Annotated in this window: 50 protein-coding genes (2 of these 50 running past the window's edge); 13 read left to right on the top strand and 37 right to left on the bottom strand. The window is 60.6% G+C overall.

The genetic code is table 11. The features are described from left to right. From RY831_RS09715 to guaB, 9 genes are all read right to left on the bottom strand, one after another. A protein-coding gene (locus RY831_RS09715; protein ID WP_326506136.1) for a hypothetical protein crosses the window boundary here: on the bottom strand, positions 1–1,648 show its 5' portion. The gene continues 26 nt to the left of window position 1, outside the view; 1,648 of the gene's 1,674 nt are visible here — the first part of the coding sequence; the start codon lies at positions 1,646–1,648; the stop codon falls past the left edge of the window. An 11-nt stretch (positions 1,649–1,659) separates the two neighbouring features. Then, a complete protein-coding gene (locus tag RY831_RS09720) occupies positions 1,660–2,769 on the bottom strand; it encodes a glycosyltransferase family 4 protein (protein WP_326506137.1) in 1,110 nt (369 codons plus the stop codon). Next, positions 2,678–4,060: a hypothetical protein gene (locus RY831_RS09725; protein WP_326506138.1), complete on the bottom strand. Its 1,383-nt coding sequence runs from the start codon at positions 4,058–4,060 to the stop codon at positions 2,678–2,680. The genes RY831_RS09720 and RY831_RS09725 overlap by 92 nt, the downstream gene beginning before the upstream one ends. Beyond that, the gene (locus tag RY831_RS09730; RefSeq protein WP_326506139.1) at positions 4,057–5,607 is read right to left on the bottom strand and encodes an asparagine synthase-related protein; all 1,551 of its coding nucleotides are present in this window, start codon (positions 5,605–5,607) and stop codon (positions 4,057–4,059) included. The genes RY831_RS09725 and RY831_RS09730 overlap by 4 nt, the downstream gene beginning before the upstream one ends. A 125-nt stretch (positions 5,608–5,732) precedes the next feature. Next, entirely contained in the window at positions 5,733–7,181 is a 1,449-nt protein-coding gene (locus tag RY831_RS09735) for a lipopolysaccharide biosynthesis protein (RefSeq protein ID WP_326506140.1), read from the bottom strand. Continuing rightward, positions 7,181–9,475, bottom strand: a complete 2,295-nt coding sequence (locus RY831_RS09740) for a polysaccharide biosynthesis tyrosine autokinase (RefSeq protein ID WP_326506141.1) — start codon at positions 9,473–9,475, stop codon at positions 7,181–7,183. Before RY831_RS09740 ends, RY831_RS09735 begins: the two co-directional genes overlap by 1 nt. A 537-nt stretch (positions 9,476–10,012) precedes the next feature. Continuing rightward, positions 10,013–11,593 (bottom strand): glutamine-hydrolyzing GMP synthase, encoded by a 1,581-nt coding sequence (gene guaA, locus RY831_RS09745; RefSeq protein ID WP_326506142.1) that lies wholly within the window; start codon positions 11,591–11,593, stop codon positions 10,013–10,015. Between the two features lie 21 nt (positions 11,594–11,614). Further along, positions 11,615–12,703, bottom strand: coding sequence for a sensor domain-containing diguanylate cyclase (locus RY831_RS09750; protein ID WP_326506143.1), 1,089 nt, complete (start codon positions 12,701–12,703; stop codon positions 11,615–11,617). Between the two features lie 24 nt (positions 12,704–12,727). Next, positions 12,728–14,188, bottom strand: coding sequence for an IMP dehydrogenase (guaB, locus tag RY831_RS09755; protein ID WP_326506144.1), 1,461 nt, complete (start codon positions 14,186–14,188; stop codon positions 12,728–12,730). A 328-nt stretch (positions 14,189–14,516) separates the two neighbouring features. Between guaB and RY831_RS09760 the strand changes: the two genes are divergently transcribed. Next, on the top strand, positions 14,517–15,053 hold the full coding sequence (locus tag RY831_RS09760; protein ID WP_326506145.1) for a DUF4124 domain-containing protein: 537 nt from the start codon (positions 14,517–14,519) through the stop codon (positions 15,051–15,053). 81 nt (positions 15,054–15,134) lie between these two features. On the opposite strand, the gene RY831_RS09765 is transcribed toward RY831_RS09760, so the two are convergent. Together RY831_RS09765 and RY831_RS09770 are read right to left on the bottom strand one after the other, a co-directional pair. Further along, on the bottom strand, positions 15,135–15,461 hold the full coding sequence (locus RY831_RS09765) for an RnfH family protein (protein ID WP_326506146.1): 327 nt from the start codon (positions 15,459–15,461) through the stop codon (positions 15,135–15,137). Then, complete coding sequence (locus tag RY831_RS09770; protein ID WP_326506147.1) at positions 15,454–15,885, bottom strand: type II toxin-antitoxin system RatA family toxin; 432 nt, start codon at positions 15,883–15,885, stop codon at positions 15,454–15,456. The genes RY831_RS09765 and RY831_RS09770 overlap by 8 nt, the downstream gene beginning before the upstream one ends. A 64-nt stretch (positions 15,886–15,949) precedes the next feature. Here RY831_RS09770 and smpB point away from each other — a divergent pair, with 64 nt between their 5' ends. After that, entirely contained in the window at positions 15,950–16,399 is a 450-nt protein-coding gene (gene smpB / locus RY831_RS09775) for an SsrA-binding protein SmpB (protein WP_326506148.1), read from the top strand. Between the two features lie 50 nt (positions 16,400–16,449). On the opposite strand, the gene RY831_RS09780 is transcribed toward smpB, so the two are convergent. The 3 genes from RY831_RS09780 to ppsA all read right to left on the bottom strand — a co-directional run bounded on the left by RY831_RS09780 (position 16,450) and on the right by ppsA (position 20,653). Beyond that, positions 16,450–17,376 carry an SPFH domain-containing protein gene (locus tag RY831_RS09780; RefSeq protein WP_326506149.1) on the bottom strand — a complete coding sequence of 309 codons (927 nt, stop codon included), beginning with the start codon at positions 17,374–17,376 and terminating at the stop codon, positions 16,450–16,452. A gap of 92 nt (positions 17,377–17,468) precedes the next feature. Beyond that, positions 17,469–17,909 carry an NfeD family protein gene (locus RY831_RS09785; RefSeq protein ID WP_326506150.1) on the bottom strand — a complete coding sequence of 147 codons (441 nt, stop codon included), beginning with the start codon at positions 17,907–17,909 and terminating at the stop codon, positions 17,469–17,471. 317 nt (positions 17,910–18,226) lie between these two features. Then, a complete protein-coding gene (ppsA, locus tag RY831_RS09790; protein WP_326506151.1) occupies positions 18,227–20,653 on the bottom strand; it encodes a phosphoenolpyruvate synthase in 2,427 nt (808 codons plus the stop codon). A gap of 175 nt (positions 20,654–20,828) precedes the next feature. On the opposite strand from ppsA, the gene ppsR reads away from it, so the two are divergent. Beyond that, positions 20,829–21,677, top strand: coding sequence for a posphoenolpyruvate synthetase regulatory kinase/phosphorylase PpsR (gene ppsR, locus RY831_RS09795; protein ID WP_437126246.1), 849 nt, complete (start codon positions 20,829–20,831; stop codon positions 21,675–21,677). Positions 21,678–21,852: 175 nt separating this feature from the next. Then, positions 21,853–22,230, top strand: coding sequence for a hypothetical protein (locus tag RY831_RS09800; protein WP_326506153.1), 378 nt, complete (start codon positions 21,853–21,855; stop codon positions 22,228–22,230). A gap of 25 nt (positions 22,231–22,255) precedes the next feature. Here RY831_RS09800 and RY831_RS09805 read toward each other — a convergent pair whose 3' ends face one another. The 16 genes from RY831_RS09805 to rpsB all read right to left on the bottom strand — a co-directional run bounded on the left by RY831_RS09805 (position 22,256) and on the right by rpsB (position 38,027). Then, on the bottom strand, positions 22,256–23,044 hold the full coding sequence (locus RY831_RS09805; protein ID WP_326506154.1) for a TrmH family RNA methyltransferase: 789 nt from the start codon (positions 23,042–23,044) through the stop codon (positions 22,256–22,258). A 1-nt stretch (position 23,045) separates the two neighbouring features. Further along, positions 23,046–23,666: a ribonuclease HII gene (gene rnhB, locus RY831_RS09810; protein ID WP_326506155.1), complete on the bottom strand. Its 621-nt coding sequence runs from the start codon at positions 23,664–23,666 to the stop codon at positions 23,046–23,048. Continuing rightward, positions 23,653–24,801 (bottom strand): lipid-A-disaccharide synthase, encoded by a 1,149-nt coding sequence (gene lpxB, locus RY831_RS09815; protein ID WP_326506211.1) that lies wholly within the window; start codon positions 24,799–24,801, stop codon positions 23,653–23,655. The genes rnhB and lpxB overlap by 14 nt, the downstream gene beginning before the upstream one ends. Before the next feature lie 13 nt (positions 24,802–24,814). Then, on the bottom strand, positions 24,815–25,603 hold the full coding sequence (gene lpxA, locus RY831_RS09820) for an acyl-ACP--UDP-N-acetylglucosamine O-acyltransferase (RefSeq protein ID WP_326506156.1): 789 nt from the start codon (positions 25,601–25,603) through the stop codon (positions 24,815–24,817). Then, positions 25,603–26,091 carry a 3-hydroxyacyl-ACP dehydratase FabZ gene (gene fabZ, locus RY831_RS09825; RefSeq protein ID WP_326506157.1) on the bottom strand — a complete coding sequence of 163 codons (489 nt, stop codon included), beginning with the start codon at positions 26,089–26,091 and terminating at the stop codon, positions 25,603–25,605. The genes lpxA and fabZ overlap by 1 nt, the downstream gene beginning before the upstream one ends. Then, the gene (lpxD, locus tag RY831_RS09830; protein WP_326506158.1) at positions 26,091–27,140 is read right to left on the bottom strand and encodes a UDP-3-O-(3-hydroxymyristoyl)glucosamine N-acyltransferase; all 1,050 of its coding nucleotides are present in this window, start codon (positions 27,138–27,140) and stop codon (positions 26,091–26,093) included. Before lpxD ends, fabZ begins: the two co-directional genes overlap by 1 nt. Before the next feature lie 185 nt (positions 27,141–27,325). Continuing rightward, positions 27,326–27,859, bottom strand: a complete 534-nt coding sequence (locus tag RY831_RS09835; RefSeq protein WP_437126247.1) for an OmpH/Skp family outer membrane protein — start codon at positions 27,857–27,859, stop codon at positions 27,326–27,328. 28 nt (positions 27,860–27,887) lie between these two features. Then, positions 27,888–30,227 (bottom strand): outer membrane protein assembly factor BamA, encoded by a 2,340-nt coding sequence (bamA, locus tag RY831_RS09840; RefSeq protein WP_326506159.1) that lies wholly within the window; start codon positions 30,225–30,227, stop codon positions 27,888–27,890. Between the two features lie 57 nt (positions 30,228–30,284). Next, positions 30,285–31,652 carry an RIP metalloprotease RseP gene (gene rseP / locus RY831_RS09845; protein ID WP_326506160.1) on the bottom strand — a complete coding sequence of 456 codons (1,368 nt, stop codon included), beginning with the start codon at positions 31,650–31,652 and terminating at the stop codon, positions 30,285–30,287. 9 nt (positions 31,653–31,661) lie between these two features. Further along, positions 31,662–32,831 carry a 1-deoxy-D-xylulose-5-phosphate reductoisomerase gene (gene ispC / locus RY831_RS09850; protein WP_326506161.1) on the bottom strand — a complete coding sequence of 390 codons (1,170 nt, stop codon included), beginning with the start codon at positions 32,829–32,831 and terminating at the stop codon, positions 31,662–31,664. 21 nt (positions 32,832–32,852) lie between these two features. After that, positions 32,853–33,671 (bottom strand): phosphatidate cytidylyltransferase, encoded by an 819-nt coding sequence (locus RY831_RS09855; RefSeq protein WP_326506162.1) that lies wholly within the window; start codon positions 33,669–33,671, stop codon positions 32,853–32,855. Further along, positions 33,671–34,432: a polyprenyl diphosphate synthase gene (gene uppS / locus RY831_RS09860; RefSeq protein WP_326506163.1), complete on the bottom strand. Its 762-nt coding sequence runs from the start codon at positions 34,430–34,432 to the stop codon at positions 33,671–33,673. Before uppS ends, RY831_RS09855 begins: the two co-directional genes overlap by 1 nt. A gap of 201 nt (positions 34,433–34,633) precedes the next feature. Next, the gene (frr, locus tag RY831_RS09865) at positions 34,634–35,194 is read right to left on the bottom strand and encodes a ribosome recycling factor (RefSeq protein WP_326506164.1); all 561 of its coding nucleotides are present in this window, start codon (positions 35,192–35,194) and stop codon (positions 34,634–34,636) included. 35 nt (positions 35,195–35,229) lie between these two features. Then, the gene (gene pyrH, locus RY831_RS09870) at positions 35,230–35,946 is read right to left on the bottom strand and encodes a UMP kinase (protein WP_326506165.1); all 717 of its coding nucleotides are present in this window, start codon (positions 35,944–35,946) and stop codon (positions 35,230–35,232) included. Between the two features lie 323 nt (positions 35,947–36,269). After that, positions 36,270–37,151, bottom strand: a complete 882-nt coding sequence (gene tsf, locus RY831_RS09875; RefSeq protein ID WP_326506166.1) for a translation elongation factor Ts — start codon at positions 37,149–37,151, stop codon at positions 36,270–36,272. Between the two features lie 126 nt (positions 37,152–37,277). Continuing rightward, positions 37,278–38,027 (bottom strand): 30S ribosomal protein S2, encoded by a 750-nt coding sequence (gene rpsB / locus RY831_RS09880; RefSeq protein ID WP_326506167.1) that lies wholly within the window; start codon positions 38,025–38,027, stop codon positions 37,278–37,280. Positions 38,028–38,312: 285 nt separating this feature from the next. Here rpsB and map point away from each other — a divergent pair, with 285 nt between their 5' ends. Genes map through RY831_RS09895 form a run of 3 tightly spaced genes read left to right on the top strand, consistent with a single transcriptional unit; the run spans position 38,313 to position 42,497 of the window. Next, positions 38,313–39,146 carry a type I methionyl aminopeptidase gene (map, locus tag RY831_RS09885; protein WP_326506168.1) on the top strand — a complete coding sequence of 278 codons (834 nt, stop codon included), beginning with the start codon at positions 38,313–38,315 and terminating at the stop codon, positions 39,144–39,146. A gap of 2 nt (positions 39,147–39,148) precedes the next feature. After that, positions 39,149–41,701 carry a [protein-PII] uridylyltransferase gene (locus RY831_RS09890; protein ID WP_326506169.1) on the top strand — a complete coding sequence of 851 codons (2,553 nt, stop codon included), beginning with the start codon at positions 39,149–39,151 and terminating at the stop codon, positions 41,699–41,701. A 49-nt stretch (positions 41,702–41,750) separates the two neighbouring features. Beyond that, the gene (locus tag RY831_RS09895) at positions 41,751–42,497 is read left to right on the top strand and encodes a pseudouridine synthase (protein ID WP_326506170.1); all 747 of its coding nucleotides are present in this window, start codon (positions 41,751–41,753) and stop codon (positions 42,495–42,497) included. 4 nt (positions 42,498–42,501) lie between these two features. On the opposite strand, the gene kefC is transcribed toward RY831_RS09895, so the two are convergent. From kefC to RY831_RS09925, 6 genes are all read right to left on the bottom strand, one after another. Continuing rightward, positions 42,502–44,343: a glutathione-regulated potassium-efflux system protein KefC gene (gene kefC / locus RY831_RS09900; protein ID WP_326506171.1), complete on the bottom strand. Its 1,842-nt coding sequence runs from the start codon at positions 44,341–44,343 to the stop codon at positions 42,502–42,504. Then, complete coding sequence (kefF, locus tag RY831_RS09905; RefSeq protein ID WP_326506172.1) at positions 44,333–44,962, bottom strand: glutathione-regulated potassium-efflux system oxidoreductase KefF; 630 nt, start codon at positions 44,960–44,962, stop codon at positions 44,333–44,335. The genes kefC and kefF overlap by 11 nt, the downstream gene beginning before the upstream one ends. 70 nt (positions 44,963–45,032) lie before the next feature. Next, on the bottom strand, positions 45,033–45,569 hold the full coding sequence (gene def / locus RY831_RS09910; protein WP_326506173.1) for a peptide deformylase: 537 nt from the start codon (positions 45,567–45,569) through the stop codon (positions 45,033–45,035). 31 nt (positions 45,570–45,600) lie between these two features. Continuing rightward, entirely contained in the window at positions 45,601–47,700 is a 2,100-nt protein-coding gene (gene ligA, locus RY831_RS09915; RefSeq protein WP_437126248.1) for an NAD-dependent DNA ligase LigA, read from the bottom strand. Positions 47,701–47,702: 2 nt separating this feature from the next. Beyond that, positions 47,703–48,824, bottom strand: coding sequence for a cell division protein ZipA C-terminal FtsZ-binding domain-containing protein (locus tag RY831_RS09920; protein ID WP_326506174.1), 1,122 nt, complete (start codon positions 48,822–48,824; stop codon positions 47,703–47,705). 145 nt (positions 48,825–48,969) lie between these two features. Continuing rightward, positions 48,970–49,341: a hypothetical protein gene (locus RY831_RS09925; RefSeq protein WP_326506175.1), complete on the bottom strand. Its 372-nt coding sequence runs from the start codon at positions 49,339–49,341 to the stop codon at positions 48,970–48,972. 76 nt (positions 49,342–49,417) lie between these two features. Between RY831_RS09925 and RY831_RS09930 the strand changes: the two genes are divergently transcribed. Further along, positions 49,418–49,657, top strand: coding sequence for a hypothetical protein (locus RY831_RS09930; RefSeq protein ID WP_326506176.1), 240 nt, complete (start codon positions 49,418–49,420; stop codon positions 49,655–49,657). Positions 49,658–49,745: 88 nt separating this feature from the next. On the opposite strand, the gene smc is transcribed toward RY831_RS09930, so the two are convergent. Beyond that, a complete protein-coding gene (gene smc, locus RY831_RS09935; RefSeq protein WP_326506177.1) occupies positions 49,746–53,276 on the bottom strand; it encodes a chromosome segregation protein SMC in 3,531 nt (1,176 codons plus the stop codon). 177 nt (positions 53,277–53,453) lie between these two features. On the opposite strand from smc, the gene dapC reads away from it, so the two are divergent. The 5 genes from dapC to dapE all read left to right on the top strand — a co-directional run. Beyond that, positions 53,454–54,647 (top strand): succinyldiaminopimelate transaminase, encoded by a 1,194-nt coding sequence (gene dapC, locus RY831_RS09940; protein ID WP_326506178.1) that lies wholly within the window; start codon positions 53,454–53,456, stop codon positions 54,645–54,647. Positions 54,648–54,685: 38 nt separating this feature from the next. Continuing rightward, positions 54,686–55,513 (top strand): 2,3,4,5-tetrahydropyridine-2,6-dicarboxylate N-succinyltransferase, encoded by an 828-nt coding sequence (gene dapD / locus RY831_RS09945; RefSeq protein WP_326506179.1) that lies wholly within the window; start codon positions 54,686–54,688, stop codon positions 55,511–55,513. 128 nt (positions 55,514–55,641) lie between these two features. Beyond that, on the top strand, positions 55,642–56,778 hold the full coding sequence (locus tag RY831_RS09950) for a PilT/PilU family type 4a pilus ATPase (RefSeq protein WP_326506180.1): 1,137 nt from the start codon (positions 55,642–55,644) through the stop codon (positions 56,776–56,778). A 4-nt stretch (positions 56,779–56,782) separates the two neighbouring features. Continuing rightward, positions 56,783–57,136 (top strand): ArsC family reductase, encoded by a 354-nt coding sequence (locus RY831_RS09955; RefSeq protein WP_326506181.1) that lies wholly within the window; start codon positions 56,783–56,785, stop codon positions 57,134–57,136. Further along, a protein-coding gene (dapE, locus tag RY831_RS09960) for a succinyl-diaminopimelate desuccinylase (RefSeq protein WP_326506182.1) crosses the window boundary here: on the top strand, positions 57,133–57,671 show its start. The gene runs 589 nt beyond the window's last position; only the first 539 of its 1,128 coding nucleotides appear in the window; its start codon is at positions 57,133–57,135; its stop codon lies off the right edge, out of view. Before RY831_RS09955 ends, dapE begins: the two co-directional genes overlap by 4 nt.

Genomic DNA, 57,671 nt, shown 5'->3' on the forward strand with positions numbered 1-57,671 from the left:
ACGGCAGGAACATCAGATTGGAAAGCGATTTCACCATCGGTGGCGACGACGGCGAAAAAGCCGGGTAATGCTGCGCGATGAAATCACCGCCGTGTTTGTCCGTCTGCCCGGGCTGCGCGGTCATCTGGTACAGGCGGCGCCCGAGCTGTCTGATGATGGCCTGCTCTCGGCCCCATGCCGCGTACCCTCCCGTGACAAAGGACTCGCTCAGTCCGAACGGTGGCGTTCCTTCATTGCAATTGCCCGCGGTCGCGTACCCGACGCGGTACCAGCCATTGGCGCCGCTGAGATAATTCCTGAACAGCGGCTGCTTGACATCGGCGTTCCAGGACAACGCGACCAGCGCATTGGCAAACCGAACGACCAGGTCATCCGGCGGCAATTCCTTAGGTGTCAGATTAAAAACATTAGTCACGACCGTGCGGTTGCGTTCCAGCGCATCGAGAACCGGGACCAGTCGACGCCCATGGCTCAGATCCCAGCCGACCTCGGGCCGCCTGGGGATGGATGCGGCATCGATACGCTGCAAGGGGGCCGGATTCGGTGCCGCTCCCGCGGTGCGCAATTTATCCTTGTCGGGACAGAGCAGCGGCTTTTCCATCCCTTCATACCCCGCGTAGCGATGATCCCGGAATAGCCGCCAGTAGCCGCGATCGAGTTCGGCGATCTTCAATTCACCGCCTTGGGCATGATGTACGGTCCGGTATGTCAGGCGAGCGTTAAACGCTTTCAGCAGCACGCGCAGATGCCTGGCCATTGCTTCCAGTTCATCATGGCTTGGCCGTTGCGGTTGCGCTTCGTTGTGCTTTTCTTGTTCGCCTTGTTTTCCCTGCCTTCCATATTGTCCATGCCCGCCATCCAGCATGCCGGCCCATTCCGCATAGATGCCGATCATCCATAGCGGCTTGTCGGTAAACAGCAGGCCGGTCGATCCCGACTTCACATCGTCCGCGCTTGCGCCGGCCGCATCCGCCAGCCTGTCAATCGCCTTGCGGTTACCCCAGCGCTGCATGTGCTCGGCTATGACGCTTGACGTTGTCCGGATGAATATTCTGGCTTCTTCATCCAGGGGTTGCCGTGCCGTCGCGAGCGCATTGGCGATGGAGGAAGTCAGTCCCAGGAATTGCACGCTGACCAACTGCACCTCCTGTCCGAGCAAGCCGGCGTGGCCCTTGCATATGCGCCCCCCCGTGCAGACCCAGCGCCGCCCCGGAGAGAGCCAGCTCCCGGCCTCAAGCGACTGATAAGCCGGCCCTAGCGCAGAGGCCATCTCCTTCAGCCGGCCAATGCGTTGGCAGCGGCGCGCCAGCGCGGCGAGATTGTGCAGATAAGTTTGCATGTCATACAGCACATAGACGTCACCTTCGCGCCTGAGCCTGTCATCCAGGCTTTTTCGGACCCAGTTGCGGATGCTGCGGTCCCACAGCGTCCAGCTTTGCCGCTCGATTTCTCCGCCGCAGACGAAACGGTCGCCAGCCTTGCGCTGCAGGTATTTGGCATGCTCTTGCTGTGATGCATGTGCCGGCTCGGCCGCGACACCGATGAATACAAGCAGCATGAGCCGGCGCGGTGCATGACCGATCAGCCGCCACATGCGGGCAGCGGCAAACCGGACAGGCGGTAGAGTCCGTTGTGATTCCTGATGCATGCAAGCTCCTTTCATGCGAGCGCTGCATAAAAATCCACCAGCTTCCTTTCCTCGTTGACCCAGTTGTACCGGGTCCGCACCAGTTCGCGTCCGCTCTCTCCCATGCGCCGGGCAATCTCGGAATTGGAGACGAGAAAATCGATCGCATTCGCTATGGCGCGGGGATTGCCGGGGTCCACGCAGATTCCGCAAGCGTTGTCCTCGATGATGGCGCGCCAGAGCGGAAAGTCGGAAGCAATCACTGGCAGCCCCGCCGACATGTATTCAAACATTTTGTTGGGCTGGGAATCGATATGGTTGGGCGCGGGCCGCAAGGTGACCAGCCCTGCCATAGAGCCTTGCATCACCCGTGCCACTCCAGCCCGGTCGAGATAGCCATGTTCCTTTATCCGTGCCCATCCCGGCTCGCCGAGCAGCTCTTCACGCAACAATGGCGGGTTGAAAGCACCGACCAGCTCAATGCGCGTATCCGAACGAAGAAATGCGGCGGCGCGGACCATCTCCCGCACGCCACGTATTTCCGTCAAGCCTCCGACATAACAGACCTGCCTGCCTTGGCCGCCCTGGATTTCGCTTGCGGCGGCGATCCCCAGTTCGCCGGCGATCGGAAAATTATTGATGTCGACGCTGCGGCATTTCAGTGCAAGGAACTTGTCCCGGATGCTGGGCGTAGCCGCCACGATGCCGTCGAAACGGCGGGAGGCGAATGCTTCGTAGGCCGCAAGTACGCCCGACAGCGCACGCGACGAGACTGGACCGAGATAAGGCTTGCCGAGCAATTGCTTGGGCAGGTCCTCGTGGGCGTCGAAGATCACCGTCTTTCCGCTCCGCTTGAGCCGCAGTCCGTACGGAATCAGCTCCGGATCATGGAGGTGGTAAATACCGGCGTCCAGCGCGAGCGCTTTCGTGTAGACCCTGCGGGTGCTTTCGAGCATGCGGTCGATCCGCCCCTGGGACGGCCCGACATCGATGATCTCCACGCCATCCCTGCGCTCGTCGCCCTTGCCGTCGGCAACGACCAGCGTGACCTTATATCCCAGCGCTGCCAGGCTGCGGCACTGCTTGACGAAGACGCGGGTATCGTAGCGAGGATGCGCGCTGGTGAGATGGACGACGTGCATGCAAGGGCTCCTTGTTGATGAGGCAGGCAAGTACGAGAAGATTCAGGTACAGGCCGTGCGTGAAGAATGCGGTCAGCAGATCCGATGAGGTAAGCAAAGCGAACAAGGGAACGACGACGGCTGCCGTCATCAGAGCCTGCTTTCCTGAACGCCGCGCGCACCCGTCGACGTAGCAAAAGACGGCGGCGATGACTGCTGCATACAGCAGGACGCCGGCAAAGCCTGCCTGCATGTAGCCGCTGCCGAACCATCCGGTGTTGGCACCCATGCTTTCGCTGTCGAAGTATTCGCGGCCGATCAGGTGCGTCACCGGCAGGTCGTAGGGATAGTTGGCGAGGCCCAGCGTAAGCTTGCTGTTGGAAAACCAGACCCATTCATTTCTGGAAAAGAAGTCGTAGTACATGAAGTTGAGTTGTGCCGGCAGGAAGAACACCCTGCGCATCACAAGTTTTCCGGTCCAGCCGTACACTTCGTCGTCATAGTGGCGCGCCATCCAGAAGTCGGCGAGCGACAGTCCAAGCAATGCGACGACGGCCACGCCAAGCAGGAGCGCAAGCTGCTTCCTGGACGAGGCGAGATAAACGCCGAGTACCAGCAACGGGTAGAACAACGGCGACTTGTGCGCGGTCAGTCCGAAGATCAGCACCGAGCACAGCGCAAAGACCAGTGCGGCAAAAACCTGTCTGTGCAGGATCGAAAGCACCAGCGCTGTCGGCACCACGACCTTGCTGACCAAGGGGGATAGATAGTCGAAGAACGAAGGCAGATTACCGGCGGCATCGGCGCGCAAATCATAGACACGGGTCATATCGAAGTTGAGATAGCGGCCGCCCCCCATGGCCAGAATGGCCGCGATGTACAGCAACGCGACAGCCAGGAAGGCCCGGCGCAATCCGTGCGGCGACATGCGAAGCCAGGCGGGCGGCCCCAGTGTCATCAAGGGACGCAAGCAGATGCTAAGAACATAGCCGACCGCGACCTGCGCGACGTACTCACCCGGTTGATCTTCCGCATGGAACAGTACCAGCATGGGAATCAGGACGATGCACAGCACCAGGTGGTAGAACAGCGTACTTGCGCGGTCCGACCGCAATGGCGTCAGTATCGACAGCGCGGCGGTGAGTCCGAGAGCGGTCAACCACTTGTCGTCATTGGGCGTGTAATGGAAACCTTCCGATGCGTAGATAACCGAAACGGAATTCTCATATCCATGCGCGAGCAGCAGGAACGCAAGGAGGTGCAGGCCCAGTACCGCAATGCGTATGCCACCGTTCCTCGCATGGCTGCTCATTCAAGCTCTCCGGCGTACCGGGTCGCGGCCTCTTGCCCATGCTTCATTTCCAGTTCGAGGAATTCGTCAACCAGCATGCCGATCGGGGAATAACCGCTGCGCTGCAGCCGGACGACCTTCTGGCTCGGCAAGTGGGAAATCAGATAGCTGTTGGTGATCTTCCTCGGTACGACCACATGCCGCAATGCCTTGAGATGATGCTTGGCTTCGACCGGCAACTGCTTCAGCACCGCCCGTCCGAGTCTGCCGATGAAGCCGATATCGCTTGAATTGTGAAGCGCTTCCCCAATGTCGCGGCGCGTCGCATCCGCGTATGCCGCCCTTACCTGCTCCAGGTACCAGCGCCTGCCGTGCCGCAAGCGCAGCGGGACGCCCTGCCAGAATGCCATGAAGTCCACATCCCATAGCGGAAGCCACCAGTCGAATCCAAAGAATTCATAAACCCGCACCGAATTGACGATGTATTTGGCCTGCCTTTCCTGCCAGTCCCATTTCTCGAACGCGTCGGCAAACTGCTCATGATCGGCGACGCTGTTCACCTCGGCGCGATCAAGCACGCGATCGCGCCAGAATCGCATTCTTGCGTTTTCGGGCATGTCGGATCCGCTGACGACGTAGTGGCGCTCCAGGATACGCCTGACGAGAAGCGCGGTATCGACCGGCTGGCTGGAAAAGGCATCGACCGGGATATGGCTGCCGGCGACGAAATCTCCGCTATGCCCGGGCACGAACACGCAATCCGGCTCGGCGATGCCGCGCTGCTTGAGCGCACGCACCGCGATCCAGTCCTGCACATGCGGCAGGCTGCTCCAGCCGGAGGCCCAGCGCTGGAAACGACGGCGTTCCTCGGTATGCCAGGCTGAGCACCAGTCCTGTTCGCTGTACTCGACGAAATGCCAGGGCAACCCGAGCTCCTCCGCGACGCGCCGGCTGTATCCGGATTCCTTGTTGCCCTGGATACCGTAGGTAAATGTGAGCACCTTCGGATAACGGCGCTTCGCCAGCATCAATGCAATGAAGCGGGAATCGTAACCGCCGCTCAGCGGGATCACGATCTGCCGGCCGCCGGCGTATTGAATCAACCGGTCGACTGCGGCGATGGCGATGCCGTTCATCGTTCGGCTCAATTCGTCGTCTGTGCAAGCCGCCGGCTTCCCGTGCAGGAAGCGGTAGTACCGGCAGGTATTCACTTCCATTTCCAGTCGCGGCCCTTGTCCAGCCCGGATCGACACCTGGAGCAATTCACCGGCCTGCAACTGCTTGACACGCGGGTACAGCGTGTCACGGCCGGTCACGTAACCCGCAAGCCGGAACTCCTCGTGTGCGACCGCATCCATCTCGCTATCGCCGATGGCTTGCCGTACCCATTCCGCATCATCGCCGAGATAGACCTTCCCCTTGTCCTCGGCATAAAACAGCGGAATGCTGCGGACATGATCGACCGCTGCGCTCACCCGGTCTGCATGCACATGGATAAGCGCATGGAAGCCGTTGAGCCGCTGCAGCAATCCGGCCCACTCCAAAGGGCCGGCATCGGGCCCCGGCATGAGCCTTGCAAACTCCGACGCGCTGCTGCACATGCGATCCCGGTGGAACGCGGTACCGCGACTATGCATTCCATGTTCGGCATCGAACTGCCACTGACTTGCAGACAAATGAACAACAACATCCTTCATCGCAATGCACTCCTGATCAGACATCCGTAGCGAACAGCCGCCATCAGTACGACCGCAGCAACCGCGGGCAGCCATGCCGCGCCCGGGTCATTCCGTACGAGAACCAACATGAGAGGGGAATTCAGCAGCAAGCTCCAGCCGAGTGCAGTTGCTCCAGAATCCAGGATCACACGCCCCGGGCTGCCGGATTCCCGCAGAATCCACAGCAGCTGGACGCTCCAGCAGACTGCGCTTGCAAGTGCGAACAGCACGATGGCGAGGGTTGCATCCTTCTGCCATGCGCCATAGGCAATTGCCGAGGCGCGCATGCCCAGCAACAGCAACTGGAAATTCAGGCCGGCGACCTGGCGGCCGAGCACATCGAAGGCGGCCGACAGAGGCGAGGTCACGAATACCAGGTAGAGCCAGGGCGATAGCCATTGCGCGATGACGCCCGCCTCGCGCCATTCCTCACCGAATATCCATGCAAACAGTTGCGGGCCGGCCAGCGCCAGCGTGAGAGCTGGAGGCATTCCGATCTGCGCCAGCCGGCCATGCACATCCGCTACCCGCGTACCGAAGCGCCCGTCTCGCCATGCCTGTGCAGCGCCCGACAGGAATACGTTGGCGACGGATTTTCCCAGTACCAGCATCGGCATGGACAGCACGCGATTGGCGAGGCTGTACATACCCGCCACGATCGGATCGAACAGTGCTGCGAACAGCAGGGGCGGAAGCTGCGAACCGATGGTGTTGAACAATGCGGCCCACGATGCAACCATAGGAAAACGACGATACCGGCGCGCGACGGCGGCAATGTCCTTCCGTCGAATTGACGCAAGCAGTCCAAGCCGCGGACGGACGGTGCGCCAGCCGAGCGAGCCGAGACCCATTCCGCCGCCGGCGGTCTGTCCTATCAGCAGCGCGCCTGGACCCAGCATCGATGCACCGGCCTGGATCGCCGCGCAGGTCAGTGACTGGCTGAGCCTGGTTGCCGCCAGCGCGCCGAATTCGCGCGTCCGTACCGCCCATGATTGCAATATGTTGTATCCGCCTGCCAGCAAGCCGCCGAGCGGCACCAGGTAGAAATATGTGGCCAGTTCCGGCGCGTTCAGCAGGCGCGCAAGATCTTCGCCGAACCACAGCAACGGCACCGCAACCAGCACCGCCATCAGCAGCGAGAGCCCCAGGCTCAGCAGCAATAGCGCACCGGCCTCGCGATCGTCTTCGGGCAGGGGAATCGCCTGCTCGTAGCGCAGACTCATGACGACCGTCAGGAGCATCAGCAGCGCAATGAAAATTCCGAGCAGGCCGAATGCGTGCGGCGAATAAAGCCGCGTCAGCAAGGGAGCAGCAAGAACCGTGACAGCTTGCGCCATTACGGTGCCGCTCACCAGGACCGACACATTGCGGAAGGTCCGCCTTCGCGAGGCTGCTTCTGCGGCGGCGTTGCCGCGCCCCGGCATCAGCCGCCCTCCGCGATCAATTCACCGCGGACGCGCGTACCGCGCGCATTTTCCATTGCGTAAGCATGGCGACCATATATTCCGTACGCCCCGCCGTAGCTTCCCGTGTGCGGATGGTGCCCATTGAACACCACGCCAGAAATCGTGGCACCGGCCGCATTGAGCTGACCGACCGCCTCTTCGATTTCATCGATCGTGCTGATGCCGGCGCGCACGACGGTGAAGGTCGAGCCAGCATGCAGCGCTACCGTGAGCGCATCCGCGGCCATCAATACCGGCGCCGTGTCGATCACGATCAGGTCATATCGCGTAGCAAGCTGCTGCAGCGTCAACGCCAATCGTTCGTCGGCCAGCACTTCCGCCGGGGAAGACAACGACGAACCGGTCGACAGGAAATCCAGGTTTTTCATCACTTCGCGGTGTATCGCCTGCTGGGCAGGCAACTGTTCCAGCACGGCTTCGCTCAGGCCGACGCGTCTTTGCAGCCCGAAGCGCCTGTGCAGGTAGCCGGTGCGCAGGTCGGCGTCGATCAGCAGGACCTTCTTGCCGCATGCCGCCATAACGGCCGCCAGATTGGCCGACACGAATGATTTTCCAACACCGGGCGTCGCCCCGGTGATGGCCACGATATTGTTGCGGGCATCCTGCAGGTCGAATTGCAGCGTCGTGCGGAAACGCCGCAGGCATTCGACGGTGGCATCATTGGCGTGAACATTGCCTTGCATGTTGCTTGCCGAGGCCTCCGTTCGCGCTCCGAAGCCTGCGCCAAGCTTCCGGCTTGCTTCCATCTTCGTGCCGGCCGCTGCCAGCGCGGCGCTATAAGGAATGGCCGCCCTGACCGGCAGGCCAAGCTCCTCGACGATCTCGGCCGGCTCATCGACACGCCGGTAATACACTTTCCTAAACCATGCCCCGAGGCAGCCCAGCAGCAAACCCGCCGCTGCGGCGGCCGCAATGATCATCATGCGCCTGGGCTTGACCGGACGTTCCGGCAATTCGGGCGCATCCAGCAGCCGCGCGAATCCACCCTTGCTGGCCATGATGAGCTGCAGCTGCTGCGCAGTCGTCAGTACTGCGGAATACACCTCGGTATTGACCTTGACATCCCGGCTCAGCCGCAGCACATCCTGCTCGACCGCCGGCAAGCGCTTGATGCTGGCCTCCACGCCGGCCAAGTCGCGGGATACCACCTGCATCTGCTGGGTGACAGCCACGACCGCCGGCGCATCTTCCTGGAAGCGCACCAGCAGATCCTCCTTGCGCTGGCGCAGTTCTGACATGCGTATCTGCGCGCTCACGGAACGCTGCAGAATGCTCTTCGCCTCTTCCTGCAAATCGATTGTGCCGAGCGAATGCCGCACGGCGTTGTACTCGCTTTCGGCTTTCGCCAGCTCCTGTTTGAGGTGGGGCAGCTGCCGATTGAGCGAAGCCAGCGCACGTTCCGCATCCTGTGCCTTTCGTTCCTCGTTCTGGCGCAGGTATTCCGCACCGATTTCCCTGAGCAGTCGCGCGGCCTGCGACGGATTGGTGCTTTCCAGGCCGACCGAGATGATGCCGGACTGCTTCCCCGTCTCCGCAATCTTGAGCGCGGCCTGCAGGTCTTCGATGGCATCCAGCCGGGAAGAACGACGGATGCTGAACTTCACGCCGGCTCTTGCTTCCAGCTTATCCACCTGCAGGACGATGGTGCGGCTCCCCTGCCGCCACTGTTCCAGTTCCCCAACCTCGCCCCTGAACGACTCGCCGTCATGCGACAGAAGATAGTGGCCGTTACCTTCGGCCGTAAGGCTGAATTCGGTATTCTCGAGGCTTCTTGGAACATCGAAGCGCGATACCTCGGCACGCTCCCGGCCCCATGCGAATCCGCCGAAGCCGAACAATCCCGGCTCGGACAGCTCCGGATTGCTCCTTGCAATGCCGGCGCCGATCAGCGGGAAATAGGATGGCCTGCTTTCGATATAAGCGTGGGTACGGTCCACCGCCGCGGCAATGATGCGACGCGACTTCAATACGCCGATCTCCGCGCTGGCTTCCGGCTTTCTCGCCTCCGCACTGGCGCCGCTCTCGCCGAGGATTCCCGCCGACACTCCACCCGGGTCGGCGACCTGAATCAGGATGTTCGACTGATAGACGGGCGCTGCCAACAGCGCATAGGCGACGCCCGCCGATGTCACCAGCACGAAGATGCTGAATACGAGCAGCGAATTGTTCCGTATAAGAAGCCAGTAACGGCGCCAGGGGAAGGCGTCTTCTCGAGCGAGTTGGGGCGTGATCTGTTGAATCGGAAAATTCATTGGCGCTCTGTCTGCATGGTGGATGATCCGGATCGCATGGCCGCTCTGTACGGCCTGGCCATGTGTTCCGTTCTAGCGTGGTTCAGCAATGCCTGATGCGGTCGTGCCGCAAGCGCACTGAAGTGTAGACATGCGCACCGAAAAGATAAGTATGAAAAATCGATTCAACGCAGCATCACATGCGTGCTGTCGGGGGAGGTTTTCGATGTAGTAATTTCATCCGGCAGAATGCTGCCGAGTTGATCGAATGCTTTCATCGCTTCTCGAGGCGGATGAAATATCTTGATGAATTTGCCGCATGAGCAAATGTGATTCGTGTCGTCAGCTTGCCTCTCGCCGGCGCGTCATCGTTCTGTCACCACCCGGTCACCTCCATGTCATTGATCGGCTTTTTCGGATCTTCATGCGAGACGTGCCGGCAGATCGAAGCAATCGATCTTAAGAAGCGGCTGGGGTGTATGCTGAACACACCATAAAAAACGGGAGCGCCTGGCTCCCGTTTGATTTACTGAGGTCCGATGATTATCGGCCGACCGCTTATTCCCATTCGATGGTCGCCGGCGGCTTGCCGGAGATATCGTAGACAACCCGGTTCAGACCGCGCACTTCATTGATGATGCGGTTCGAAACGCGGCCCAGCAATTCATGCGGCAGATGCGCCCAATGGGCAGTCATGAAGTCCTGGGTCTGCACCGCGCGCAGGGCGGTCACATATTCATAGGTACGGCCGTCGCCCATCACGCCGACGGACTTCACCGGCAGGAACACGGCAAATGCCTGGCTGGTCTTGTCGTACCAGGACTTGCCGTCCTCGTCCTTGGTATTGCGAAGCTCTTCAATGAAGATGGCGTCGGCGCGGCGCAGCAGGTCGGCATACTCCTTCTTCACTTCACCCAGAATGCGCACACCGAGCCCCGGCCCGGGGAAAGGATGGCGATACACCATGTCGTGCGGCAGGCCGAGCGCCACGCCCAGTTCGCGCACTTCATCCTTGAACAGCTCGCGCAGCGGCTCCAGCAGCTTCAGGTTCAAGGTTTCCGGCAGGCCGCCAACGTTGTGGTGGCTCTTGATCGTATGCGCGGTTTTCTTTCCCTTGCCGGCGCTCTCGATCACGTCCGGATAAATGGTGCCCTGCGCCAGCCATTTCGCATTTTTCAGCTTGCCGGCTTCTGCTTGGAACACTTCGACGAACTCGCGGCCGATGATCTTGCGCTTGGCTTCCGGATCACTCACGCCGGCCAGCTTGCCCATGAACTGCTCGGTGGCGTCGACATGGATCACCTTCACGCCGAGGTTCTTGCCGAACATGTTCATCACCATCTGGCCCTCGTCCAGACGCAGCAAGCCATGGTCGACGAATACGCAGGTGAGCTGATCGCCGATCGCCCGGTGGATCAATGCCGCCGCCACGCTGCTGTCGACGCCGCCGGACAAACCCAGAATCACTTCGTCGGATCCGACCTGATTGCGGATGGCTTCGACCGCTTCGGTAATGTAGTCGGGCATGTTCCAGTCGGATTTACAACCGCAGATCTCGTGCACGAAACGGCTCAGCATCGCCTTGCCCTGCACCGTGTGCGTGACCTCGGGATGGAACTGCACCGCGTAGAGCCTGCGCTCCTCGTCCGCCATGCCGGCGATCGGGCAATTGTCCGTCGAGGCCATCAGCTTGAAGCCGGGCGGCATGTCGATGATCTTGTCGCCATGGCTCATCCACACTTTCAGCATGCCATGGCCTTCGGAGGTGACGAAGTCCGCGATGCCGTTCAGGAGCGCGGTATGGCCGCGTGCGCGCACCTCGGCGTAGCCGAATTCCCGCACCTTGCCATTTTCGACCTTGCCGCCGAGCTGTTCGGCCATGGTCTGCATGCCGTAGCAGATGCCGAGCACCGGCACGCCGAGATCGAACACGGCCTGCGGCGCGCGGGGCGTATCGCCCTCGGTCACGGAATTCGGACCGCCCGACAGGATGATGCCCGCCGCGCCATAGTCGCGAATGAAATCGTCGCTGACATCATAGGGATAAACCTCGGAGAACACGCCTGCTTCGCGAACGCGACGCGCAATCAGTTGCGTGACCTGGGAGCCGAAATCGAGAATGAGAATTTTTGAATGCATGGAGAGTGCTGTTTTGAGTAATCAGTTTGAATCCGGAATGGCCTTGACGACACGATTGCGCCCGCCGTCCTTGGCGGCATAGAGCGCCATGTCGGCTCGGCTGATCAGTTCTTCGGTGGTCGCCGCGGGAAACTGGTCCGAGGTGGCGACGCCGGCGCTGATGGTGAGGTTCAGCGTCACGCCGTTGATAACCTCCGGCTGCGAGGCAATCGCCAGGCGCATGCGCTCGGCCACCGTCATCGCGGTGTCATGAGAGGCGCCAGGCAGGACGATCAGGAATTCTTCGCCGCCGTAGCGCCCCAATGCTTCCTGGGGACGTATGCACGATCGCAGGCGGCTCGCCACCTTGACCAGGACGGCGTCGCCGGCCGGATGGCCGTAGGTGTCGTTGATTTTCTTGAAGTGATCGAGGTCGGCGACAATCAGGCCGAGCGGCAGGCCAAGCTTGTCGCAGCGTATCGCCTCGATGGTCAGGATGCGCATGATCGCACCCCTGTTCCAGGTGCCGAGCAAGGGATCGATCAATGACCTGCGGCGCAGGTTCTTGTTCTTCTTCTGCAGGTCGAGCTGCGATGCATTGACGATCCGCAGTTCAAGCTCCCTCTCGACCAGTCCGGCAAGATCCGCCAGCGTCTGGCGCTCGCTCTCGCAAAGCGCCGCGCGCGGCGCATGGTCGATCAGGCTGATGGCGCCGGCCACCGTCCTGTCCTGCCCGTAGACCGGATGCGACGCGTAAAAACGGATTTGCGGTCCGCCGCGTACCGAGGGATGCTCGCTCAGCGACGCATGCTTGCTGGCATCCGGCACAACGACGAACTCGTCCGATGGCGCGATATCCAGGCAGAATGCGGCTTCGCCTTCGTCGCCCGCGTGTTCCGTCCCCGGCATCTGGCTTGCCGCGCAGTCAGCGCTTGCCGAGCTTGACGTATTAGCTGAACACGCCGCATTAGCCGAGCTTCTGAACGTGACGATGCATTCAGCCACATTGAACAGTTTCCTGCCGATGCGGCAGATGCGCAGTATCTGCGGGTCGTTGCGCGCAGGAAGGCCGGCCTGATCCGACGGTGCGACCGTCGTTTCGAACTGCGGCGGAACGGCCGTTCTGCTCATGACGATCCCCGTTCGGCGGCCCGGTCAGTCGGCACGATAGTTCGGTGCTTCCTTGGTGATCTGCACGTCGTGAACATGAGATTCCCGCATGCCTGCCGAAGTGATTTCGACGAACTCGGCCTTTTCGCGGAACTCGTCGATCGACGCGCAGCCGCAGTAACCCATCGAGGAACGCACGCCGCCGACGAGCTGGTACAGGATCGCCAGCACGCTGCCCTTGTAGGGCACGCGTCCTTCAATTCCTTCGGGGACGAGCTTGTCGGCATTGTTCGAGGAATCCTGGAAGTAACGGTCGGCGGAGCCTTCCGCCATCGCGCCAAGGCTGCCCATGCCGCGATAGGATTTATAGGAGCGCCCCTGGAACAGGATCACTTCGCCCGGCGCCTCTTCGGTACCGGCGAACATGCTACCCATCATCACGCTCGACGCCCCTGCCGCCAGCGCCTTGGAGATATCGCCGGAGTAGCGGATGCCGCCGTCGGCGATGCAGGGAATATTGGTGCCCTTGAGGGCCGCTGATACGTTGGAAATCGCGGTAATCTGCGGAACGCCGACACCGGCGACGATGCGCGTGGTGCAGATGGAGCCCGGTCCGATGCCGACCTTGACGCCGTCGGCGCCATGTTCGGCCAGCGCGATCGCCGCAGCCGCCGTGGCGATGTTCCCGCCGATGACGTCGACCTGCGGATAGTTGTTCTTAACCCAGCGCACCCGGTCGAGCACGCCTTTCGAATGGCCGTGGGCAGTGTCCACAACGATCACGTCCACGCCGGCCTTGACCAGCAGATCGATGCGTTCGTCATTGTCGGCGCCGACGCCGACCGCCGCGCCGACGCGCAGCTTGCCATGCTCGTCCTTGCAGGCATTCGGATGTTCGGTGGCCTTCTGGATATCCTTGACGGTGATGAGACCGCGCAGTTCGAAGGCGTCGTTGACGACGATCACGCGTTCGAGCCGGTACTTGTTCATCAAACGCTTGGCTTCGGACAGCTCCGCGCCCTCCTTCACGACGACCAGCTTCTCGCGCGGCGTCATCTTGGCGCGCACCTCGGCATCGAGCTCTTGCTCAAAGCGCAGATCGCGGTTGGTGATGATGCCCACCACCGTCTTGCCCTCGACCACCGGAAACCCGCTGATGCCATGCTGCTCGGACAGCGCGATCACATCGCGGATGCGCATGGTCGGCGGGATGGTGATCGGGTCGCGCACCACGCCGGATTCGAAACGCTTGACCTTGGCAACTTCGCGTGCCTGATCCTTCGGCTTCAGATTCTTGTGAACGATGCCGATCCCGCCCTCCTGCGCCATTGCAATCGCCAGACGGGCTTCGGTCACCGTATCCATTGCCGCTGAGAGCAGCGGAATGTTCAGGGTGATGTTGCGCGTCAGGCGCGTTTTCAGGGAAGTATCTTTGGGGAGAATGTCCGAGTATGCCGGCACGAGCAGCACGTCATCGAATGTGAGTGCTTTTTGGAGGAGACGCATAGTAATTCCTATAGGCGCAAAAGCGAATTATACAGAAAACCCTGTTTGCCGTCGTTTATAAGTTCCTCCCGGATACCGGCTAATACCAATCCCAAGTCATTCCATGACATGAGATCGCGTCTTTTTCCGTCTGGCCGCGTTGCGCTCGTCATCCATACCGCTATGGACTCCTCCCGCGCCTCGCCAGGCGAAAAAATCCATCGATCACATTTGTCATGTTACGACTCGGGATTGGTATAAAGCGCGCCGAACAAAGCAGTGTTTGCTTCATTGACAGCGCGGCCAAAGCATGGCGAAATCCAGATATGTCTCATCTGCAAGGACTCCCATGACTGCCCCTTTATTTCGCCGCTGCCTCTCCGCCGCCATATCCATTGCGCTCATCGGAGCCTGCGGAAGCGCCGCTGCGCAGTATGTCTGGCTCGACGAGAAAGGATCCAGGCAGTTTTCCGACCGTCCGCCGCCGGCGTCGGTCCCGGCGAGCCGCATCCTGAAGCACCCGGGCGGCACGTCCTCATCATCTGCAGCCTCCGCGGCATCCGGAGCTTCAGCGGCACAACCGGCACAAACGCAATCGACAACTGCGCGGCCCGATGCAGAAAAGACAATTGCGGAGAAAAATGCCGAATTCCGCAAGCGCCAGATGGAGCGGGAAGACAAGGAAAGGAAGCTTGCAGAGGAAGCGAAGCTGGCTGCCGACAAAGCCAGGAACTGCGAGCGCGCGCAAGACTATCAGCGCAGCCTTGAATCCGGGGTGCGTATCAGCCGGACCGACAAGAATGGCGAGCGCACCTTCTTGTCGGATGAACAACGCGAGCGGGAACTTGGCGATACCCGTCGCTTGCTGAATGAATGCAAGTCATGAGTGCAGACTGATCCGGGCAGCGCAGTCCGGATGCATCTCATGCCGGGCGCCGGCGGCGACCGCGATGCGGCCGGCAAAGGGTCAGTCGAGCTGCGTCGACTTAGCCGGGTTCGATGTGTCCGCTGACTTTACGGATCTTCCCGCGCGGCGGCGGCGCGCTTCCTTCGGGTCGGCAATCAGTGGCCGATAGATTTCTATCCTGTCGCGGTCGCGTAGGATGGTATCGAGGGATTTGAGCTTGCCGTAGATGCCCACGCGCGCCGATCCCAGGTCGATGCCGGGCACCTCCTGCAGCAGGCCGCTTTGTTCAATGGCCTGCCCGAGCGTGCTACCCTCCCGCATGCGCAGTGCCCTGCGGAGTTGCCTGTCTGGAAGCGCATGGCAAACTTCCACGCCGATCTCAGCCATACACCACCTCGGCCCGCTTGCTGAAGGAATCGACGAAACTGTTGGCGATCATGTTGAAAACCGGGCCGATCAGACCGTCGAGCATCCTGTTCGAAAACTCGTAATGCAGTTCGAAATCGATCTTGCAGGCATCGGCGCGCAAGGGCTTGAACGTCCATTCGCCATGCAAGTGCTTGAAAGGTCCCTCCAGCAGCACCATCTTGATCGATGTCGGAGGCGAGTTTACATTTTCCGTGGAGAATGATTGCTTGACGCCATGGTAGTTGATCCTGAGCGAGGCCACCACCTTGTTGCCCTCGCGCGAACGCACTTCCGTGCCGCCGCACCAGGGCAGGAATTTGGGATACTCCTCGATGTTGTCTACCAGGGCGAACATCTGTTCCGCGCTGTAGCCGAGCAATACGGATTTATGCACGACAGCCATTGAAAATACCGTTTGATAAAATACGAACCCTTCATTTTAACTGAGCGCCTTCTTTCCCACATTCATGAGCATTATCGACAATAAAAAAGCCTTCCATGACTACTTCATCGAGGAACGCTTCGAAGCCGGCATGGTGCTCGAAGGCTGGGAAGTCAAATCGATCCGCGCTGGCCGCGTGCAGCTGAAGGAAGCCTATGTAATCGTGCGCCAGGGCGAAGTCTTTCTGTTCGGCGCGCATATCAGCGCGCTTCCGACGGCATCCACGCACATCTCCCCGGACCCGGTGCGCACCCGCAAGCTGCTGCTGAACGGCGAAGAAATCAAGAAGCTGATCGGCAAGGTGGAACGCGCGGGCTATACCCTCGTGCCTCTCAATCTTCATTACGCCAAGGGGCGCATCAAGTGCGAGATCGGACTGGCCAAGGGCAAGAAACAGCACGACAAGCGCGAGAGCGAGAAGGCGCGGGACTGGCAGCGTGAGCAGCAATCCATTCTGAAGCAGAACCGCCGCTGATCCTCTCGGCGCTTCCCGGTTGCCCGCCGCAAGCTTCCGGGATGCGCCGATCAGGTCTTCTGCTGCGACTTCACCACTTGCATGGCACCGGCGATGAGGCCGCCGATATCGCTCATGTTCGCGGGAATGATGATGGAGTTGTTGGTCTTGGCGAGCTGGGCGAAGGCATTCACATATTGCTCCGCCACCTTGAGATTGACCGCATCCGCCCCGCCGGGCTCGCGTATCGCCGATGCGGTCTGTCGCAGCGCCGCGGCGCTCGCTTCCGCGATGGCCAGGATGGACGCCGCCTGACCCTGGGCGCGGTTGATCGCAGCCTGCTTTTCACCTTCCGAGCGCGCGATCGCCGCTTCCCGTTCGCCACTGGCAATATTGATCTGCTCCTGCCTGCGGCCTTCCGACGCTGCGATCAGCGCGCGCTTTTCGCGTTCGGCGGTGATCTGCGCCTGCATTGCATGCAATATTTCCTTCGGCGGCGTCAGATCCTTGATTTCATAGCGCAGCACTTTCACGCCCCAGTTCGCCGCCGATTCGTCGATGGCGTTGACGATCGCCTTGTTGATGTGATCCCGCTCCTCGAAGGTCTTGTCCAGTTCCATGCGCCCAATGACCGAGCGCAGGGTGGTCTGCGCAAGCTGCGTGATCGCGGCGATATAGTTCGACGAGCCATAGGAGGCCCGCATGGCATCCGTCACCTGGAAATACAGGATGCCGTCCACCTGGAGTTGGGTATTGTCTTTCGTGATGCAGACCTGGCTTGGGACGTCGAGGGGGATTTCCTTGAGCGAATGCTTGTAGGCGACGCGATCAACGAAGGGAAGCACGATATTCAGGCCGGGACCGAGTGTGGAATGGTACTTGCCGAGCCGCTCGACCACCCATGCATGCTGTTGCGGGACCACATTGATGGTCTTGATGACGAAGACGACTGCGATAATGAAAAGAACCAGGCTGAACGTTCCGAAACTGAGTTCCATGGAAATCCCTTTAAATGATCGGTGCTTTGATCGGTGCATCGATCGGTGTGGATACCGCTGAATATTGCTGAACTTGTTGATTGCCGTGCTTATTATGTGCGGCCGGAGACGATCAATCGGCTTCCGCGTATTTCCCGGATGACGAAGGTACCAGCAACAGCGGGGACGCCTTGTTCGAGTTCGACATCCCACAGCGCGCCACGGTACATTACGCGCGCGCGCCGCGGCAATCCATGGTCCGGCGCCCATTCGCTCACCTCGATGGCTTGTCCGATGTCGAGATTCACGTTAGGGTCGCGCGCTGCATCGCTGCGGGACTTCCTGCCCCATCTGCTCCGGCGAAGGACAACCGTGCAGACGATGCCGACGACCGCTGCAACCAGGAATTGCATTCCCCTGGGTTCGCCTGCCAGCGCCATCAGGGCGCCGCTCGCCAAGCCAATCGCGATCATGAGCAGGTAAAAAGTGCCAATGAACATTTCAAGAATCACCAGCCCACCAGCCAGCAGCATCCAAATCATCCAGTCAACCATACGCTCTCCGACATTGCTAAACAGCTATCATTGTAGACAATAAAAAGCCCCCGGAGTCCAAAGACTGCGAGGGCTACAATACAACAAAGTACAGCTGTTTTTGTTGGTTGTTGTTCGGAAACAAACAGGCACAAGTCTAAACGATTTGTACCGGGCTTCCTACGGCCAAAGTGGAAAAAATCCTAATATTTGCACGGCTACAACAACATGATCCTGCTGGAGCGGGCCAAACAGCAAAAACGCGGGCAATGCCCGCGTTTTTCGTTGCGGCGTAAACCGCCGCCTTCCATGATTTCCAGCTTATTGCGTGCCGGTTATCAGGTATTGGCTGCGAGCTTCTGCCAAGTATCGATCACGGTGTCGGGATTCAGGGAAATGGATGCAATCCCTTCCTTCATCAGCCACTCCGCAAAATCCGGATGGTCGGATGGTCCCTGGCCGCAGATACCGATGTACTTGCCCTGTGCGAGGCAGGCGCTGATTGCCTTCGACAGCAAAGCCCGGACCGCATCGTCCCGCTCGTCGAAGTCCGCCGCCAGCAATTCCATACCGGAATCGCGGTCCAGGCCGAGCGTCAGCTGGGTCAGGTCGTTGGATCCGATGGAGAAGCCGTCGAAGTATTCGAGGAAGCGTTCCGCCAGGATCGCGTTGGAAGGCACTTCGCACATCATGATGAGGCGCAGGCCATTCTCGCCTCGCTTGAGGCCGTTCTTCGCAAGCAGGTTGACTACCTTTTCCGCCTGGCCCAGTGTCCGCACGAACGGCACCATGATTTCGACGTTGGTCAGTCCCATGTCGTTGCGGACGCGCTTCATGGCTTCGCATTCCATCTCGAACGACTCGGCAAAGTCTTCCGCCAGGTAGCGGGCCGCACCGCGGAAACCAAGCATCGGGTTCTCTTCGTCCGGTTCGTAGCGGGAACCGCCGATCAGCTTCTTGTACTCGTTCGACTTGAAGTCCGACAGGCGCACGATGACAGGCTTCGGCCAGAAGGCGGCGGCAATTGTTGCAATCCCCTCGGCCAGCTTGTCGATATAGAAGGCCTTGGGCGAAGCATGGCCGCGCGCCACTGACTCCACCGCCTTCTTCAGGTCCGCGTCGATGCTCGGATATTCCAGGATCGCCTTCGGATGGACGCCGATATTGTTGTTGATGATGAACTCCAGGCGGGCGAGACCGACGCCGCCATTAGGAATCGACTGGAAGTCGAACGCGAGTTGCGGATTGCCGACGTTCATCATGATCTTCAGCGGCAGGGACGGCAGTTCGCCGCGCGACACTTCAGTAACTTCCGTTTCGAGCAAGCCGTCGTAAATCTTCCCTTCATCACCCTCGGCGCAGGACACTGTCACCAGCGTGCCATCCTTGAGCATGTCGGTTGCGTTGCCACAACCCACCACTGCCGGAACGCCAAGTTCGCGGGCAATGATCGCCGCGTGACATGTACGCCCGCCGCGATTGGTCACGATCGCGGATGCCCGCTTCATCACCGGTTCCCAGTTGGGATCGGTCATGTCCGCGACCAGCACGTCGCCGGGCTGCACCCGCTCCATTTCCGACGGATCGTGAATCACGCGGACCGGGCCGGCGCCGATCTTCTGGCCGATGGCGCGGCCGGAAGCCAGCACGGTGCCGCTGCCCTTGAGCTTGAAGCGCTGCTGGGCATCGGTCGCCTTCTGCTGCGACTTCACCGTTTCGGGACGCGCCTGCAGGATGTACAGCTTGCCGTCGCGGCCATCCTTGCCCCATTCGATGTCCATCGGGCGGCCATAATGCTTTTCGATGATCATTGCGTACTTCGCGAGTTCGACGATTTCCTGGTCGTTGAGCGAATAGCGATTGCGAAGCTCGATCGGCACGTCGACGGTCCTGACCGATCGGCCGGCCTTGGCTTCGCCGGTGAATTCCATCTTGATCAGCTTGGAACCGATGTTGCGGCGGATGATAGGCAGCTTGCCCTGCTCCAGCATCGGCTTGTGGACATAGAATTCATCCGGATTCACCGCGCCCTGCACCACGGTTTCACCCAGGCCGTAACTCGAAGTAATGAATACGACGTCCTTGAAGCCGGATTCGGTATCGAGCGTAAACATCACGCCGGCAGCGCCGACGTCGGATCGCACCATGCGCTGGACGCCCGCGGACAGCGCCACTTCCGCATGAGTAAAGCCCTTGTGCACGCGATAGGAAATGGCGCGGTCGTTGTAGAGGGACGCAAACACGTGCTTGATCGCTTCCAGCACGTTGTCGATGCCGACGACGTTCAGGAATGTTTCCTGCTGACCGGCGAAAGAGGCATCCGGAAGATCTTCGGCGGTCGCGGAGGAACGCACGGCGAAAGACATCTCGGCTTCTGATTCGGCAACGAGGCGCTGGTAATACTCGCGGATTTCCTGTTCGAGGCGCGGCTGGAACGGTGTTTCGACGATCCACTTGCGAATGTCGGCGCCGGCCTGTGCAAGCGCGCGCACGTCATCCACGTTCAGTGAAGACAGTCGATCAGCAATGCGCTGGGCAAGCGTGGCGCCGCCATTGACACTGTGTTCGAGAAAGTCACGAAACGCTTGTGCGGTGGTCGCGAAACCGCCAGGCACGCGAACGCCGGCCCCGGCGAGCTGACTGATCATCTCGCCGAGCGAAGAGTTCTTGCCGCCGACGGATTCGACATCCGTCATGCGAAGGTTTTCAAACGAAGCTACGTAGGTAGCCCCCTGGGTTACCCCGGCTGGTACTGCGTTGGACATAACTGCACCTGTTTTGATGATAAGAAATCTGCATATGCGCCCTCGCCGCCCGAATCTTTTTGTTATTCTTCATGGGCAGGATGTTGGTCATGAATTAACCGTCATTTTACAGTGTGCAACAGCATCCTGCCGACCACAAAGCGGAACTATTCGTTGATCTATCTTCAATTTGATTATGCCAGACTTGCCTGCACACCAACTGCCGCCGCCGAATCGCACCGTATTCTTCGTGTCGGACGGCACCGGCATCACCGCCGAGACCTTCGGTCACTCCGTCCTGACGCAATTCGAATTGCGCTTCAAGGAAGTCCGCCTCCCCTTCATCGACACCCTCGACAAGGCCTACGACGCCGTGCGCGACATCAACCAGGCGTTCGAGCACGACGGCAAGCGCCCAATCGTGTTTTCCACGCTGGTCAAGGCGGAGCTGTCGTCCGTCGTGCGCCAGTCCAAGGGGATGCACATGGACCTGATCCAGACTTTCGTGGAACCGCTGGAGCAGGAACTGGGCGTGAAGTCGACGCATACCATCGGCCGCAGCCACAACATTGCGGATTCCGACGAGTACAAGAACCGGATCGAGGCCATCAACTTCTCGCTGGCGCATGACGACGGGCAATCGAACCAGAACCTTGCGGCGGCGGACGTCATTCTGGTCGGGGTGTCCCGTTCGGGCAAGACCCCGACCAGCCTCTACCTAGCCATGCAATACGGCGTCAAGGCGGCTAATTATCCGTTGATTCCCGACGATTTCGAGCGCAACAAGTTGCCAAGCGCGCTGCTCGGTTTCAAGAAGAAGCTTTTCGGACTATCGATCGCGCCCGACCGCTTGACGGAGGTTCGCAATGAAAGGCGTCCGGGAAGCAAATACGCGGCCCTGGAACAGTGCCGTTACGAAGTCAATGAAGCGGAGAAGATGATGCGGCGTGAAGGCATACGTTGCGTATCCTCGACCGCCAAATCTATTGAAGAGATCGCAACAATGATTCTCCAGGAAATCAAATCCGACAAGCGGGCCTATTGAACTCGCACCATTGAACCTGCAATACAGATAGCAGAAAAACCCTGGTCGCTGCGGGCATGAATTGCCTGCGGCGGCCTTTTCATTTTAAGAAGAATATTTTGCATCACCGGGAGGAACCTTACGCCAAACTTACAGGTCGACGGTATGGAAAGTACGGATCAAAAAAGGGGGTCATATGGATCTGGTACTCATAGAGATCGTGCTGTGGGTGGGTCTGCTGTTTTTTTTCTGGGCATTGAAGGATGGCCTCGGACAGGTCGAATCGGATATCGAGGCCTTGAGTCTTGCACGCCAGGGACGCGGCATGCACAACAGCATGCAGCCGGTAAGTTTTCACGACGCCGAGCGGGTGGCGGAGCTGATCGGTTCTTACCGGGATACGCAGATTTATCGTTATGTGGTGATACAGGGACGCACCTACCAGTTCGACCGTGTTTGTCCAATGGACAGCGGCGCCGCGATCGATGCCGACGAGCGATGCCTGGCCCCGGGGCTGGTCTATCAGGAATGCAGCGATCACGGACAGGTGCCCCAGCTCAGGACTGATGCCTGAGGGGGGCGCAAGCGCCGGCCCTGGTTTAGTGCGCGCTCTTCTGCCTGAGCTGTTCGAAGAAGCAGACGGCGGCGCTTGCCGCCACGTTGAGCGATTCCACCTTGCCAAGGTGCGGAATGACGACCTGATGCGTCGCGCGGGCAAGCAAATCAGGTGAAACGCCTTGTCCCTCATGCCCGAACAACCACGCGACCGGGCGCCGAAGATCGACATCGAAAATGCGCTGACTGGCATGCGAGCTTGTCGCCAGGACCGGCACACCGGCACCGTCGAGCAGTGCCTCGAGATCGACATTTTCGAAGATGTTGAGCAGAAAATGCGCGCCCATGCCAGCCCTCAGCACCTTGGGCGACCAGGCAAAGACCGTCCCCTTGCTGCAGAAAACCTGTTCGATGCCAGCTGCGGCGGCGCTTCTCAGGATTGATCCCATGTTGCCCGGGTCTTGCAGATTGTCCAGCAGGACGGCCGACCGGTCCAGCCTCGAGGGCATCCCGACAGTCGGCGTGTCGACCACGAACAGCACCCCTACCCCGTTTTCCACCTGGCTGACCGCGTGATACAAAGCGTCTGGCAGCATGATGCATTGAACGCGCCGGGAGCCGCAATCGGCCAGCAAGGCATCGACTTCCACCAGTTGCCGCGCGCTTTCGCTGATGACGCAGAGCGAGGGCGGCCCAACCTGATCAAGGTAGACCTCGCACAGATGCACGCCGTCAAGCAGCGTGCGTCCCGCCTTTCTGCGCGCCTGGGAGCTGGTAGCCAGCAGCTTCAATTCCTTGTACAGCGGGTTGTCGCGTGACGTGATGCTTTTCATCTCAAGCCTTCAATTCCTGTCCCAGCAGATTGCGCACAGGCGCAAAGGAGCGCCGATGCACGGGGGATACGCCATGCAGGCGCAGCCGTTCGAGATGCATCGCGGTCGGATAGCCCTTGTGCTGATCGAAGCCATACATCGGATATTGCTGATGCAGGCTCATCAGCGATGCATCGCGCGCGGTCTTTGCCAGGATGGACGCAGCGGATATCGCAGGAACCTTGTCATCGCCCTTGACGATGGCTTCGGAACGGATAGGCATTACCGGGCAGCGGTTGCCGTCGATGAGCGCCAGTGTCGGCGCGACCTGCAGTCGCTCCACGGCGCGCCGCATGGCCAGCATCGAGGCATGAAGAATGTTGAGCTCGTCGATCTCGGCTTCAGCGCAGAATGCCACAGCCCATGCCAGCGCGTTGGCCTTGATCTCTTCGGCCAGCGCATCGCGCCGCGATTCGCTGAGCTTCTTGGAATCGCGCAGCCCCGTTACCGGCCGGGCCGGATCGAGGATGACCGCGGCCGCATAGACCGCGCCCGCAAGCGGCCCCCGGCCCGCCTCGTCGACGCCGCAAATGATCTCGTCGGTATTGTCGAAGCGGAAAAGACTGGTGTCATCGTGTTTCATGGGCCCGCTCCGAAGAACCGATCATGCGCAGCACCGCTTCCGCGCTTTCCTTTGCGCTGTCGCGCAGCAGCGAATGATGCATCTCGGTGAAACGCTGCTGGAGACGCTGCCGGTATCCGGCATCGTCAAGCTGCTTCGCCAGTGCGTCGGCCAGGGCCTGAGGCGTCGCCGCGTCCTGCAGCAGCTCCGGCACGACGAATTCACGGGCCAGGATATTCGGCAGGCCTATCCATGGCTGATATCCCATATGCCGCATGATTTCCCAGGAGGCGCGCATCATCCTGTAGGCGATCACCATGGGCTTCTTGAACAATGCCACTTCAAGCGTTGCGGTGCCCGACGCGACAAGCACGGCGTCGGCCGCCGCTATCGCGGCATGCGACTTGCCTAGGACAATTTGCAGCGGAACCTCGCTCAGTCCGGCGCTGGCGACCAGCGACCGGAAATAATTCTGCTGCCGCTCGCCAGCCATCGGCACGACGAAGCGGATCGAGGCATCGCGACGGTGCAGGATGCGCGCCGCCTCGATGAAGGCGACGGTATTGTATTTGAGCTCCGACAGTCGGCTGCCGGGGAGAATGGCCACCACGGGCCCATTCGGCGCAAGCCCGAGTTCCGACCGCGCCGCGGCGACATCCGGCACCATCGGTATAACTTCGGCGAGTGGATAGCCGACGTAGGTCACCGGGATTCCGGCCTTGCGATAGATTTCCTCTTCGAACGGAAATACCACCAGCATGTGCGACACCGCGCGTGCGATCTTCTTGATGCGTCCGCCGCGCCAGGCCCAGATCGACGGGCTGATGAAATGCATGGTGGGAATGCCGGACTGGCGCAGCTGTGCTTCGAGTCCGAAATTAAAATCCGGCGCATCGACACCGATGAAGGCCGCCGGTCTTTCCGCCAGCAACTGGTCGCGCAAGGCATTCTGAATGCCTTTGATCTCGCGATAATGCGCAAGTACTTCGAACAAGCCTCGCACCGACAGCTTTTCCATTGGCCAATCGCTTCGGAATCCGTATTCGGCCATGCGGGCACCGCCGATGCCGTGGATATCCGCCTGCGGCAGATGCGGCCGCAGGCCCGATAGCAGGCGGCTGGCCAGCAGGTCTCCGGAGCTTTCCCCGGCCACCATGGCGAGCGACAGCTTATCGGACGATGCCACGGGTCGACGTGTCAAGGAATTCGCGCAGCTGGCGCAACTGCCGCGCCGATGCCTGCGATTGCGCTTCGGCCTGGCCGAGCGCGGTTTTGGCTTCTTCGAGGGTAAGGCCGGACTTGTAGATCACTTTGTATGCACTGCGCAAGTCATTGATTTGTTCCCGGGTGAATCCCCTGCGCTTGAGCCCTTCGATGTTGATGCCGTGCGGCTCGGCCGGATTCCCGGACAACAGGACGAAAGGCGGAACGTCCTGGGTCAGGCTGGTATTCATGCCCACGAAGGCATGGTCGCCTATCTTGCAGAACTGGTGAACGGCGGCGAAGCCGCTGAGAATCACCCAGTCGCCGACATGGACATGCCCCGCCAGCGATGCGTTATTGGAAAACACGGTGTTGTTGCCGACCCGGCAGTCATGGGCGAGATGCACATAGGCCAGCATGAGATTGTCATTGCCGAGCGAAGTGATGCCCTCATCCTGTGCGGTGCCGAGATTGAAAGTGCAGAATTCCCTGACGGTGTTGCGGTCGCCGATGAGCAGTTGCGTCGGTTCGCCCGCATATTTCTTGTCCTGCGGCGGACCGCCGATCGAGGAGAACTGGTAGAACCGGTTATCCGTGCCGATCGTGGTGTGTCCATCGATAACGACGTGCGGCCCGATGCGCGTACGAGCACCGATCTTCACATTCGGCCCGATGATGGAATAGGCGCCAATCTCGACCGTGTCGTCAAGCTCCGCGTTCGGATCGACGATGGCGGTAGGATGGATAATCGTCATTACTGCCCCGCTGGCTGGCTCGCGTCGGTGGCGCTGCGCATGGTGCACATCAGTTCGGCTTCGACCGCAACCTGGCCATCGACCGTGGCCTGCGCCTTGTATTTCCAGATGCCGCGCGCGGTGCGCAGGATTTCAACCTGCATCCGCAGCTGGTCGCCTGGCTCCACAGGGCGCTTGAATCGCGCGCCGTCGATGCCGACGAAGTAGACCACGCTATTGTCGTCGGGTTTCTGTCCCATGGTGAGGAAAGACAGCAAGGCTGCGGTCTGCGCCAGTGCCTCGATCATCAGCACGCCGGGCATCACCGGCTTGTGCGGAAAATGACCATTGAAGAATTCTTCATTGACGGTCACGTTCTTGATTGCGGTAATCGATTTCCCGGATTCCCAATCCAGCACCCGGTCAACCAGCAGCAGCGGATAGCGATGCGGCAGATATTGTTTGATCTGGTTGATGTCGAGCGTATTCTTGACTTCTTGCGTTTCCATTACTTTTCTTTTGTAAGCGTTTTAACGGTTTTTTCCAGCTCGCGGATTTTCTCACGCATTGTTCCCAAGTTGCGCACGATAGCGGCGGTTTTTTCCCAGTCCGCATTTTTTGCCAGCGGGTAAAAACCGGTGTACTGACCGGGTTCGAGGATGGAGCGCGACACCATGCTGCCGGAGGAGATGTGCACATTGTCGACGATGGTGAGATGCCCGAGCACCATGGCGGCGCCGCCGAAGGTGCAGTACTTGCCGATTTTCGCGCTGCCGGCGACACCAACGCATCCCGCCATGGCGGTATGCGCGCCGATATGGCAATTGTGTCCGATCTGGATCTGGTTATCGAGCTTGACACCGTCTTCGATGACCGTATCGCTCAGGGCGCCGCGATCGATGGTGGTATTGGCGCCGATTTCGACGTCGTCGCCGATTACCACCCTTCCGGTCTGCGGTATCTTCACCCAGGCGCCGTTCTCCTTGGCGAAACCAAAGCCGTCCGCCCCGATGACGGCGCCTGAATGAATGATGCCGTTGCGTCCGATTTCACAGCCCGCATGAAAACTGACATTGGCATGAAGATGCGTTCCTTCGCCAACCACCGCATTCCGTCCGACGAAACTACCCGCATCGAGAACGGCGCCGGCGGCAACGCGCGCGCCGGCATCGACGGTGACATGCGGCCCGATACTTGCCGCCGCATCTACCTTCGCCTCGGGATGCACGCTTGCCGTCGGGTGTATTCCCGGCTCGGGCACGATCGCGGATTGCTCCGCGAACAGCTGCGCGACCCGGGCGAAATAGGCGTAAGGATTGTTCGTGACAATCCGCGCGCCGCCATAGGCATGCTGCAGCTCGCCGTCATCGGCCGGCGACAGGATCAGCGCGGATGCCCTGGTCTGCGCAGCCACTGCCCGCAGTTTCGAGTTCGATAGAAACGTGATGTGCGATGCGTTTGCGGAATCGAGCGGCGCAATGCCGGATACCTCGATTTCAGCATCTCCGAACAGTTGGCCGCCCAGGCGTTCGACCAACATGCGCAGCCGATAGCTCATTGCGGCCCTCTTGTGGTGGTGGAAATATCATTCGACCGGGTTGGCCTGATAGATGATCCCGTGACTTGAACAACTCGTTACCATCGGCCCGACCCGGTAGCGGCGGCCATTGCAGCCGCGACGTATTGCCTGTTAAAAATTGCCAGGCATGACTGCAGCAATGCAGCAATGCAGCAATGCAGCAATTATTTGTTCAATGCTTTCAGCACCTTGTCGGTGATGTCGATGCGGGGGCTGGCATAGACCGCTTCCTGGAAGACGATATCGTATTTCTCCGTCTCTGCGATCTGCTTGATTACCTTGTTGGTGCGCTCCAGAACGATTGCCAGCTCTTCGTTGCGCCGCTGGTTCAGGTCTTCGCGGAATTCGCGCTGCTTGCGCTGGAAGTCCTTGTCGAGATCGGAAAGCTCGCGCTGCCGCTTGAGGCGATCGGGTTCGGCCAGCAGCGCGGTATCCTTGTCGAGGCGGTCGGACATGGATTTTAGCCGCCCCGCCATCTCCTGCAATTCCTTCTCGCGCCTGGAAAATTCCTGTTCGATTTTTGCCTGGGCAGCCTTGGCAGGCGCAGCTTCGCGGAAAATGCGCTCGGTGCTGACGAATCCCACGCGGGATTCCTGCGCCTGCGCGCCGGCCAGCGGAAGCGCAAGTGACGCGAAAACCGCGATGCGTCCAAGCACTGCTGATATTTTCAATGGAAACTTCAAGATCGTTCTCCGCAAATCAAATTACTATTATGCCATCAGTGCGTCAGAACCCGGTTCCGAGCTGGAACTGGAAGCTTTGCTTGCGATCGTCTTCTTTCTTGTTCAACGGTACGCCGAAGCTCAGCTTCAACGGGCCGATCGGCGACACCCAGCTGATGCCTGCGCCTACCGAGTAACGCAGATCCGAGACCTGGAACTTGGCGCCTTCGGCAAATACGTTACCCGCATCGAAGAACGTAAACCAGCGCAAGGTACGGTCATTGCCGGAACCCGGGAACGGGAACTGCAGCTCCACGTTTGCGATGATTCGTGAGGCACCGCCCAGCGGATCGCCGTTCAGCGCACGTGGGCCTAGCGACGACCCTTCGTAGCCGCGTACCGAACCGATGCCACCGGCGTAAAAGTTCTTGAAGATCGGAAACGGCTTGCCGCCTAGGCCGCGGCCATAGTCGATCTCGCCGTTCAATGCCAGAGTGATGGCCTGCAGGATAGGCGTGAAATACTGGTGCTGGTATACCGCACGGTAATACTTCAGGCTGCCGGTAGGCGCGATTTCGAAATTGACGCGCTGATAGCGGCCGGTCGTCGGAACCAGCGCGCTGTCGCGGCTGTCGCGCTGCCAGGCGGCAGTCAGCGGGAAGCTGGTGGTAGTAGCCTCGACGCCGTTACCAAAATCCTGGGCGTAGCGCTTATAGACTTCCGGGCTGTCATTGTAGCCGGGCACGCCGGTATAAGTAGTGACCTCGGTGCGCTCCACGCCGGCACCGAAGAAGACGGTATCGACCTCGGAAAACGGAACGCCGAACTTGACATTCCCGCCTGTGGTCTTGACGACGTAGTCGCCAGTATTGATTTCGGGCGGACGCGTCGTACGGACGAAGACTTCATAGCTGCGACTGACGCCGTCATCCGTGAAATAAGGGGTCGACTGGGTCAGAGCAATGGTACGGTTTCGACGGCTGGTATTGACGTCGATGCCGAGCGTATTGCCGCTGCCGAAGGCGTTCGCCTGCTGGATCGACCCGGTCAGCATCACCTTCTCGCTACTGGAGAAGCCGGCACCGAGAAGAATGTTGCCGGTCGGCTTTTCCGCCACTGTCATGTTGAGGTCGACCTGATCGGTCGTACCGGGAACTTCGGGGGTCTCGATGCCGACTTCCTTGAAATAACCGAGGCGGTCGACCCTGTCCCGCGACAGGCGGATCTTTTCACCGTCGTACCAGGAGTTCTCGAACTGGCGGAATTCGCGACGAACCACCTCGTCGCGGGTCTTGGTATTGCCGGCGATATTGATGCGGCGCACATAAACCCGCTTGCCGGGGTCGATCAGGACCGTGAAGCTGACCTCGCGCTTTTCACGATCAATCTCCGGGTTGGCATTGACGTTGGCGAATGCATAGCCGAAGTTGCCCATGCGCTCGGTTATCTTCTTGACGCTTTCCGCAAGCTTCTCGCCGGAGTAGACGTCGCCGGGCTTGAGCTGGACCAGCGGCCGCAGCTCTTCCTCGCGGCCGAGCATTTCGCCCTCCAGCTTGACGCCGCCGACCGTGAACTTCTCACCCTCGTTGATGTTGATGGTGATGTAGATGTCCTTCTTGTCGGGCGTAATGGACACTTGGGTCGACTCGACCTGCATCTCGAGGTAACCGCGGTTCAGGTAATAGGAGCGCAGCGCCTCGATGTCGCCGGTCAGCTTCTGTTTCGAATACTGGTCCGCCTTGGTGTACCAGGTGAACCATCCCGGCGTGCGCAGGTTGAGCAGGCTCAGCAATTCCTTTTCGGAGAAGGCCTTGTTGCCGATAATGTTGATCTGCTTGATCCGGGTCACTTCGCCTTCGTCGACCGCAAAGCTGATGTTGACCCGATTGCGCTCGATAGGCGTAACCGTGGTGGTGATCTGCACCCCGTACAGCCCGCGGGAGAGATACTGTCGCTTGAGTTCCTGCTCCGCCCGGTCCACCAGCGCGCGGTCGAAGATCCGCGATTCACCCAGGCCGATATCCTTCAGCGCCTTGGTCAGCTGGTCTTTTTCAAATTCCTTGGTGCCGGAAAAGTCGACGCCGGCAATCGCCGGCCGCTCCTCGAGCATGACGACCAGGACGTCGCCCTCGACCTCGATCCGCACATCCTTGAAGAAGCCGGTGGCATACAGCGCCTTGATCGCGGCCGAGCCCTTCTCGTCGGTATAGGTCTCGCCCACCCGCACCGGCAGATAGCTGAACACGGTACCCGCCTCGGTACGCTGGATGCCTTCGACGCGGATATCCTTGACGGTGAAGGGATCAACGGCCAATGCGCTGCCGGCGCAAAGGGCAAATGCGGCTAGAGCGATGAGACGGCGGGGGAAAAATGACTTGGAAAGGCGCTCGGATTGTAATTTCATCGGGTATTTTGTAATCAAACTCCCCGCCGATGCGCCTTGGGGCAGACCAGCCGGGACTCAGGACATGAGCCGCACAATGTCGTTGAAGACGGCAACCGCCATCAACGTCATCAGAATGCCCACACCTGCACGCTGGGCCATCTCTCCGAACCGCTCGGGTAAAGCGCGTCCGGTCAAAAGTTCCAGCGAATAATACAGTAAAAGCCCCCCGTCTAAAACCGGTATGGGAAGCAGGTTCATTACGCCCAGGCTGATGCTGATGAACGCGATGAACGTGAGATAGCTGATGATGCCGATGCGGGCAGTCTGCCCCGCATAGTCGGCGATTGTGATCGGACCTGTGATGTTCTTCAAGGAAACTTCACCGATGAGCATTTTACCAAGCATTTTGAGCGTTAGGACGCTTGTGTCCCAAGTCTTGGCAACGGCTCGCCCCAGCGCAGCGACCGGCGCGTCGCCGGCCGTGACCATTTCAGGCGCGAGCGGCACTTCTACCTTGATGCGTCCGACCGTCTCGTTATTGCGGCTGAAGGCTTCCGGCGTCACCGTCGCGCTGAATTCCTGCCCATTGCGGATGCCCGTCAGGCGCAGCATCTGTTCGGGCGACTTGCGGACAATTTCGATGAATGCCAGGCCGTCGGAGACGGGTTTGCCGTCGACGGCCATGATCTGGTCGCCTTCGCGCAGGCCCGCGCGGTTGGCCGGCCCGTCTTCGACGATGCGGCCGAGCACGGCCTTAGGGCGCGCGAGATCGAGGCCGAGCTTGGCGAGAAAATCACCTTCGAGATCGGCGGTCTGCAGGCCGTCAAGGCGCAGGCTGACGGATTCGTTCAGGGTGACCTTGGGGTCGACCGGGTCGGGACGCTGCACCTCCAGGCGGACCGGATTCCTTTCCAGTGCGTGTTGCAGGACTTTCCAGCGCATGTCGGACCAGTTCCTGACGGTTTCGCCATTGATGGCGGTCACCAGTTCTCCGCCGCGCAGGCCGGCTTCGTAGGCGGCGGAAGCCGTTGGAACCTCTCTGATGCGGGCGGTCGGCTCCGGCATGCCATAGGTGTAGAGTCCTGCGAAAACCGCGATCGCGAGCAGGAAGTTGGCGAGCGGCCCCGCAGCGACGATGGCAATGCGCTTCCAGACCGACTGACGGGTGAATTCACGCTTCAGGTCCTCCGGCGGCATCGTACTGATATCCTGTTCCCGCGCATCGAGCATCTTGACGTAGCCGCCGAAGGGGAGCATCGAGAGTGCCCATTCGGTCTGGTCCGGTCCGAAGCGCCTCGACCAGACGATTTTCCCCATGCCGACCGAAAAACGCAGCACCTTGACGCCGCACCAGCGCGCGACCCAATAGTGCCCCAGTTCGTGCACCACAACCAGAACAGCGAGGGCCACAAGGAAAGCAAGCACTGTTTGGAGCAGACTCATGGTTACCGCCTATGAAAGATAAGATTGGGCCAGCGCCCTCGCCCGCCCATCCTGTTCGATGAGCGCCTCGATATCGGACATCTCGTCATGAGGGAGTTCGTCCATCACGCGCCTGATGGTCCGGTCGATCATCCTGAAACCTGTTTTCCCGTCCAGAAATGCTTGGACCGCAACCTCGTTGGCCGCGTTCAGCAATGCCGGCGCCGTGCCACCGGCGGAAAGCGCGTCATAAGCCAGTTTCAGACAGGGGAAACGTTCGAAGTCCGGGCTTTGAAAATCCAGTTGCCCGATACGGACCAGATCCAGGGAGTCGACGCCGGAGGCGATCCGTTCCGGATAGGCCAAGGCATGGGCAATCGGGGTACGCATGTCGGGATTGCCCAACTGAGCGAGCACCGATCCGTCGACATACGACACCATGGAATGAATCACGCTCTGGGGATGGATCACGACTTCGATACGATCCGCCGGCGCTCCGAACAGCCAGTGAGCTTCGATGACTTCGAGGCCCTTGTTCATCATGGTGGCGGAGTCCACCGATATCTTGCGTCCCATGACCCAATTCGGATGAGCCACCGCTTCTGCCGGAGTGACGCTCTCGAGGGTCTCGACCGCGCGGTTCAGGAACGGTCCGCCGGAGGCGGTCAGGAGTATCCTGGCGATGCCATGCTGATCGGGGGCGCGCTGATAGGCATGCGGCAGGCACTGGAAAATTGCATTGTGTTCGCTGTCGATGGGCAGCAGCGTGGCCCCGCTCTCCGAGACGGCATCCATGAACAGCCTGCCCGACATGACCAGGGCTTCCTTGTTCGCGAGCAGCACTTTCTTGCCCGCTCTCGCCGCAGCCATCGTCGGCGCAAGTCCCGCGGCACCGACGATGGCCGCCATGACGGTATCGCAGCCCGGCGCACTCGCCGCCGCGCAAAGCGCGGCCTCGCCATGGTCGACGTCGATCTTCAAGCCCTTGGCGGCGAGCAGCCTTGAGAGCCGCAGCGCCGCATCCGCGCTGCCGACGATCGCCACCTGCGGCCGGAAGCGCAGGCATTGATCCGCGAGTTCTTCGACTTTCTGGTGTGCGGTCAGCGCATACACCCGGTAACGGTCGGGATGGCGTTCAACCACGTCCAGTGTGGATACGCCGATGGATCCGGTCGCGCCGAGTATTGTGATGTGCTGCATGCTGCCTTACCTGTATAGAAACTAGAGCCAAGACCCGAACAGCACCGCAACCGGCAATGTCGGTATCAGGGCATCGATCCGGTCCAGTACGCCGCCGTGGCCCGGTAGAAGATTGCTGCTGTCCTTCATGCCTGCGCGGCGCTTGAGTTGCGATTCGAACAAATCGCCGACCACGCTGAAGGCAACGATCACGGTCATGACCAGGATGAAACCGCCCCAACCCCAGCGTGCTAGGATTTGCGGCGCGAAGGTGTTTTCCAGCGCCGGGTGCAGGGTCGATGCTCCGGCAATGACAAGGACGGCAATCCAGCCGCCGATGGCGCCCTCCCAGGACTTTCCTGGAGAGATCGTCGGCGCGAGCTTGCGCCGGCCAAATGCCTTGCCAGAGAAATAGGCGCCGATATCTGCAATCCAGACCAGGGCCATCACGGACAGCAGATATAGCGGGGACTGTTGAAACAATACCGTGACGGCAAGGAAACAGGCAAGAATGGTAATGCCGTAGATGCCGTTCAGTAGCCGGCTGCCCATCGCTTCCAGTGGCGGCAAGCCCACCTTGAGCGACGGGATCAGGCGAACCACCCAGATCGCGACGCTCAGCACGAAAAGCAGCCGGGCCGTCCCGGCATTGCCGGTATAGAGCAGGTAAAGAAAAACCGCGGTCCAGACTGCGGCGCCAAATACCGGCTGGCGATTGTGGAACAGGCGGAAGCTTTCCCACGATGCGGCGGCAAAGAACAGCGCGGCAACCAGCGCAAAAAACAGGAACGATTTCGAAAACAACACGGAAAGCAAAACCGCAAGCAATACCACCGCAGTGATGATACGGGTCCCAAGCATCAGGACGCCTTCTTCTGCTCGATCACCTGTGCGCTTGTACGGCCGAACCGGCGCTCGCGTTGCTGATAGGAGGCGACCGCTTCATCGAGCGCCGCGCCATCGAAATCGGGCCAGTATGTTTCCGTGAAATAGAATTCGGTGTAAGCCAGCTGCCAGAGCAAGAAGTTGGAGATGCGCTCCTCGCCGCCGGTACGGATGAAGAGATCGGGTTCCGGCGCATAGGCCATCGCCAGGTGTTCGGCCAGTTGCTCTTCGCTGAAATCAGTGCTTCCGGGATGGGATGCCGCCATCTTGTTCACTGCCTGCATGATATCCCAGCGGCCGCCGTAATTTGCGCAGATGGTGACTGTCAGGCGCGAGTTGTTCGCCGTTCTGCGCTCCGCGTTGGCGATCAACTGGCGCAGCTTCGCATCGAAGCGGCTCAGGTCGCCCACGACCTTGAGCCGGATGTCATTTGCATGCATCTTGGCGACTTCGCGCTCCAGTGCGGTGACGAACAGGCGCATCAGCAGCGACACTTCCTCCGCCGGACGGCGCCAGTTCTCGGAACTGAAGGCAAACAGCGTCAAGTATTCGATGCCACGTTCAACGCAGGCTTCCACGATGGTGCGAACCGTTTCCACACCCTTTGCATGTCCGGCGACGCGGGGCAGATAGCGCCTGGTTGCCCAGCGCCCGTTTCCATCCATGATGATGGCGACATGCCTTGGCACGATGGACGACACCTCGGGTACTGCTTGCGTTGAGCTTTTATAGGTCATGTGATGGCTTAAGCGAAATAAGTTTGGTTATGACGAAAGGCCGGCGAAGCACAACAGAACTTCTCCCCGAACCGCCCATCGCCCAGGAACCATGCCGTTGCCGCACTTGGCACGATCCGGCATGGTGCCGTCGCCTCCGCCTCATGTCTTCTGCCGAAGCCAATGACGATGAGGCTTGCCGCCTTGACCGTACCTTAAGGCTTATACGGTCAGCAGTTCTTTTTCTTTTTCTGCAATCAGTTTATCGACTTCCGCAACAAATTTGTCGGTCAGCTTCTGTACGTCGTCCTGCGCACGGCGCTCGTCGTCTTCCGAGCAGGCCTTGTCCTTCAACAGCTTTTTCAATGCTTCATTGGAGTCGCGGCGGATATTGCGGATCGCGACTTTCGAATCCTCACCCTCGCCCTTGACCATTTTGACGATTTCCCTGCGACGCTCCTCGGTCAACGGGGGCGTAGGAACGCGGATCAGGTCGCCCTGGGTCGACGGGTTGAGGCCCAGATCGGATTCGCGGATCGCCTTTTCAATCACCGCAACCATCTTCTTTTCCCAAGGCTGGACGCCAATGGTGCGTGCGTCGACCAGGGTGACGTTGGCAACCTGGTTGATCTGCGTCGGCGATCCGTAATAATCGACCTGGATATGATCGAGGATGCCCACGTGCGCCCGCCCGGTACGAACCTTGGCGAGATCGGCCTTCAGCGTCTCGATCGACTTCTGCATTTTTTGTTCGGCATTCTTTTTGACGTCAACGACTGTCATGCTGCTCTCCTGAGTTGCAACGAGTAAGACTCGATTTATACGTGAACCAATGTCCCCTCGTCTTCGCCCATGATCACGTTTTTCAGGGCGCCCGGTTTAACGATGGAAAACACCTTGATCGGCAGCTTCTGATCGCGGCATAGCGCGAAGGCAGTCGCATCCATGACCTGCAGATGCTTGGCAATCGCTTCGTCGAAGGTGATGGTCGCATAACGCGTCGCATTGCGGTCCTTGTTCGGATCCGCGCTGTAGACGCCGTCGACCTTGGTGGCTTTCAGCACGATCTCCGCGCCGATTTCCGAACCGCGCAGCGCCGCCGCGGTATCGGTCGTGAAGAAGGGATTGCCGGTTCCGGCCGCAAACACCACAACCTTGCCTTCTTCGAGATATTGCAACGCCTTCGGGCGCACATAGGGCTCGACGACCTGCTCGATGCTGATCGCCGACATGACGCGCGCCGTAATGCCGACCTGGCGCATGGCATCCGCCAGCGCAAGCGAATTCATTACGGTCGCGAGCATGCCCATGTAGTCCGCCGTTGCGCGATCCATGCCTTGCGCACCCGGCGCGACGCCGCGAAAGATATTGCCGCCACCAATCACGATTGCCAGCTCCACTCCCAGCCTGGCCACCTCGGCCACGTCCGCCACCATACGCTCAATGGTCGAACGGTTAATGCCATAGGCGTCATCGCCCATCAGCGCTTCACCCGAGAGTTTAAGGAGGACGCGCTTGTAAGCTGGTTTTGTCATGGGCTTGGACTCCTAGTCATTGTCCGATTCAAGATGAAATCATTCCGTTTCCGGACATCATCTTCGAAAAGCCTTCATGAAGCTCCAGATTAGATGAAATCCGGCGGTACGGGGGTGCTTTACTATTGACGAAACTTAAATCAATGTCATTTGGCAATAAAATGGCGGTGCGCCCATCGGAGCCGCCACTATCGCCGGCCTCGAAACTGCCCTGAACACCGATCCTGGCTCCAGTCAGAATACTGATACTGCGAGGTGAACATTATGATATCGGCTCACCTACAAAAACGGGCCTTTCGGCCCGTTTTTATTACGCCTGCTGCTTAGGCTTGCTTGGCCGCAGCAACCTGCGCGGCCACTTCGGCGGCAAAATCGTCCTGCTTCTTTTCGATGCCTTCGCCGACGACGAACATGGTGAAGGCTTTCACAGTCGTGTTAGCTGCCTTCAACATCTGCTCGACAGTCTGCTTGTCGTTCTTGACGAACGGCTGGTCGAACAAGGACACTTCCTTGAGGTACTTCTGAACCGTGCCTTCAACCATCTTGGCAACGATATCGGCAGGCTTGCCCGACTCGGCGGCCTTCTGTGTCGCGATCGAACGCTCTTTCTCGATCAGGTCGGCGGGAACATCTTTCGACGACAGCGCGACCGGCTTCATCGCTGCAATGTGCATCGCCACATCCTTGCCGACCTGCTCGTCCGCGCCGTCGAATTCGACGATGACGCCGATGCGAGTGCCGTGCAGGTAGGAAACCAGCTTCGAACCGGTTTCATAACGCTTGAAGCGGCGGATCGACATGTTTTCGCCGATCTTGCCGACCAGTGCGGCACGCACTTCTTCCAGGGTCTTGCCGTCCACCGGCAACGCCGAAAGAGCCGCCACGTCAGCCGGGTTCTTTTCGGCAACGAGTTTCGCGACGGTGTTTGCCAGCGCGATGAAGTCGTCGTTCTTGGTCACGAAGTCGGTTTCGCAATTGACTTCCACCAGCGCGCCCACGCCGCCGGAGATAAATGCCGTGACCACGCCTTCTGCGGTGACGCGGGAAGCTGCCTTGGAAGCCTTGCTGCCCAGCTTCACGCGCAGGATCTCTTCCGCGCGGACCAGGTCGCCGTCGGCCTCGGTCAGAGCCTTTTTGCACTCCATCATCGGCGCGTCGGTTTTCGCGCGCAGTTCACCCACCATCGCTGCTGTAATTGCCGCCATGTCATTCTCCTCAATTCAATAAGCGTCTATGCGACGCAGTCAATCACAATACGTTCAGCACGGGTACAAAAAAGGGGCGAACGACTGTTGCCCCTTTTGGTATGCCCGACAGATCAGGCGCAGGGCTTATGCCTGCTCGCTGACCTCGACGAATTCGTCAGCGCCGCCCTTGACGGCTTCCAGCACTTCATTGGTTGCATTTGCGCGGCCTTCGAGGATCGCGTCAGCAACGCCGCGCGCATACAGCGCGATTGCCTTGGAGGAGTCATCGTTGCCGGGGATGACGTAAGTCACGCCTTCCGGGGAATGGTTGGTATCGACGATGCCGATGACCGGGATGCCCAGCTTTGCGGCTTCGGTGATGGCGCCCTTGTGGTAGCCGACGTCGATCACGAAGATGGCGTCGGGAATGCCGCCCATTTCCTTGATGCCGCCGATGGACTTCTGGAGCTTCTCCATCTCGCGCTGGAACATCAGGGCTTCCTTCTTGCTCAGCTTTTCGACGGAACCGTCTTCAATCGCGGCTTCCATGTCCTTCAGGCGCTTGAGGGAAGTCTTGATGGTCTTGAAGTTGGTCAGCATGCCGCCGAGCCAGCGCTGGTCGACGTAGGGCATGCCTGCGCGCTGGGCTTCCGCCGCGAGGATGTCGCGTGCCTGGCGCTTGGTGCCGACGAACAGGATGGTGCCGCGGTTGGATGCCAGTTGGCGGATGTACTTCATCGCCTCCTGGTACATGCCCATGGTCTTTTCCAGGTTGACGATATGAATCTTGTTGCGATGGCCGAAGATATAGGGAGCCATCTTGGGGTTCCAGAAGCGGGTCTGGTGGCCAAAATGGACACCGGCTTCCAGCATTTCACGCATGGTAACGGACATGAATTTCTCCAGGGTTAGGTCTGGAATCCGGCCAGTGACTTCAAGGCTTTACACAAGATGAACAGGGTAACAGCCCGGGAAGCACCCTTTGCGACCGGATTCGCGATTTCCAAAAAAGTCGAAGGTTAGCTTGAAACCAATTCAAGCTAACCCGGGATTCTACCTCACTTCTTCCGAATTATTCAAGCCATGATGAAGTCTGTTTCCGGCGAAGCTTTGTCGGGTCGTCTATAATTTCGCCTCAATCATCATTCTCTTTTGCGCTCAGGCGCGGTCTGGCTAGCTATGGGTTCCATCACGATCAAAACCGAAGACGATATCAAGGGCATGCGCATCGCTGGCCGACTCGCCGCCGAAGTGCTCGATTTCATCGCGCCGCATGTCAAGCCCGGCGTCACGACCGGCGAGCTGGACCGCCTTTGCCATGAGTACATGACAAATGTGCAAGGCTGCGTTCCGGCGCCGCTGAATTACTGCCCTCCCGGCTATACGCCGTTCCCCAAATCCATTTGCACATCGGTCAATGACGTGGTCTGCCATGGCATTCCCGGCGACAAGGTGCTCAAGAGCGGCGATGTCGTCAACATCGATATCACCGTCATCAAGGACGGCTACCATGGCGATACCAGCCGCATGTTCTTCGTGGGCGAGCCGTCGATCCTGGCCAGGCGGCTGACCGAAATCACCTACGAGTGCATGTGGCTGGGCATTTCCAAGATCAGGCCGGGCGCGCATCTGGGCGACATCGGCCATGTGATTCAGCAGCATGCGGAAAAGGCCGGATACAGCGTGGTGCGGGAATTCTGCGGGCATGGCATCGGCAAGGTTTTCCACGAAGAGCCGCAGGTACTGCATTACGGCCGGCCGGGCACGCTCGACCAGCTGGTGGCGGGCATGATTTTCACGGTGGAGCCGATGATCAATGCCGGCAAGCGCGACATCCGCGAAATGGGCGACGGCTGGACCATCAAGACCAAGGACCGCAGCCTGTCGGCGCAGTGGGAGCATACGGTGCTGGTCACCGAAACGGGCTATGAGGTCCTGACGGTATCCGCCAGCATGCCGCCGCCGCCAGCCTTCATCACGGGAGCGGGTGCATCCAGCACGGTAGCGGCCTGACGATGGCATCCCTCGCATTGACGCTCAAGGAGCAGCTCAAGGCCGAACGGCAGGCGGCGATCGCGGCGTTCAATGAGCATCGCAAGCCCGAAAAGCTGCTGGCCGGCCTGCGCCAGGATGTCGATGCCGCGCTGATACGCGCATGGAACACGATCGGCCTACCGTCCAGCGCCGCGCTGGTCGCCGTCGGCGGCTACGGGCGCGGCGAACTTTACCCGCACTCCGATGTGGACGTTCTGATCCTGCTAGACTCGGCGCCCGATCCGGCGCTGCGGGAAAAACTGGAGGAACTGGTCCAGCTGTTCTGGGATATCGGCCTTGAAATCGGGCACAGCATACGGACAATCGACGAGTGCATGACGGAATCCGAAGCCGACATCACCGTCCAGACCAGCCTGCTGGAAGCGCGCCTGGTTACGGGAAACCGGAAGCTTTTTCACTTCCTGCAGGATCGCTTCAATGCAGCCATGAACCCGCAAGCCTTCTTCCAGGCGAAAACCCTGGAACTGCGGCAGCGGCACGTGAAATATGAAGACACGCCCTACAGCCTCGAGCCCAATTGCAAGGAAAGCCCGGGGGGCTTGCGCGATCTGCAGGTCATTCTCTGGGTAGCCAAGGCCGCTGGCCTCGGAGACTCATGGCGCAAGCTCGCCGAGCGAGGCTTGATAACGCAAACCGAAGCGCGCCAGCTGACGCAGAAGGAACGCGCGTTCAAGGACATCCGCATTCGCCTGCATATCCATACCGGACGGCGCGAAGACAGGCTGGTCTTCGACGTTCAGACACCGATCGCCGAGACTTTCGGATTCCAGACCACCGAAACCCGGCGCGCCAGCGAATACCTGATGCAGCACTATTACTGGGCGGCCAAGGCGGTCACGCAGCTCAACACCATTCTGCTGCAGAATATCGAAGCGCAGCTGTTTCCTCAGTCCGCGGATCCGCAGCCGCTCAACGAACGTTTCAATGCCGTCAACAGCCTGATCGACATTGCGCGCGACGACACTTTTGAAGCGACGCCTTCGGCCATGCTGGAGGTATTCCTGCTGCTGGCCCAGCATTCGGAGCTGCACGGCATGACCGCCCGCACCCTGCGCGCGCTGTGGCATGCGCGCTTCCGGATCGACAGCGAGTTCCGGCGCGATCCGGCGAACCGCGCCCTGTTCCTGAAAATCCTGCAGGCACCCAAGGGCATCACCCACGCACTGCGGGGCATGAACCAGACCAGCATTCTGGGCCGCTATCTTCCCAATTTCAGACGCATCATCGGACAGATGCAGCATGACCTGTTCCACGTCTACACCGTCGACCAGCATATCCTGATGGTGGTGCGCAACGTGCGCCGCTTCACGATGACGGAGCATGCGCACGAATACCCGTTCTGCAGCCAGCTCATGGCGAACTTCGCCCAGCCCTGGCTGCTGTACATTGCCGCCCTGTTCCACGATATCGCCAAGGGCCGCGGCGGCGATCACTCGCAACTGGGCATGGCCGACGCCCGCAAATTCTGCCGAGAACACGATCTGTCGAAGGAAGATACCGAACTGGTGGTGTTTCTCGTCGAACATCACCTGTCGATGTCGCAGGTCGCTCAGAAGCAGGATTTGTCCGACCCGGACGTGATCCGCAATTTCGCCGGCACGGTCAAGGATGAGCGCCACCTGACCGCGCTCTACCTGCTGACGGTGGCCGATATCCGCGGCACCAGCCCGAAAGTCTGGAATGCCTGGAAGGGCAAGCTCCTGGAAGATCTCTACCGGATGACGCTGCGCGTGCTCGGGGGCGAAGACCCGTCGACCGAGCATGAACTCAGGAACCGGCAGGATGCGGCGCTGAAGACGCTGCGCCTGTACGGTTTGCCGGAGAATGCCCATGAGCGGCTGTGGAAGCAGCTGGATGTCGCCTATTTCCTGAGGCACGACGCGGCTGACATCGCCTGGCAAACGCGCTCCTTGTACAACAAGACCGACAGCGCCACGCCCGTCGTCAAATGCCGCCTCGCTCCCATCGGGGAAGGCGTGCAGGTCGCGGTATATATCAAGGACCAGCCGGACTTGTTCGCCCGCATCTGCAGTTACTTCGACCGCAAGAATTTCAGCATCCTGGATGCGAAGATTCACACCACGCGCAACGGCTACGCGCTGGATACCTTCCTGGTAACGGAGCCCGCATTCGCCAACAGCTACCGGGACATCATCAGCCTGATCGAACACGAGCTGACCGAACTGCTGCAGACCTGCGCCGAACTGCCGTCGCCGACCGTGGGCCGCCTGTCGCGGCTGTCGCGCACCTTTCCGATCACGCCGACGGTGGACCTGCGACCGGACGAGCGCGGACAATATTATCTGCTGTCGGTCTCGGCCAACGACCGCAACGGCCTGCTGTATTCCATTGCCAACGTCCTCGCCAGGTATCGGGTCAATCTTCATACCGCCAAGATCATGACGCTCGGCGAGCGTGTCGAAGACGTCTTTCTGGTCGACGGCCCGCTGCTCAATAACGCCCGCAGCCAGATCCAGCTCGAACGCGACCTCCTCGACGCGCTGCGTATTTAACCCGCATTCAGCCGCCGGCATATCACTTTTCTCTTTTACTGCATTTCCCATGACCGAACCTGTCCGCCTTTCCAAACGCATGTCCGAACTGGGACTTTGCTCGCGCCGCGAAGCCGATGAATGGATCGAGCGCGGCTGGGTCCGCGTCGACGGCAAGATCGTGTCCGAACTCGGCAGCAAGGTGCTTCCGAACCAGAAGATCACCGTCGAGCGCCAGGCCAGCGCACAGCAGGCGCGCCGCGTCACCGTGCTGATCAACAAGCCCGTCGGCTATGTCAGCGGCCAGGCCGAGGATGGCTACAAGCCGGCGGTCACCCTGATCGGCCCGGAAACCCGCTGGAAGGAAGACAAGGCGCCGATCCAGTTTCATCCCAGCCAGCTGCGCAGCCTGGTTCCGGCAGGACGCCTGGACATCGATTCCGTCGGCTTGCTGGTGCTGACACAGGATGGGCGCATCGCCAAGCAACTGATCGGGGAAGACACCTCGATCGAAAAGGAATACCTGGTGCGGGTGCAATACACGAAGCCCGGCCGCCTTCCCGATGCCGATCTCAGGCTGCTCAACCACGGCCTGTCGCTGGATGGCAAAAAACTGTTGCCGGCCAAGGTTCGCTGGCAGAACGACGACCAGCTCAGTTTCGTCCTGCGCGAAGGCAAGAAGCGGCAGATACGCCGCATGTGCGAAGCGGTCGGACTAAGGGTGCTCGGCCTCAAGCGGGTGCGCATCGGTCGCGTGATGTTGGGCGACCTTCCGCAAGGCCAGTGGCGTTATCTGGGTGCCGACGAACGATTTTGATCCGCTATGAAGGGGTCCGCTCCTCGCGTCTTTCCTCGCGCGCCCGTTCCCAGTCGCCATTCTTCTTCTTGATGTTGATGTCGGCATCGCGCGCGAACATTGCCTCCAGTTCTTCGCGCGCCTGCACCGCCATCGACACCATCTGGTCCTGGTCCTTGTAATAGGGATAGACGTTGTGCAGCGTCTGGAGGTTATGACTACGAAACTTCAGCGCAGCCTGCCGGGCCTGGAAGGCATTGAATCCCAGTGTCTCGAGTGTACGCCGGCCCAGTTGCAACGCCGACTCGAACGTTTCCCTTTCAATGACGGTAACACCCCGGTCCATCAGATCGTAGTAGTGAGTGACATTGCGCGCACGCGCAAGAATGGTCAGCTCCGGGAATTCCTGCCTGACTGCATCCACCAGCTTAATGCTGTCTTCCACGCTGTCGAGCGCGACAATCAGAGCCCTCGCCTTCCGCGCTCCGGCAGCACGCAGGAGATCGATGCGCGTGGCATCGCCGTAATACACCTTCAATCCGAAACGGCGCAGCAATTCGATCTGGTCGGGATCGTGGTCAAGCACCGTAATGCCGATGCGGTTCGCATGCAGGAGGCGCCCGATGATCTGCCCGAAACGGCCGAAACCGGCAATGATGACCGGCTGCATTTCACCGTCGATGGCATCGTCGGGAGGTTTCCCGTCGCCTGCGAAGTAGCGCACGATCAGCTTGTCGTGCAGGACCAGCAGCAGCGGCGTGGTGACCATGGACAAGGCCACGACGACCAGCAGCGTTGCCGCCACCTCCTCCGAAAACACCCGCGCCGCAGCGGCTGCGCTGAAGATGACGAATGCGAATTCGCCGCCCTGCGAAAGCAGGATGGCAAAGAACGGCTGCTGGCCCGGCAAGATGCCGAAGCGCTTGCCGAGCATGTAGAGCACGAATGATTTGATCGCCAGGAATCCGGCCACCAAGCCCAGCACCAGCAGGGGCTGGCGCACCAGCACGCCGAAGTCGATCGACATGCCCACGGCTATGAAGAACAGCCCCAGCAGCAAGCCCTTGAAGGGCTCGAGATCGGTTTCCAGCGCATGCCGGTATTCGGAATCGGCAAGCAGCACGCCGGCCAGGAAAGTGCCCAATGCCATCGACAAGCCGACCGACTGCATCAGCAAGCCGATGGCGATCACAAGCAGCAGCGCGAATGCGGTGAAAATCTCGCGCACGCCTGCCTTGGTGATCAGGCGGAACAGCGGCGGCATCAGGTAGCGTCCGGCGAGCACCAGCACTGCCAGCACGCCGATGACCTTGAGTGCGGTCATCCAGCCATTGGCATCGCCGCTGGCCGCCGCGCTGCCCAGCAGGGGAACGATGGCGATCATCGGGATCGCGGCGATATCCTGGAACAGCAGGATGGAAAAGCCGGCGGAGCCCGCCGCAGTCGCCATCAGATGGCGCTCGCCCAGTGTTGCCAGCGCAATCGCGGTCGACGACAGCGAAAGACCGAGCGCGGCGATCAGGGACACCTTCCAGTCGACTCCCAGGCCCAGGCCAGCCAGGAAAAGGCCGAGCGCCACCAGGCCGACCTGGGCGCTACCCCAGCCGAAGATCGAGCGGCGCAGCGCCCAGAGGCGGCGCGGCTCGAGTTCAAGCCCGATCAGGAACAGCAGCAGAACGACGCCGAATTCGGAGAAATGCAGGATTGCCTCGACGCCGCTGATGAGGCCAAGGCCCCACGGGCCGATCGCCACCCCCGCCATCAGGTAGCCCAGCACCGAACCGAGTCCGAGTTTCTTGGCAACCGGAACGGCGACCACGGCCGCCGACAGGTAAATCAGTGCATTAGGCAGCAAGTCATTCGTCATGGGGGTCGTCAGGCTGGAGTTCGGGAGCAATCGGATCGGTGTCGAAGCCGGTCGGCACGGCCTTCGACCAGGCCGGATAATTGACCAGCCGCTCCCGGTACTCGACGGCCGCGGGTTCGATTTCAGCCGCGTCGGCCTTGCGATATCCGTGCACGATCAGCGGCGGCAGCCAGCGCATGCCGCACAGGTGCGCGGTCTGCTCGTAGGGCGGGAGAAAATCGCTGAAATGGCGGCGATGGATACCGTCGGGGCGATAGGCGCTTTCCGGGCTGCCAGTGGACGCGACCAGCCAGAGGTCCTTGCCGCGCAAGGCACGGCCCTCGCGTCCGTAAGCCCAGCCGTGCTCGAACACCACATCGATCCATTCCTTGAGCAGGCTCGGCATGCTGTACCACTGTACCGGATGCTGCAGAACGATCAGGTCGCTGTCCGCAAGCAGCGCCTGCTCCCTTGCTACATCGATGTAGAAATCCGGATAGGCCTGATAAAGATCGTGCACCCGTACATTGGGCAAATCCCTGACATGATCCAGCATCCGCCTGTTGATGTGCGAAAGATGGCTGGCGGGGTGAGCGTAGACGATCAGGATGGAGGGCGGCGATGTCATCTGGGTTGGCATGCAATGGACGCTGCGAAGCCGATGCTCCGCAGCGCAGGACGGCCGGCGTGGATCCGCATGCCGCCGTGCATCAATCGTCGCTTGCAGCGTCGAGCTGCGGGAAGAGAATCTCGGTAAATCCGAAGCGGCTGAAATCCCTGATCCGCATCGGATACAGGGTGCCGGTCAGGTGGTCGCATTCATGCTGCACGACCCGCGCATGGAAGTCCTCGGCGTCGCGGCTGATCGCCTTGCCGAACTGGTCGAGGCCCTCGTAATGCACGCGCTTCCAGCGCGGCACTATCCCGCGCAGGCCGGGCACCGACAGGCAGCCTTCCCAGCTGTCTTCCATCTCTTCCGACTGCGGCGTGATGACGGGATTGATCAGGATGGTTTCGGGCACCGGCGGCGCATCTGGATAACGCGGGTTGTGCTTGAATCCGAAGATCACCAGCTGCAGGTTGACACCGATCTGGGGCGCCGCCAGACCTGCGCCGTTGGCCGCGCGCATCGTGTCGAACATGTCCTCGATCAGCGCATCCAGTTCCCGCGTACCGAATTCCCGCACCGGCTCCGCCTGCCGCAGCAGTCGCGGATCGCCCATTTTCAGAATTTCCCTGACGGCCATTGCCTGCTCCCCGATCCTCGAATACCGATCCTCAATTCGAACTTTCCGAACTTTCCGAACTTTCTTCCAGCAATGCCAGCAGCGCCGCTTCATCCAGAATCGGCACCCCGATCTCCTGGGCCTTCGCGAGCTTGCTGCCGGCCTCTTCGCCGGCCACGACATAGCTGGTCTTCTTGGACACCGAACCCGCCACCTTGCCGCCGGCGGCTTCAATCCTGGCGGCCGCCTCGTCGCGCGTCAGGTTGGGCAAGGTTCCGGTCAGCACGAAGGTCTTGCCTGCCATTGGCTTGGCTGCTGCCGCCATCGATTCGCTTTCGGGCCAATGTATGCCGGCGGCGCGCAGTTGCTCGATCAGCTCGCGGTTGAGCGGGTCGGACAGGAAATTGATGATGGAGCGCGCCACCACGGGGCCGATGTCGGCCACTTCAAGGAGCTGCTGTTCGCCGGCTTGCAGGAAGGCGTCGAGGTTGCCGAAATGACGGGCAAGCTCCTTTGCGGTCGCCTCGCCAACGTGCCGGATACCCAGCGCGTAAATGAACCGCGCCAGCGTCGTGGACTTGGATTTTTCCAGTGCCTTCAGCACGTTCTGCGCGGACTTTTCCGCCATGCGATCAAGCTCGGCTAGCGAGGTGAGCCCGAGCTTGTACAGGTCGGCGGCGGTGGTGATGATGTGTTTGTCGACCAGTTGTTCGACCAGCTGGTCGCCGAGACCCTCGATGTCCATTGCCCGCCGTGAGACGAAATGCAGCAGGCCGCCCTTGCGCTGCGCCGGGCACTTGACCCATCCGCCGGAGCAGCGTGCCACCGCCTCCTCCTCGGGGCGCACGATGGGCGAGCCGCAGACCGGGCATGCGGCCGGCATCGCGAAGGGACGCACGTCCGCGGGCCGCAGTTCGGGAACGAAGGAAACCACTTCCGGAATGACGTCGCCGGCACGGCGCACGATCACCGTGTCGCCGATCTGGATATCCTTGCGCCTGACTTCATCCTCGTTATGCAGCGTCGCATTCGTGACATTGACCCCGCCGACGAAGACGGATGCGAGCCGCGCCACCGGGGTGATGGCGCCGGTGCGCCCGACCTGGACGCCGATATCCTGCACCACGGTCATCGCCTCCTCGGCCGGGAATTTGTGGGCGATTGCGAAGCGCGGCGCACGGGACACGAAACCGAGCTTCTGCTGGAGTTCGAGACGATCCACCTTGTAGACCACGCCGTCGATGTCATAGGCGAGCCCGCGCCGCTTCTCTCCGATATCGTGAAAGAAATCGAGCAAGCCGCGCGCGCCCTTCGCCACTGTCCGCTCGCGGCAGACAGGCAATCCGAGCGAGGCATACCAGTCGAGCAAGGCGGAGTGAGAATGCGGAATCTCGGCGCCTTCCAGGACGCCGATGCCATAGGCGAAGAATCGCAGCGTACGCTGCGCGGTGATGCGCGGATCGAGCTGGCGCAAGCTGCCCGCGGCCGCATTGCGGGGATTGGCGAACTCCTTCTGCCCGGCCTCGCGCTGGCGCTCGTTGAGCCGGGCGAAATCGCCCTTGAACATCAGCACCTCGCCCCGCACGTCGAGCACGGCGGGAGGATTGTCGGTATGCAGGCGCAGCGGCACCGCGCGTACGGTGCGGATATTGGCGGTGACGTTTTCGCCCGTGGTGCCGTCGCCGCGCGTGGCCGCCTGCACCAGCCTGCCGTTCTCATAGCGCAGGCTGATCGCCAGGCCATCGAATTTCAGCTCCGCCGAATAGGCAACCTCGCCGGTCTCTCCCAAGCCTTCGCGCACCCTGCGGTCGAAGGACACGATATCGTCCTCGCCGAAGGCATTGTTGAGCGACAGCATCGGGATTGCGTGCCGTACCTGTTCGAACTGCGGCAGCGGCTGGCCGCCCACCCGCTGGGTCGGCGAATCCGAAGTCACCAGGTCGGGATGCGCCTGTTCCAGCTCGACCAGCTCGCGGAACATCTTGTCGTATTCGGCATCCGGAATGCTTGGATTATCGAGCACGTAATATGCATGGCTGTGCCGGTTGAGTTCGGCCTTCAGCCACGCGGCGCGCTCCTGCCAATGGCTTTCCTCCGGCCTGCCTGCCATCGATGCGGCGCCGGACGCTTCCGTGAACATGTCGGGCTGCATCGTCAGCTGAACAGGCGGAGGGCGCGTGTCGAACCTGCCGGCACGTTCGACGCTTCCATATGCTGGTAAAAATCATTGACCTGTCCGGATATCTCGGCAAGCGTCGCATCGGACAAGGGCTGGTTGCCGTCGTCGACCACGACGCCGTCGAGCCTCGTCGCCAGCATGCGAGCGCAGGCCGTCATCGCGCCGAAGCCGTCATGGGACGGAGCAACGCGCGGCACGTCGAGCAGAAGCGTCAGGCGCGATGTCGTTTCCTCGGCAAGCGTAACGTTGGTCGACAGGGAAAACAGCACTCCGCCTTCACCGTCGGGCATCACCAGCCGTCCGTCCGGGCGCAGATCGAAGCCCTGGCGCTCCAACGCCCCGAGCAGGGTATTGATGGCCCAAGGCGCGCTCCTGGCCTGCACGTTGACGCTGAGCTGCGCGTCATACTCGGCGACGAACTGGTGCAGCGACTTGGCGCTTGCCATCACCGCGCCCATATCCGGCACATCCGGTTCGGCATCGATGTCATCGGCGATCTGGCGCAGGCGCATGATCAGTTCGGAGTATTCGATTTCGTTGAGCGCGCTGCTGCGGTTTGCCAGCTGAACGCCGGCAAACAGCGCGTAATAGGTAACGCCGTTGGTGACCGGTTCCCAGTTGCCGTCCTCGCGCTGCCCGATGAACTGCACCGGCTTATTGCCGACATGGCGCAGGGATTGCAGCTTGGGCAGGATTTTTTCGCCGCTCACCGGCGGCGAAGCCAGTTCCAGTGCGATCGCGCAGTCGATGAGTTCATCGATGGGCAGTTCCTTTTGCACGGCCGCCGTCATGGGCGTTTCCACGATGCCTTCGTCCCCGGCGGGCATGTCGACCTGCGAATCCTCTGCATCAGGTGCGGCTGTCGAGGCCGGCTGCATCGCCGGAATGGCATCGTCCGGCGACAGGGTGGGCTCGTGGCGGTCGGAGACGGCCTTGTCTTGCGTTGCGCCAGGCTGCATCAGCACATCGTCATGCTCGGACGCAAAAGCGCGCTGCACGGTTTTTTTTGCCTTGTGCTCTTGCCACTTGTTATAGCTGATAACGCCGACAAGGATCGTGCCGCCGATGGCCATGAGGCTAGCTTGAAGGTCGGTCATGCGCTTGCCTTCCGAAAAGTGTCGAGGAGGTAGATCGAATGCATAGTTTGTTTGGAGCGGCTCCAGCGCCGCCAGTGCCGTCCGCGCCGATCGGGTTTCATCGCCGAATCAGACATGGCCTGCATGACTGCATGACGGGCTGGCTTCACGGACGCGGAGTTTCTGTTACACACAAATAGTTGAACCAGATAAAAATTTGGCAAATCAGGGTAGTGTTCATCGATAAAGTTGTCAAGCTGAACACCCGGAAGCCATGCTTCCTTCCCATTTTGATGCTTCCCGGAAAAGATGTATGCGTGGAATTGATCATTGCCGAACGGATGGGTTCACGCCGTTGACCACCATCAATACTTGCACCATCGTCGAGCTGAAGAATAGCAACTGTTCCGGAGCGACACATTTCCATCACTAAACCGGGATGGCGGTAGTCGCTCCGTATTCGCCTTACGCAGGAAAGCATACCAACTTCCTTTCGCTTATGGGGAATGGCACAGACCGGCACTGGCTGCATAAACATGCTGCAGGCCTTGCCAAACAGGATTCCCAAGGCGCGTCAGGTCAGGACAAAAGCAACCAGCATCCAAGGAGCAAATATGAATACCCATCTGGAAAAATCGAAATTCGACGTATCCGCTAAAGAATTCAAACTGCAGGAACTGGCGATGTTGTCACTGACTCCCGTCGTCAGGTCGATTCAGCACTGGTGGCTGCAACGCGCCGAAAGGCACTACCTGATCTGCGCCGACGTGGAACTGCAGCGCGCGAAAGAAGCGCAGATGAACGTCGCCTATTACCAGAAACGCGCCGCCCTCGCCCGCTCCGCCCGCATCTGAATATTGCCGGGCGAGGAATGCCGTTCGCGGCCATCCTCGCCTGACACCGCATCAAATCCTTCCTCGATGCCTGCGCCAACCCCGCGTTCTATGCAGCCTGCGCTTCGCTGGCGAAGTTCGCGGCCGATTCCATGTCCACGGCGACGATGCGCGACACGCCCTGCTCCTGCATGGTGACCCCGATCAGCTGCTGCGCCATTTCCATGGCGATCTTGTTATGCGAGATGAACAGGAACTGCGTATGGGAAGACATGCGCTTGACCATGTTGCAGAAGCGCTCCGTATTTGCATCGTCGAGCGGCGCATCGACCTCGTCCAGCAGGCAGAACGGCGCCGGATTGAGCTGGAACATCGAAAACACCAGCGCGGTCGCCGTCAGCGCCTTCTCCCCGCCGGACAGCAGATGAATGGTCGCGTTCTTCTTGCCCGGAGGCTGTGCCATCACCTGCACGCCTGAGTCGAGGATTTCCTCGCCCGTCATGATCAGCTTGGCCTGACCGCCGCCGAACAGAACCGGGAACAGTTCGCCGAAGTGCTTGTTGACCTTGTCGAAAGTATCCTGCAGCAGATCGCGGGTTTCGCGGTCGATCTTGTTGATCGCATCTTCCAGCGTGCTGATCGCTTCCGACAGGTCGGCGTGCTGGGCGTCAAGGAAGTTCTTGCGCTCGGATGCCTGGGCCAGTTCGTCCAGCGCCGCCAGGTTCACCGCGCCGAGCGCCGCGATCGCATTGGTCAGCCGCGTGACTTCGCCCTGCAGGTAGGAAGGCCGCATGTCGGCATTGAGCTTTTCGGCGAGCGCGGCCTCGTCGGCCTGGGCTTCCGCCAGCTGCTGGGCGAATTGCTCCTGGTTTAGCCGTGCCGCCTGTTCCTTGAGCTGCAATTCCATGATGCGGTCGCGCTGCGGCTGCAGGCTGCGTTCGGCCTGCATGCGCGCCTCTTCGGTATGGCGCAGTTTCTGCGTCAGCTGGTCGAGTTCATGGCGCGCATCGGCCAGTGCCCGCTCCTGCTCGGAGCGCTTGTCGAGCAGGGTTTGCAAGCCGGCCTGGGCGGTCTGGTCATCCAGGCTTTCCAGTTCCAGCTGGCCCTGCTCCATGCTAGCGAAGAGCTGGGCGGACTGTTCCTTCGCGGTTGAAATATTGCGCTTGAGTTCCTCGATCTTGTTGCTATGCGCCTTCTCGGCGAATTCCGCTTCCTGCGCGGCGCGTTCGAGTTCGCGCAGACGCTGACGCGCTTCATTGAGCTGCTGTTCCTTGGCCAGATAGATGGTCTGGCCGTCTTCATGGCTTTCCTGCAGGACCGCAAGCTCGACGTCCAGCTGTTCGAATTTCGCTTCAGATTCCGCCTTCGCCTGCTGCTGCTCCGCCTCCTCGGCCGTGATTTCGGCCAGGTCGGATGCGATCTGCGTGCTGCGCTGGTTGAAACGCTCCTGCACTTCCGCCAGTTTCATCACATCGATCTGCAGGCCGTGAACCGCCTGGGTAAGTCCGGCCACGCGCTGGCGCAATTCCTGCAGCCGCTGAGTGGCCGCGGTCACCGCCGCCTCGGCGCGAACCACACGCGATTTCGCTTCGTCGGCCAGCATTTGCTGGGCGCGCAGCTGCTTGGTGATGTTTTCAATTTCCTGCTGCCGGGCCAGCATGCCGTCCTGCTCGGAATCCGATGCGTAGAAGCGCACGCTGGATTTGCCGATGACATGGCCCTGGCGGGTCACGAAATAGCCGCCTGCTGGCAGCTTGGCGCGGTCGACGAAGGCTGCATTGGTATCCTCGGCCGTGAAGACGTTGCCGAGCCAGTCCTGCATCAGCGCGCGCAGTCCGGGATCGTTGAGCTGCAGCAGGTTGATGAAAGGTTTGAGGCCGGACGGCGCGTCGGAAGCTGCAGGCGCCGCAACTTCGTTGACCGTAAACAGCGCCAGCTTGGCCGGCGGCGCGTCATTGAAAAAAGCCTTGGCCCAATCCAGGTTGGAAACTTCCAGCGCCGAGGTGCGCTCGCGCAGCACAGATTCCAGCGCGGTTTCCCAGCCCTGGTCGATATGCAGCTTTTGCCAGAGTCGCGGCAATTCGCCCAGTTCATGCTTTTTCAGCCAGGGCTGGACCTTGCCCTGGGTCTGCACGTTTTCCTGCAATTGCTTCAGCGCGTTCAGCCGCGCTTCCAGCTGGGCATTGTTGGCGGTTTCGGTATTGACCTGCTGCTGCGCGGTGCGGCGTTCCTCTTCCAGCCTGGGCTGCTGTTCCTGCGCCGCTTCCAGCTGCTCGCGGGCTTCTTCCAGCGTCGCCTGCTTTTCTTCCAGCTGCATCTTCAGGTTGTTCAGATGCGCGGAATCCGGCATCGACATGCCGTTCTTTTCCTGCGACAGGCGCTCCCGGCGCGAAGCCAGGTTGGCGAGGATATTGGAAGCATTGCGCTGATGCGCCGATTCCAGTTCGATCTGCTGCTGGATCTGCATGATCTTGCCGCGCGACTCGGTGGTCTTGAGCTGCGCTTCGCGCCACGCCTGTTCCAGCGCCGGAATCAGTTCATTCTGGTTATGCGCCGCCTGCTGCGCCTGCTCCACGCGCATGCCGTGCTCTTCGAGATGCATCTCGGCTTCTTCCAGCTCTTCCTGCTGCCGGGAGCTCTGGCGCTGCCACTGGTCGCGCTGCGCGGTCAGCGAGTTGAGCTGGGTCTGGAGGCGGCTGCGCGATTCGATGACGAACTTGATCTGCGCTTCCAGGCTGCCGATCTCGGAATTGGTCTGGTACATGTTGCCCTGGGCGGTATGCATGCGGTCTCCCGCCGCATAGTGCGCCTGGCGCATGTGCTCGAGCTCGGTTTCGACATGGCGCAGCTTGGCCGTCTGTTCTTCCAGGTCGGTCTGCGCCCTTTCGATGTCGCGGAAAAACTTTTCCTGCTCGGATTTGGCCTCGTTCTTGCGCAGCAGCCAGAGCAGTTTCTGCTTTTCATCCTGGTCCGCCTGCAGTTCGCGGAATCGCTGGGCGACGGCGGCCTGCGCTTCGAGCTTTTCGAGATTGGTGTTCAGTTCGCGGAGGATGTCTTCGACGCGCGTCAGGTTTTCCCGCGTATCCTGCAGGCGGTTTTCCGTCTCCCGGCGCCGTTCCTTGTATTTCGACACGCCGGCGGCTTCCTCGAGAAAGATTCGCAGATCTTCCGGGCGCGCTTCGATAATGCGCGAAATCATGCCCTGGCCGATGATGGCGTAGGCGCGCGGACCGAGGCCGGTACCAAGGAAAATGTCCTGGATGTCGCGCCGGCGCACCGCCTGGTTGTTGATGTAGTAAGTCGAGGTGCCGTCCCTGGTCAGCGTGCGCTTGACCGCGATTTCCGCATACTGGCTCCACTGGCCGGCAGCACGGCCGTCGCTGTTGTCGAACACCAGCTCCACCGATGCGCGGCCGGCGGGCTTGCGGGAGGTCGAGCCGTTGAAGATGACGTCCTGCATCGATTCGCCGCGCAGCTCGGAAGCCTTGGACTCGCCCAGCACCCAGCGCACCGCATCCATGATGTTCGACTTGCCGCAACCGTTGGGTCCGACGACGCCGACCAGCTGGCCCGGAACCTGGAAATTGGTCGGATCCACGAACGACTTGAATCCCGCTAATTTAAGAGAAGTTAAACGCACTTTATCGACTGTTCCAGACGAGTTGACCCGGGTCGAGGCTCGCGCCCGGCGAAAGGGCCCTATCATATCATTTCAGGTCCGGCGCACATCACTTTCCGGGCTGCGGGAACGCTGCGCGGCCGAGGCACGACGGTATAATGCCGCCTTTGCAATCCATTCTCGATCGAGCCCGTCTCCGTGAACCCGCTCTTATCCAAATTACAACCTTATCCGTTTGAAAAGCTGCGCCAGCTGTTTTTCGGCGTCGCGCCCAACGCCGCCTATTCGCCGATCAGCCTTGGCATCGGCGAGCCCAAGCACCCGACGCCACCCTTCATCAAGCAGGTGCTGACCGACAATCTGAACGGCCTGGCAAGCTATCCGTCGACGCTGGGTTCCGAGGCGCTCAGGATGTCGATTGCCGGATGGCTGGAGCGCCGCTACGGCTTGCCGAAGATCGACCCTGCAACCCAGGTATTGCCGGTCAACGGTTCGCGCGAAGCCTTGTTCGCCCTGGCACAGACAGTGATCGACCCGACCCGCGACGCGCTCGTGATGTGCCCTAACCCCTTCTACCAGATCTATGAAGGCGCGGCCTATCTCGCGGGTGCCGCGCCCTATTTCGTCAATTCGGATCCGGCGCGCAATTTCGCTCCCGACTACAGGAGCGTCCCCGCCGACGTCTGGCCGCGTGTGCAGCTGCTGTACCTGTGCTCGCCCGGCAATCCGACCGGCGCGGTGCTGTCGCTGGACGACTGGAAAGAACTCTTCGACCTGTCGGACCGCTACGGCTTCATCATCGCCGCCGACGAGTGTTATTCCGAAATCTATTTCAAGGCGGAAGCGCCGCTCGGCGGCCTCGAAGCCGCGCACAAGCTGGGCCGCACCGGCTTTCCGCGCCTGATCGCCTTCTCCAGCCTGTCCAAGCGCTCCAACGTGCCGGGAATGCGCTCGGGCTTCGTCGCCGGCGATGCCGAGGTGCTGAAATCCTTCCTGCTCTATCGCACTTACCACGGCAGTGCGATGAGTCCGTCCATCCAGTCGGCCTCGGTCGCCGCATGGAACGACGAACGGCATGTCGAGGAAAACCGCGCCAAGTACATCGCCAAGTTCGGCCAGGTCACGCCGATGCTGCAGGAAGTCCTGGATGTCTCGCTGCCGGACGCCGGCTTCTATCTCTGGGCGAAGGTGCCGAACCTGTCCGACACGGAATACGCGCGGCGACTGCATGGCGAATATAATGTGACCGTCCTGCCGGGCAGCTATCTGGCTCGCGAAGCCCATGGCATCAATCCCGGGAACGGCCGCATCCGGATGGCGCTCGTCGCCGAAGTCGATGAGTGCCTTGAAGCCGCGCGGCGCATCGTCGAATTCACCAAGAAGATTTCCTGATCCACCCACCTTTCAACGTCCTTAACAACGTCCCGCAAATGACTCAGCAAATTCAACAAATCATCGACCAGGCCTGGGAAAACCGCGCCGACTTCTCGCCGAAATCCGCTCCCGCCGAAGTGCGCGACGCCGTCGCCCACGTCATCGAGCAACTCAATCAGGGCACGCTGCGCGTCGCCCAGAAGGACAGCGGCGCGTGGGTCGTCAACCAGTGGATCAAGAAAGCCGTGCTGCTGTCCTTCCGCCTGGAAGACAACGTGCCGATGCCGGCCGACGGCAGCATGCAGTTCTACGACAAGGTGCCCACCAAGTTCGCCAACTACACCGCCGAGGACTTCGCCAAGGGCGGCTTCCGCGTGGTGCCGCCGGCCGTTGCGCGCCGCGGCAGCTTCATCGGCAAGAATGTCGTACTGATGCCGTCCTACGTCAACATCGGCGCCTATGTCGATGAAGGCACCATGGTCGATACCTGGGCCACCGTCGGCTCCTGCGCCCAGATCGGCAAGAACGTGCACCTGTCCGGCGGCGTCGGCATCGGCGGCGTGCTGGAACCGATGCAGGCGAACCCGACCATCATCGAAGACAACTGCTTCATCGGCGCGCGCTCCGAGATCGTCGAAGGCGTCATCGTCGAGGAAAATTCGGTGATCTCCATGGGCGTGTACCTCGGCCAGTCGACCAAGATCTATGACCGCGCCACCGGCGAGGTCAGCTATGGCCGGATTCCGGCGGGCTCCGTGGTCGTCTCGGGCAGCCTGCCCTCGGCGGACGGCAAGTACAGCCTGTACTGCGCGGTGATCGTCAAGCGCGTCGATGCGAAGACCCGCGCCAAGACCGGCATCAACGAACTGCTGCGCGAAGCCTGATGGAATGGTTCTTCCCGCAGCATGCAGTGCATGGCGGGAAGAACCGACTCGCCTGCGGCAAGCGGCCCAGATGATCAACAGGGTTGCCCTCCGGGGCAATCCCGCAAGCAATGAAGCAGGAGAACTCCATGGCGATGGACCGCTTGTTCCAGCTGATGAAAGAGAAGAAGGCGTCGGACCTGTTCATGAGCGTGAACTCGCCGATCCAGGTCAAGATCAATGGCGGCCTGGTAGCGGTGAACCAGCAGAAGATGGACAACGCCACGATCAAGGCCCTGCTCGCCGAAGTCGTCAGCGCCGCGCAGCTGCACGAACTGGAATCGCGCAATGAGCTCAACATGGGCATCCCGGTACCGGGGCTGGGCAGCTTCCGGCTCTCGGCCTTTCGCCAGCGCGGCTCCATTTCCGCCGTGTTCCGCTATATTCCCGGCGACATACCCCGCCTTGCAGACCTCAACGTGCCCCCGATACTGGCGGACGTGATCATGGAGAAGCGCGGACTGATCCTGGTGGTCGGCGCCACCGGCTCCGGCAAATCGACGACGATCGCCGCCATGCTGGATCACCGGAATATCAATCGCACCGGCCATATCCTGACCCTGGAAGATCCGATCGAATTCCTGTTCACCAGCAAGAAATCCATCGTCAACCAGCGCGAGATTGGCACCGACGCGGAAAGCCTGCAGATCGCACTTAAGAATGCGCTGCGCCAAGCGCCGGACTGCATCCTGATCGGCGAGATCCGCGACAAGGACACCATGGCCAACGCCATCGCCTACGCCCAGTCAGGCCATCTCGTCGTTGCCACCCTGCATGCCAACAACAGCTACCAGGCGCTCACCCGGATCATCAACTTCTATCCGCTGGAAACGAGGCCTTCGCTGCTGCCCGATCTCGCCGCCACCATCAGGGCAGTGATTTCGCAGCGCCTGGTCGTGGCCAAGGACGGCGGCCGGCGCGCCGCGGTGGAGGTCATGCTCAATACCCGCCACATCGCCGAGCTGATCGAACAGGGCGAAATCGGCCAGATCAAGGAGGCGATCGAGAAAAGCATGGCGCCCGGTTCGCAAACCTTCGAACAAGCCCTGCTGCGCCTGATCGAGGACGACGTGGTCACGCAAGACGAGGCGCTGGCCAACGCGGATTCGGCCACCAATCTCTACTGGCTGATCAACAATTCCAAGGGTGCCAAAGCGCCCGAACCGGAGCCGGAACCGAAGAAAGACGACGGCCCCACCTTCACCGAATTCACACTCAACGTTTGACCCGATGGCAATCACTCTTTACGGCATTCCCAACTGCGACACGGTCAAGAAGGCGCGCACCTGGCTGACCGAGCACGGCATTGCGCATGCGTTCCACGATTTCAAGAAGGCCGGCCTTTCCCCGGACACCGTCGAATCCTGGCTCGGGCACGTGCAGTGGGATACGCTGGTCAACCGCAAGGGAACGACATGGCGCGGCCTGCCGGACGAGCGCAAGGCCGCCATCGTCGATGCGGCCAGCGCGACGGCGCTGATGCTGGAGTCGCCTTCGGTGATCAAGCGCCCGGTGCTGGTCGACGGCAGCAGCGCCCATGTCGGTTTTTCCGATGCGGCCTACCGGCAGATTTTCGGCAAATGAGCAGGACGCTCGCACTGGCGGAAGAACTGATTGCCCTGTCGTCGGTGACCCCCGAGGACAACGGCTGCCAGCGCCGCATCGCCGAGCTGCTGGCGCCGCTCGGCTTCGAGTGCGAGAGCATGGCATCCGGCGGCGTGACCAATCTGTGGGCTCGCCGGGGAAAGATGCAGCCCCTGCTCGTCTTCGCCGGCCACACCGATGTCGTCCCTGCCGGACCGCTGGAGCAATGGACTTCGCCGCCGTTCCAGCCCGTGCGGCGCGACGGCAGGCTGTATGGCCGCGGTGCCGCCGACATGAAGACCTCGATTGCCGCCATGGTCGTGGCCGTGGAGGAATTCATCGCCACGCATCCCGGCCACGAGGGCTCCATCGGTTTCCTGATCACCAGCGACGAGGAAGGCCCGGCCACCGACGGCACGGTCATCGTCTGTGAAAAACTGAAAGAGCGAGGCGAACAGCTAGACTACTGTATCGTCGGCGAACCCACGTCGTCCGAACAGCTCGGCGACGTCATCAAGAACGGCCGCCGCGGCTC

It is taken from the genome of Noviherbaspirillum album (genome assembly GCF_035916955.1).
In the GTDB taxonomy this organism is placed as follows: Bacteria; Pseudomonadota; Gammaproteobacteria; order Burkholderiales; family Burkholderiaceae_D; genus Noviherbaspirillum; species Noviherbaspirillum album.

Excerpts from the sequence above, each read along its gene's own strand:
- RY831_RS09720 (WP_326506137.1), bottom strand. The coding sequence starts at position 2,769 with ATGCACGTCGTCCATCTCACCAGCGCGCATCCTCGCTACGATACCCGC.
- RY831_RS09725 (WP_326506138.1), bottom strand. The coding sequence starts at position 4,060 with ATGAGCAGCCATGCGAGGAACGGTGGCATACGCATTGCGGTACTGGGC.
- RY831_RS09730 (WP_326506139.1), bottom strand. The coding sequence starts at position 5,607 with ATGCCGGGGCCCGATGCCGGCCCTTTGGAGTGGGCCGGATTGCTGCAG.
- RY831_RS09735 (WP_326506140.1), bottom strand. The coding sequence starts at position 7,181 with ATGCCGGGGCGCGGCAACGCCGCCGCAGAAGCAGCCTCGCGAAGGCGG.
- RY831_RS09740 (WP_326506141.1), bottom strand. The coding sequence starts at position 9,475 with ATGAATTTTCCGATTCAACAGATCACGCCCCAACTCGCTCGAGAAGAC.
- guaA (WP_326506142.1), bottom strand. The coding sequence starts at position 11,593 with ATGCATTCAAAAATTCTCATTCTCGATTTCGGCTCCCAGGTCACGCAA.
- RY831_RS09750 (WP_326506143.1), bottom strand. The coding sequence starts at position 12,703 with ATGAGCAGAACGGCCGTTCCGCCGCAGTTCGAAACGACGGTCGCACCG.
- guaB (WP_326506144.1), bottom strand. The coding sequence starts at position 14,188 with ATGCGTCTCCTCCAAAAAGCACTCACATTCGATGACGTGCTGCTCGTG.
- RY831_RS09760 (WP_326506145.1), top strand. The coding sequence starts at position 14,517 with ATGACTGCCCCTTTATTTCGCCGCTGCCTCTCCGCCGCCATATCCATT.
- RY831_RS09765 (WP_326506146.1), bottom strand. The coding sequence starts at position 15,461 with ATGGCTGAGATCGGCGTGGAAGTTTGCCATGCGCTTCCAGACAGGCAA.
- RY831_RS09770 (WP_326506147.1), bottom strand. The coding sequence starts at position 15,885 with ATGGCTGTCGTGCATAAATCCGTATTGCTCGGCTACAGCGCGGAACAG.
- smpB (WP_326506148.1), top strand. The coding sequence starts at position 15,950 with ATGAGCATTATCGACAATAAAAAAGCCTTCCATGACTACTTCATCGAG.
- RY831_RS09780 (WP_326506149.1), bottom strand. The coding sequence starts at position 17,376 with ATGGAACTCAGTTTCGGAACGTTCAGCCTGGTTCTTTTCATTATCGCA.
- RY831_RS09785 (WP_326506150.1), bottom strand. The coding sequence starts at position 17,909 with ATGGTTGACTGGATGATTTGGATGCTGCTGGCTGGTGGGCTGGTGATT.
- ppsA (WP_326506151.1), bottom strand. The coding sequence starts at position 20,653 with ATGTCCAACGCAGTACCAGCCGGGGTAACCCAGGGGGCTACCTACGTA.
- ppsR (WP_437126246.1), top strand. The coding sequence starts at position 20,829 with ATGCCAGACTTGCCTGCACACCAACTGCCGCCGCCGAATCGCACCGTA.
- RY831_RS09800 (WP_326506153.1), top strand. The coding sequence starts at position 21,853 with ATGGATCTGGTACTCATAGAGATCGTGCTGTGGGTGGGTCTGCTGTTT.
- RY831_RS09805 (WP_326506154.1), bottom strand. The coding sequence starts at position 23,044 with ATGAAAAGCATCACGTCACGCGACAACCCGCTGTACAAGGAATTGAAG.
- rnhB (WP_326506155.1), bottom strand. The coding sequence starts at position 23,666 with ATGAAACACGATGACACCAGTCTTTTCCGCTTCGACAATACCGACGAG.
- lpxB (WP_326506211.1), bottom strand. The coding sequence starts at position 24,801 with ATGGTGGCCGGGGAAAGCTCCGGAGACCTGCTGGCCAGCCGCCTGCTA.
- lpxA (WP_326506156.1), bottom strand. The coding sequence starts at position 25,603 with ATGACGATTATCCATCCTACCGCCATCGTCGATCCGAACGCGGAGCTT.
- fabZ (WP_326506157.1), bottom strand. The coding sequence starts at position 26,091 with ATGGAAACGCAAGAAGTCAAGAATACGCTCGACATCAACCAGATCAAA.
- lpxD (WP_326506158.1), bottom strand. The coding sequence starts at position 27,140 with ATGAGCTATCGGCTGCGCATGTTGGTCGAACGCCTGGGCGGCCAACTG.
- bamA (WP_326506159.1), bottom strand. The coding sequence starts at position 30,227 with ATGAAATTACAATCCGAGCGCCTTTCCAAGTCATTTTTCCCCCGCCGT.
- rseP (WP_326506160.1), bottom strand. The coding sequence starts at position 31,652 with ATGAGTCTGCTCCAAACAGTGCTTGCTTTCCTTGTGGCCCTCGCTGTT.
- ispC (WP_326506161.1), bottom strand. The coding sequence starts at position 32,831 with ATGCAGCACATCACAATACTCGGCGCGACCGGATCCATCGGCGTATCC.
- RY831_RS09855 (WP_326506162.1), bottom strand. The coding sequence starts at position 33,671 with ATGCTTGGGACCCGTATCATCACTGCGGTGGTATTGCTTGCGGTTTTG.
- uppS (WP_326506163.1), bottom strand. The coding sequence starts at position 34,432 with ATGACCTATAAAAGCTCAACGCAAGCAGTACCCGAGGTGTCGTCCATC.
- frr (WP_326506164.1), bottom strand. The coding sequence starts at position 35,194 with ATGACAGTCGTTGACGTCAAAAAGAATGCCGAACAAAAAATGCAGAAG.
- pyrH (WP_326506165.1), bottom strand. The coding sequence starts at position 35,946 with ATGACAAAACCAGCTTACAAGCGCGTCCTCCTTAAACTCTCGGGTGAA.
- tsf (WP_326506166.1), bottom strand. The coding sequence starts at position 37,151 with ATGGCGGCAATTACAGCAGCGATGGTGGGTGAACTGCGCGCGAAAACC.
- rpsB (WP_326506167.1), bottom strand. The coding sequence starts at position 38,027 with ATGTCCGTTACCATGCGTGAAATGCTGGAAGCCGGTGTCCATTTTGGC.
- map (WP_326506168.1), top strand. The coding sequence starts at position 38,313 with ATGGGTTCCATCACGATCAAAACCGAAGACGATATCAAGGGCATGCGC.
- RY831_RS09890 (WP_326506169.1), top strand. The coding sequence starts at position 39,149 with ATGGCATCCCTCGCATTGACGCTCAAGGAGCAGCTCAAGGCCGAACGG.
- RY831_RS09895 (WP_326506170.1), top strand. The coding sequence starts at position 41,751 with ATGACCGAACCTGTCCGCCTTTCCAAACGCATGTCCGAACTGGGACTT.
- kefC (WP_326506171.1), bottom strand. The coding sequence starts at position 44,343 with ATGACGAATGACTTGCTGCCTAATGCACTGATTTACCTGTCGGCGGCC.
- kefF (WP_326506172.1), bottom strand. The coding sequence starts at position 44,962 with ATGCCAACCCAGATGACATCGCCGCCCTCCATCCTGATCGTCTACGCT.
- def (WP_326506173.1), bottom strand. The coding sequence starts at position 45,569 with ATGGCCGTCAGGGAAATTCTGAAAATGGGCGATCCGCGACTGCTGCGG.
- ligA (WP_437126248.1), bottom strand. The coding sequence starts at position 47,700 with ATGCAGCCCGACATGTTCACGGAAGCGTCCGGCGCCGCATCGATGGCA.
- RY831_RS09920 (WP_326506174.1), bottom strand. The coding sequence starts at position 48,824 with ATGACCGACCTTCAAGCTAGCCTCATGGCCATCGGCGGCACGATCCTT.
- RY831_RS09925 (WP_326506175.1), bottom strand. The coding sequence starts at position 49,341 with ATGTTTATGCAGCCAGTGCCGGTCTGTGCCATTCCCCATAAGCGAAAG.
- RY831_RS09930 (WP_326506176.1), top strand. The coding sequence starts at position 49,418 with ATGAATACCCATCTGGAAAAATCGAAATTCGACGTATCCGCTAAAGAA.
- dapD (WP_326506179.1), top strand. The coding sequence starts at position 54,686 with ATGACTCAGCAAATTCAACAAATCATCGACCAGGCCTGGGAAAACCGC.
- RY831_RS09950 (WP_326506180.1), top strand. The coding sequence starts at position 55,642 with ATGGCGATGGACCGCTTGTTCCAGCTGATGAAAGAGAAGAAGGCGTCG.
- RY831_RS09955 (WP_326506181.1), top strand. The coding sequence starts at position 56,783 with ATGGCAATCACTCTTTACGGCATTCCCAACTGCGACACGGTCAAGAAG.